Here is a 47,225-nt window from a genome sequence, read left to right on the forward strand (position 1 = left end):
AATCATTGGAATATAGTCAATGCTTAACACTGAGTAGTTGTTATTTATTACGTCCTCCAATGGTATTTTTTGCAATCCTCCATCTTTAAATATTGGAAACTTATGGTCTGGTGTTATCTTTATAGTATCTGTTGTTTTCTTGTTCTTTCTATATACTCCAACTTCATACCTAACAGCAGTTCTTACCTGTGCGTCAATAACCTCCTTCCATTCAGTTTTTAATGTTTTGGAATTTAATCCCAACACTTTTAATTTTTCTCCTTTTTTAACTAATTTATAGATATCTTTTATTTTCATAAAGCCTCTGTCTGTAAGTATTTTTGCGTCTCCTTCTATACAGGTTAATCCTCCTTCATCTGTCACTATTGCTGCAGCCTTTTTCATTGCTGGAACCATATCTGGCGTAGTCATTTTTGTCACTAATATGTCTCCTTCTTTAACTTTATCTATCTCTTTTACATCCATAATTATTTTAACTGGTCCAGTAGCAATTCCTGGGGAGGCACCAATACCTTTTAGCAATATTTTACTTTCAATATCCTCTTCTGAAACAGTCTTTTTCTCTTTTTTACCTTTCTTCAATGTAGTTATTGGTCTTGCCTGAACCATATAGAATTTACCTTTTTCATAAGCCCATTCAACATCCATTGGCTTTTTATAATGATTCTCAATATTTATACCAATTTTGGCAAGTTCTTTTATTTCATCATCTGTTAAAACCTGCTTTTCTTTCATATCCTCTGGAACATCAACTATTTTTGTTTCTCCTTTTTCATCTTTAACAAACATTATTTCCTTTCTTGCTATATGCTTGTCAATAATCTCCAAAGTTTTCTTATTGACTATGTATGTGTCTGGAGAAACAGAACCACTTACAACTCCTTCTCCTAAACCCCAAGCTGCCTCTATAACTAACTCATCGTAGTTTTCTGTTATTGGATTAACGGTAAACATAACTCCTGCTTTTTCAGAATTGACTAATTTTTGGACAACAACAGCTAACGCAACTTTAAAGTGATCAAATCCTTTCTGTTCTCTATAAAAAATAGCTCTTGGTGTAAATAATGATGAGAAACACTTTTGAACATATTTAACTACATTCTCTGCTCCTTTTATATTCAAATAAGTGTCTTGCTGTCCTGCAAAACTTGCATCTGGCAAATCTTCGGCAGTTGCTGAACTTCTCACTGCAACAGTTACATCTTCTTCATTACAAATTTCTGACAATTTATTGTATGCCTCAATTATAGCAAGTTTTAAATCATCTGGCATTTCTACCTCTTCAAACATCTTTCTAATTTTTTCTGAAGCCTCATTTAACTTATCTGTATCGTTGATATCTAAATTCTTTAAAATCTCTTTTATCTTGTCAATTAAACCAGTTTCTTTTATAAAGTATCTGTAAGCATCAGCAGTAACTACGAATGCTGGTGGTACTGGTAAACCAGCGTTCCACATTTCTCCTAATGAGGCCCCTTTTCCACCAGCAATATTAACATCTTTATTTGAAAGTTCATCTAACCATGCAATAAATTTCATTTTCTATCCCCTTTTTAATGTTATATAATTATTTTTATTAAAGAAGTATATAAACTTTTTTATCTTTGTAGATTTAAATATATTGATCTGAAATATAATAAAAAATAGTTAATTTAAAATTTGAGTAACTCTTTTCCTTGCTCAACAACGATTTTACAAGGCATTGGTAATTTCATTGCCGCTCTTCTTAATGCTTCCTTAGCATCTTGGAATTTATCAGGATTAACCCAAACAGTCATTACAGGTTGTCCTTCTCTAACTCTTGCAGCTGTTCCAATTGGCTTTCCAAATGCCAATCTCATACCGTCTGAAATTCTATCAGCCCCTGCTCCTGTAGCCATCTTGTGTTCTCTTAAAATTTGGTGTGGATAGACTCTAATCTGAAATTTATATCCTAATCTTCCACATTTCTTTGTTAAATATTTGTTTGCCGCAACTCTCGCAGCCTCTAAAGCATTGTGTCTTATTTGAATATGTTTTGTAGAAACTAAATTAACTTTAACTGGGAACTCTGCTGATAAATTACCCATTATGTAATGAACTACTTTTGGTTGTGGAACACCTTTAACATACTCTTTTCTTGTGTATGGTGGCTTATCCACATCTCTGTAACATCTATTAGGTCTCAAAGTAGCCATTATCATCACCTGTTTTTAACTGTTTAATAACTAATAAATTTTAAAACCGTCATGCTATGAATATATTTTCTGCTTATATTTTTTAACATAATATTTAAACCTTACTGTTATTTAGAAAATAAACTTTATAACCTTCTCAGCGACTTCTAAGATTTTCCTAATTGTTATATATGAAACTGCTTCATCATGATATTCAACATTTACATACTCTTCAACAATCTTAGCCCCTTTTTTTGCTAACTGTAAGGCGATAAAGTGTTCAACAGCATAACCTTCTCCAAAGTTAATATCCTTTAATAACTCTGCCTTTATAATTCTAAATCCACATTGGACATCTCTAAAAAAATAGAATCTCTTTGCATATATAAAAACTGCCAATGAAATTAAAATAGATGCAAAGAAGTTGGATATTCTCCTATGGAAAGGGATATATTTATATTTTCTAACTCCAAAAACAGCATCTGCATTATATTTCTTTAATTTATTTAATAGTTTTGGAATATCCATAGGTTTGTGTTGATAATCTCCATCAATGTATATAATATATTTATAATTTTTTAAAGATAATGCAAATTTTGTTCCAACTTCAATAGCTTTTGCTTTACCTAAATTTTTTTCATTTCTTATCAAATAAACTTTAATATTGCAATTCTTAGCAAAATCTTTAACAACTTTTGAAGTATTATCTATAGAACCATCATCAACTACTATAACATCAATTTTCAACTTTTCTAAATCTTTTAAAACTTTTAAAATATTTTTCTCTTCGTTATAAGCAGGAATTACTGCAATAATCATAATTTATCACGATATTTAAAACTTTAAAAAAGTTAATAATATTTATAATTTAATTAGATATATGACAACATATCCAAATATTATTCCCAATATTAATCCTAAAAGTCCATAAAAGAAGATAAATATAAAGTTAGTATTTTGCTGTTGAGTTTGTTGATATTTCATATTACTATTAATGATTACATTGTTTGATCCATTTGAATTATTAGTGTTATTTGTAACAGTAGCATCAATAGCAGTCGCATTAGTTTTTTTTGGAATATTACTGGTGTTTGTTATAATAGTTACATTTTTTGTATCCTTTGAGATATTATATATTTCGGAATTATTTAAAGCATAACTTAATTCTACAATTGAAAATATTAAAAGGAGGAGTAAAAGTATTTTTTTCATAATTATCCCTCAATTTTTAATTTTCTTAACCTCTCATTTAGTTTCTCAACCTCCTCTTTTGTTAATCTTGTAGCTTTTTTAACATTTTCTAATTCTTTTTGTAGTTGTATTACTTTTATACCCAATATTATATTTAACAGGATACTAATCGTTACAATAATATACAGTATCGTCAAATCCATTATTATCTCCCCCCAAACAATCCTTTAAGGAACCTGGAGATAAAGGTGTCTTTTTTCTTCTTAATTTTCGCCTCATATTTAACTCCAATTAATTTTGCGGCGATTTCCATAATTGCCTGAGCTGCTGGAGAGTCAGGATATAATATAACTAATGGAGTTCCAAATGCCGCGGCTTTTCTAACATGTGGATCTTCTGGAACAACACCAATAACTGGAACTTCTAAAATAGTTTCTATTGCTTTAGCACTCAATTCAGTACTTTCATTTGAAACTCTATTAACAATAGCTCCTAAGATTTCAGTTCCTAATCTTCTTGTAATTGCTATAACTTTTAAAGCATCTGATATTGAAGAAATTTCAGGATTTACTACTACTACAACACCATCTGCTGATGATATAGCAATTAATGTTTCTTTTCCAATACCTGCAGGACAGTCAATGATTAATATTTCAACTAAATCGTGTATAGCTTTTAAAACTTCTTCGAGTTTTTCTGGATTGGCCTTTTTGAACTTTTCTAAAGATATACCTGCTGGAATTACCAAAACTCCTTCAGGACCTTCATAAATAGCATCTTTTATATCAGCCCTACCTGCTAAAACATCATTTAATGTTATAGGTTTCCCTTCCAAACCCATAATTAACTCTAAGTTTGCCATAGCAATGTCTGCATCTAAAACTGCAACTTTTTTTCCAAATTTTGCCATAGCCACAGCAAGATTAGCAGCAATTGTTGTTTTTCCAGTTCCACCCTTTCCAGAAGCAATTGCAATCGCTATTGCCATTAATGTCACCTTTTACTAATTATATTAATTTAGAAAGTTACTAAAAATTTATACCTCTTTAATTTACTAATGTAATAATTAGTATATAACTTTAATCATTTGTCATCAGTTGGTTATTCAAAATTTATGGCAAATTATATAATTTGTCATTACTTTTTTATTGGTTCCTTTTATTTTCATATCGCCGTTTTCAATCACTACTATATCTCCATCTTTAAAATCTCCTTCAACTTCTATTACTTTAAATACATTTGGATTAGGATCTATTTTGTCTATGGCTATATAGTCATCATAAAGATGTAGTTTTCCATCTTTAATAATTCCGATTTCTCCATTTTTTACAATTTTATTAACAATAGTCATAACCTTTCCAAAGTCAATCAACTTCTGTCTTAATTTATCTCTATATTTAAATAATTCCTCTATATCTTTCTTAATAACTTCTTCAAAATTTTTTTCATATTTATTTACACTATATATATCATACTCCTTACTTAGTGTGGGATTCCACTTAAATTTTTCAAAAATATTTTTTATAGTTTCCTCAATATTTTTTAATGGCATCATTGGAAAAAGTTTAGCTGTCTTTTTTAATTCTTCCTCAGCTTTCTTTTTTAAAAATTTATTTCCAAAAACTACTATTCCAAAGCCTTCTTTTATTATTTGATTTGTAACTTCATCATTTAAAATTTCTAAAATTGCACATTTTCCTTTGGTAGCATAAACTCTTCTTCTTTTTGCATCTATTCCTAAACTTCTAACTTCTCCGACGACAACTGAATCAGATAATTTTCTAACTTTTTCTCTATTGTCTTCAATTATAATTTTTATATTAAGTTCTTCAGCTAATTTATATAATTCTTCTTCTGACTTTATTTCTCCATTGTATAATTTTTCTTCCAATAATTTTCTATTTTGTTCATTGCCTCTAAAAAATATTTGTCTTCGATCGCCTCCAATAACAGCCCCGTTATTTCCATAATAGCATATAACTAATGTCATTTTCTCACCATATTAAAATTAATTTTAACACTCTATATGTATTTTTTGAAATTGTTTATTAATAATTTTTTAGTATTATTATCATCATAGTTAATCTTATATATTGGATATTAAATAGTAATAAGTATTACTTAATTATTTAAAAATTTTATGAGGGGGACTATGACTGAGATGGATAGAATAAGCATATCTCTCCCAATAAAACTCCTAGAAGAATTTGATAAAATAATTGCTGAAAGAGGATATGCTAGTAGAAGTGAAGCTATTAGAGATGCTATTAGAGATTATATAATAAAACACAAATGGATACACAGTTTAGAAGGAGAAAGAGCAGGAAATATTAGCGTAATTTATAATCATCATGAATCTGATGTTATGGAAAAAATTACTGAGATTCAGCATGAATATACTGATATAATTGTTGCCACTTTGCATTTACACTTAGACCATGACCACTGTTTAGAATCTATATTAGTTAGAGGAGATGCTAAAAGGATTAGAGAATTAACTGATAAATTAACAGCCTTAAAAGGAGTTAAACTTGTTAAATTAAGTGTTATGGTTCCAGAAGTAGGTATTCCTGAATAAAAATATTATTTGAAAATTTTTCTCTCATCCCCTAAAGGAACTATATTTTTACTCTCAACATATAAATATGCTTCCCATAACTTTTTACATTCGCATTCTACATTTAAAACATCAATATCTTGCGTTAAAGTAAATTTTTCTAATCTTTTTTTAATTATTTTGTTACACTTACATCCATATAGATTATGTGCCCCCCTCTCACTACCAACTCCTGAAGTATCACACATAATCAAAGCATTTTTATTTTCTTTTTTTACATTTTTTAATATTTCAATAATACTCCATAAAAATGGTGGTCTATATTGATTTTTATTCCAGAAGTATTCTATTAAACTTCCTTTGTGGATTGTAGTAGGACAGAATGATATTCTTGAACAGCCCAACTTTATACATTCGTTTGCTGATTGTATAGCATCTTTTATTGCATCTTTTTCAGTTATAAAAGGAGGTTTTATTAATAAATAGGCTTTTATTCCTATATTGTAATTTTTTGCTAATTCTATAACTTTAATAATTTGTTCATTAGTTATTCCTTTGTTTATTGCATAATTTCTAATTTCTTCATTAAAACTTTCAATTCCTACACCAATTTCCACATTGATATTTAAATATTTTCTAATTTCATTTAATTTTTTTTCAGTTATAAATTCTGGTCTTGATTCTATAGCTACTTCTTTTAAATTTTCAAATTCACTAAGTTTTTTAAATATATACTCTCTCGCCTCCCTATGAACTTCTCTATCATCTAAAAAACTTCCAGAAGTGAATATTTTAACACTGAAATCTTTTAACTCTTTTAACTTTTCTTTATATTTCTCAATTGCATAGTTAAATTGATTTATTATATTTTCAGATGTTATTTTTTCAGGAGATGAGTCCATTAGGTAAGAGCACATTATACATCCTCCTTCTTTTGCATAGAAACATCCTTCTGTTCTTAAAATTATAGTTAATGATTTACCAATTTTAAAATCTCTATAAATGTCATCTTGTATCCACACTGCAATAGGTTTATTTTTATCTCTCACTTTCCTTTTTTTTAGATTTTTTTCTCTAAAATTTCTTAAAAATTCTTTGTAATCTCCCATTTTATCAACTTTTTATAATTTATCCTTTAAATAATTAATAAGTTCATTTATATCACTAAAACATATTGGATAGTTCAATTTAGGTCTTTCAACTACTATAACCTTAGCCCCTACTTCTAAGGCACCATAAACTTTTTCATAAAATCCTCCACTACTCCCACTATCTTTGGTTATGATAGCATCACATCCGTAATCTCTTATTAAATATTTATTTAATTCCTTAGAAAATGTTCCATACATTGCTACAATATTCTGCTGAGGTAGAATTTTTAAAGCCTCATTTACTGAAATTGGTAAAACTCTGGCAACAACTTTATCTTTTCCTACTATATCAACAACAGTTTTTAAGTTTTTAATTCCAGCCATATGGAAGATTTTTTTAAATTTTTTAGCTAATTTCGCCCCTTCTTCAAAATCTTTAACATAAATAACATTTGGATGCTCTATTTTTTTCCATTCTCTTTCAAATCTTACATACTCTATATTGTTAGATTTACAAACCTCCATAGCGTTTTTACTTGCATTTATAGCAAAGGGATGCGTAGCGTCAATTAAAACATCAATATTATATTTCTTTATTGTTTTATTTAAATCATTTTTATTTAGAGGTTTGTCAATTATTTTATCAGCAAATTCTAAACCTAACTTTCCTCCATAATCTGTTGTTGAAGTATATAAAATAAATAAATTATCCAAACTTCTTAATCTTTTACCAATCTCTACGCTATCCTTAGTACCTCCCATTAATAAAACTCTCATAATAATCCTCTATAACACTTAGTATAATCTTAAAATTTCTTCTTTTTTTGGTTTTATTATTCCTTTTTCAGTTATTATTGCAGTTATCAAATCTGGAGGTGTCTTATCAAAAGCATAATTGTAGCAACTAACGCCTTCTGGAATTATTCTTACACCTTCAATATATGCCACTTCTTTTTCATCTCTCTCTTCTATAATAACATCCTTTTCAGAACTTTTTAAATCAAAAGTAGATAATGGAGCGGCTACATAGAAAGGAATTTCATGATATTTAGCTAAAACTGCCAAACTATATGTTCCTATTTTGTTATATACAGTTCCATCTACCAAGATCCTATCTGCTCCAACTATAATTTTATCTATCTCTCCTTTCTGCATTAAAAATCCAGCAGTATTATCAGTAATAACTTTAACTGGAATTCCTTCATAATTTAACTCAAAGGCTGTTAATTTAGCCCCTTGCAATCTTGGTCTTGTTTCATCTGCAATAACTTTAATCTTTTTTCCATTATAATATGCAAATCTAATAACACTCAAGGCGGTTCCATAAGCAGAAGTTGCTAAAGCCCCAGCATTACAGTGAGTTAATATTGTGTCATCATCTTCTATAAGTTTTTCTCCTATCATTCCAATCTTTTTACAAGTTTCTATATCTTCTTCATGAATTTTTTTTGCCTCCTCCAATATAGACCTTCCTTCATTATATGCCTTTAAACATCTATTCAATGCCCAAAATAGATTAACTGCTGTAGGTCTTGTATTCTTTAAAGTGTTGTATGCCTTATAAATGTCATCTCCCCTAATTTCAGCCAATGCCATTCCATAACTTGCAGAGACACCAATAGCAGGAGCTCCTCTAACTATCATATCCTTTATTGCATAGGCAACATCCTTATAATTTTTACAAACAAAATACTCCAATTTATGAGGTAATTTTCTTTGATCAATTAATATCAGTTCTTTTTTATTATCATCCCATATTATTGGTCTTAAATCTTTCATTTTTTTCATTCTATCACACTAAGATTTTAAATTTTTTAACTTTTTTAAATAGTATTTGCTATATAAAGCCCCCGCTGGGTTATGAGATAAAACTCTATCTTTAACAATAAATGTTGTTGTTGGTGCATTTGAATATTTTTGAAATAAAATGTCGTGCCCTATACATAAACCTACAATAATATTTAAATCAGTCCTAATCTCATTTAAAATTTTAGCCTGTCCTATGGGATTGCACATAGCCTCTTTATTATTATTGTTAATTTTCTTTAATTTTAAAATATCCTTATCAATTCCACAAACTTTACAACAAACAGAATAAACATCAAAATGTTGTGATAAAATTTCATCCAATATTTTTGCTTCATTTTCTAAACCTATGCAAAATGCTATGCCAATCTTTTTATAATCCATAAGTTTGCAAAATTCAATAATTTCCTCCAATCTTGTCTTTTTCATATAGTATGAAGCCTCTATATAAGAAGAAACCTTAGTTATTTTCAAATTCTCTTTTTTATAGTATTCTTCTAAAAGTTCTTTAATTATATCCTTTCCGCAATTTTTTCCAATATAACAAAGTTTTTTAATACATTTTGAGCACTTCATACTAAGCACCAATTTAACAATTTCAATAATATAAAAAGGTTTTTATTAGATATAAATAAATAATTCACATTAAAAATTTAAAAATTGAGATGATGATTATGAACTTAATAGAAGAAGCCATAAAATTGGAAAGTGATTTAATAAAAATTAACTCAGTTAATCCATCATTTGGTGGAAAAGGAGAGAAAGAAAAAGCAGAGTATGTTAAAAAAAAGTTAATGGAATATGTTAAAAAATATGACATAAAAAACTACTCCTTAAAAGAATATAATACTACTGACAAATATGGCATTGAGAGGCCAAATATAGTATTTAAAGTAGATTTTGGAAAAGAAAAAACTTTACATATTATATCTCACTTAGATACTGTCCCAGAAGGTGATATAAGTTTATGGAATACAAATCCTTATGAACCTGTAATTAAAGACGGAAAAATTTATGGTAGAGGAGCAGAAGATAACCATAAAGGGATAGTTTCCTCTATACTATTATTAAAAATGATTTTTGAGAATAAAATTACTCCAAAATATAACTTATCTTTAATCTTTGTTTCTGATGAAGAAGATGGTAGTGAATACGGCTTAAAATATCTCTTAAATAACTTTGAAAATGAGATATTCAAAAAAGATGATTTAATAATTGTCCCTGATTTTGGAACTCCAACGGGAGAATTTATTGAGATTGGAGAAAAAGGAATATTGTGGATAAAATTCACAATTAAAGGGAAACAGTGTCATGGAAGCATGCCAGAAAGTGGATTGAACTCAAATATTATTTTATTTAATTTTGCAAATGAATTATATAAAAATCTATATGAAACTTTTTCTGAAAAAAATCCAATATTTCTTCCAAAATATTCAACATTTGAACCAACTATGTTAAAAAACAATGTAACTAATCCAAATACAATTCCTGGAAGTGTAGAGGTTGTATTTGATTGTAGAATTTTACCAAATTACAAAATAGAGGATGTTTTAAATTATATAAATAAGTTTATAGAAAAATTCAACTTTAAAAAATACATTAAACACTATGATAACTCAACAACTCCAAAAATAAATTATGAAATATTAAAATTAGAAAATCCAAATTACACAGACGAAAATTCAGAAATTATTAAAGAGTTGAAAAATGCTATTAAAAAAGTATTAAATAGAGAGGCAAAACTTTGTGGAATGGGCGGAGGTACTGTTGCAGCATTTTTAAGATATAAGGGTTATAAAGTAGGAGTTTGGGGTATTGGAGAAGAAACTGCCCATCAACCTAATGAATACATTAAAATAGAGGATTTAGTAAAAATGGCTAAGGTTTTCTATGAAATTTTAAAACAGTGAGAGTATGCACATTGTAAAAATTGGAGGTTCTTTAACCTATGATGCCAAACCTTTATTAAAAACACTAAAAAATTATGCTAAAAAAAATAATAAAAATATCGTTATAATACCAGGAGGAGGAGAATTCGCAAATGTTGTTAGAAAAATAGGCAAATCTTTAAATCTTTCAAATTCATTATCTCACAAATTAGCAATAAAATGTATGGACTTAATTGGAGAAATTTACTCTGAAATAGGAAATATTAAAGCATATGATACATTGTTTGATTTAAAAAGAGAAATAAAAAAAGAAAAAATAGCAATATTATTACCCTCAAAAATTTTAATATCCACTGACATATCTGAACATTCTTGGGATGTAACATCAGACTCATTAAGTTTATATATTGGAAATCTATTAGATGTTAAAGAAATAATAATAGCTACAGATGTTGATGGAATATATGATAAGTTCCCTGGAGGGAAACTATTAAATATTATTAATGCGAATGAAATACAAGGCTTAACCTCTGTAGATAAAACTTTTCCTATTCTCTTAAAAAAATTTAAAATGACTGCTTATGTTGTAAATGGCAAATATCCTCAGAGAGTTATTGATATTTTAGAAGAAAAACCTAACATATATACAAAAATTGTTATAGATTAAAGGTGAAAAATATGAAATACATTTGTATTAGTTGTAATGCTGAAATAGCTCCAAGAGAGAAATCAACAAAATTTTTATGTCCAAACTGTGGAGAGGTAGAGATAGTAAGATGTGAAAAATGTAGAAAATTAAACAACCCTTACAAGTGTCCAAAGTGTGGATTTGAGGGACCATAATAAAAATAATGTGGTGAAATAATGGCGTCAGTGTTAGCAAAAATAAAAATAATGCCAAAAAGCCCAGAAGTTGATAAAGAACAGTTAAAAGAAAAAGTAAAAAAAGTTTTAGAAACTCAGGATGTTGCTATAAGAGGATTATTTGATGAGCCATTAGCTTTTGGATTATACACAGTATATGTAGTTATTGAAATGGAAGAAAGAGAAGGAGGAACAGAACCTATAGAAAATGCTTTAGCTGAAATTGACGATGTTGAAAGTGTAGAAACCGTAGAAGTTTCATTAGCATAAATTTTGTAACTTTTTTAAATTATTTAAGCAATATTCACTTTTATTTTGTTATTTCGTTTATTCGTAAATTATATATAACACTTTAAAAATTCTATATTCTTACATTCTAAAATTCTATCTCTTTCAATTATTATGGATTTAATTCAATCTATTGATATATTATTACTTAAAGAAACAATTAAAATTTATTAGCCTTAAACATTATTAAAGGTGGTATATTATGGGTAAATTAAAATATAAAATACAGGTTAATCCTGAAAAAACTGCAAGAGCTATGGGAAGAAACATTCCAATATCAAGAAAGCATGCAAGAGAGATTTGTAAATCAATAAATGGAATGAAATTAGATGAAGCTATAAAGTTCTTAGAAGATGTTATTACTATGAAAAGACCAGTTCTATTTAGAAGACACTGCAAAAAAGTAGGACACAGAAAAGGTAAATTAGGATGGCCTGCAGGAAGATACCCAGTTAAAGCAGCTAAGGCAATCTTAAAGATATTAAACTATGCAAAGGCAAATGCTGAATACAAAGGTTTAAATGTAGAAAAATTGAGAATAAAACATATCTCAACAAATAAAGGAATTACAATAAAGAGATACATGCCAAGAGCATTTGGTAGAGCCACTCCTAAGTTCCAAGAAACCGTTCATATACAAGTTATCTTAGAAGAATACCACTAAAAATAATTTATAAAAGGTGGAATGATGATTGAAAGAGTATTTGTTAAAGAAAATGTTAAAAGATTATTGATTGATGAATATTTTAAAGAAGAGTTAAGTAGAGCAGGTTACAGTCACTGTGAGATAAGAAAAACACCAATAGGAACAAAGATTATAATATATGCTGAAAAACCTGGTTTTGTTATAGGTAGAAGAGGTAGTAGAATAAGAGAATTAACTGAAACATTAAGTAAAGAGTTTGGTGTTGAAAAACCACAAATCGATGTTAAGCCCGTAGAAAATCCTGACTTGGATGCTCAAGTTGTCGCTTTAAAAATAGCTCAGTCATTGGAGAGAGGATTACATTTCAGAAGAGTTGGACATACTGCTGTAAGAAGAGTTATGAATGCTGGTGCTAAGGGAGTTGTAGTAATTATTTCTGGAAAATTAACTGGAGAAAGAGCAAGAACTGAGAAATTTATGGCTGGATATATGAAACACTGTGGAGAACCTGCTGAGGATTTAGTAGATAAGGGAAGAGCAATTGCAAAAACAAAGCCTGGGATTATTGGAGTTACAGTAAAAATTATGAGACCAGATGTTTTATTACCAGATGAAATTATAATTAAAGAAGATGCAGAAGTTAAACATGTAGTAGAAGAGGAGGAACAATAAAATACTATATAAGGTGAAAGATTATGGCAATATTAAGAGCTAATGAGTTAAGAGAAATGTCTATTGATGAATTAAAAGAAAAACTTGTAGAACTTAAAAGAGAGTTGTTAAAGGAAAGAGTTAGTATAGCTACTTCTGGATCTCCAACAAATCCAGGTAGAATGAGAGAAATTAAAAGAACTATTGCAAGAATATTAACAATAATGAATGAAAAGAAAAGAATGGCTTCACAATAACGGTAATCAAAATAACTTTATATTGGAAAAATTTAAATACTTCCTATAAATATTATAAAAATATAATTTCTACCCATATAAAGAGTAAAACTTAGAGGTGCAGTAATGCCAGAGATCTGCCCAAGGTGTGGATTACCTAAAGAACTATGTGTTTGTGAAGAAATAGCCAAAGAAGAACAAAAAATAAAAATATATGTTACAAAGAGAAGATTTGGTAAGTTAATGACAATAATCGAAGGTTTTGATGCAAGTGTTATTGACTTAAAAGAACTTGCTAAAAAATTAAAGGATATCTGTGCCTGTGGAGGAACTGTTAAAGATAATACTATTGAACTTCAAGGGGATCATAGAAAAAAAGTCGCTGAAATTTTAGTTAAGATGGGATATTCAAAAGATTCTATTGAAGTAAGATAATCTTAATAATTCCTCTCTTTATTTTTGTTGTCTTATTTGTTAAATAAAATGGGGACGCGGATGCCCTTTTATAGGGCACACCCCGTCCCCGTAAAACGGTTGGGGCATTATGATAACTCCTCACAACATATTAAGACATGAACTTATAGGACTTAAAGTTACTATTATCGATTCAAAAAATAAGTCAATGATTGGCATTAAAGGGAAAGTAGTAGATGAAACAAGAAATACTTTAATAATAGAAAAAGAAAATGGTAAAGAAGTAATAATTCCAAAAGACATTGCAACCTTTATGTTTGAACTAAAAGGATGTAAAGTGAAAGTTGATGGTAGATTGTTAATAGGAAGGCCAGAAGAAAGACTGAAAAAAAAGATAAAAATCATATATCCTTATTAATTTTCCTTTTATTCTTTTTTGCCCCAACCGTTAAAGTAATATATAGGTTTTTAACATTTGTAAATGCTATGTATTTTATTATTTAATTTATAAACAATAAGCAAAATTGGAGGTAAAGACCATGGTAGCAAAAAATATAGGAATTTCAGTAAAAGCTCCAGAAGTAGAATGTGATGACAAACATTGTCCATTTCACGGCTCTCTACCAGTAAGAGGTCAAAGTTTCGTAGGAGTTGTTGTTAGTGATAAACCACACAAGACTGTTATAATCAAAAGAGAAATCATAAAATACATTAAAAAATATGAAAGATATGAAAGAAGAACTTCAAAATTAGTTGCTCATAATCCTCCATGTATAAATGCAAAAGTAGGAGATATAGTAAGGGTTATGGAATGTAGACCAATAAGCAAAACAAAATCATTTGTTGTCGTTGAAAAATTAGGAAGAGTAGATGAAACATCTAATGAATAAAAATCTAACAGGTGAAGGATATGAAAGCAATTGGTTCAAAACCTGTAAGGGCTCTACCAGTAGGTGCAAGATGCATTTGTGCTGATAACACAGGAGCTAAGGAAGTAGAAATTATTGCTGTGAGAAACTATAAAGGTGTAGCAAGAAGATTACCTACTGCAAGAGTAGGGGATATGGTTATCGTTACCGTTAAAAAAGGAACTCCTGAAATGAGAAAACAGGTTTTACCTGCTATTGTTATAAGACAAAGAAAAGAAATTAGAAGACCAGACGGAACAAGAGTTAAGTTTGCAGATAATGCAGTTGTTATAGTAACTCCAGACGGCAACCCAAAAGGTTCTGATATTAAAGGACCTGTCGCTAAAGAAGCAGCAGAAAGATGGCCAGGTATTGCGAGAATTGCTAAAATAATAGTATAAACAAATTAAACAAATTTTTATAGGTGAAATTATGGCTTTTACTAAGTCAAAACAGCCAAGAAAACAAAGAAAAGCGTTATTTAACGCACCACTTCATTTGAGAAGAAAGGTTATGTCTGCAATGTTATCAAAAGAATTAAAGGAAAAATTAGGTAAAAACGCCATTCCGGTTAGAAAGGGAGATATTGTAAGAATAATGAGAGGAAACTTTAAAGGGTTAGAAGGAGAAGTAACAAAAGTTGATTTAAAAAGATACAGAATCCATGTTGAAGGAGCTTACAACAAAAGACAAGATGGAAAAGAAGTTCCATATCCAATTCATCCATCAAATGTTATGATTATTAAACTCTATGACAAAGATGAAAGAAGATTCAAACATATTAAAAAGTAAAACATTAAAAATATATTAAGGTGAAAGAATGGGAAAAAAAGGTCCAAAAAGACATTTGAAAAGATTAGCCGCTCCAGTTAGATGGGAATTACCTAGAAAAGTAGCTAAATTTACTGTTAGACCTTTACCAGGAGCTCACCCAATGAGTGAGTCATTACCTCTCTTACTTATTATTAGAGATATTTTAAAATATGCTGACAATGCAAGAGAGGCTAAAAAAATTATTAAGATGGGTAAAGTTTTAGTTGATGGAAGAGTTAGAAAAGAGGAAAAGTTACCTGTTGGATTGATGGATGTAGTCTCATTACCTGATGCAAATGAAAATTACAGAGTTTTATTCGACAGGAAAGGAAGAATTAAATTAAGACCAACAGAAAATCCAGATTTAAAATTATGTAAAATTAAAAACAAAACTGTTGTTAAAGGAGGTCACATTCAACTAAACTTACACGATGGTAGAAACATATTAATTAGAGTTTCAGATCCTACAAACCCTAAAGAGGATGTATATAAAACTGGAGACACTTTATTAATTTCAATTCCAGATCAAGAAATTAAAGCACATATTCCATTTGAAGTTGGGAAATTAGCATACATTACCGGAGGAAAACACGTTGGAGACTTCGCAAGAATTGTTGAAATTGAGAAAAGAGGAATTTATCCAGACATAGTTACATTAGAAAACTTAGAAGGAGACAAATTCAAGACAGTTAAAGACTATGTCTTTGTCGTTGGAGATGAAGAACCTATTATTAAGTTGTAAGTTATTATAAAGTAATGAGGGAGAAACATGAGCTTTGAAGAATTGTGGCAAAAAAATCCTATGTTAAAACCAAGAATTGAAAAAGTTGTTGTTAACTTTGGAGTAGGAGAAAGTGGAGATAGATTAACAAAAGGAGAAAAGGTTATTGAAGAGTTGACTGGACAAAAACCTATAAGAACAAGAGCTAAGCAGACAAACCCAACATTTGGTATCAGAAAAAAATTACCTATTGGATTAAAAGTTACCCTAAGAGGTAAAAAAGCAGAAGAATTTTTAAAAAATGCTTTTGAGGCTTTCCAAAAAGAAGGTAAAAAATTATATGATTATTCATTTGATGATTATGGAAACTTCTCATTTGGTATCCACGAACATATAGATTTTCCTGGACAAAAATATGACCCAATGATTGGAATTTTTGGGATGGATGTTTGTGTAACATTAGAGAGACCTGGATTTAGAGTAAAAAGAAGAAAAAGATGTAGAGCAAAAGTTCCAAGAAGACATAGATTAACAAGAGAAGAGGCTATTGAATTTATAGAAAAAACCTTTGGAATTAAAGTTGAGAGAGTTTTAGAGGAAGAAGAAGCACAATAAGAAAAAGGGTGATATATATGGCTAAAAAACCTTGGAAAAAAAAGTATGGATATGGTATTAGACCATGTCAAAGATGTGGTCATGTAGGACCAGGATTAATTAGGAAGTATGGATTAAACCTTTGCAGACAATGTTTTAGAGAAATAGCTCATAAATTAGGTTTTAAAAAACTTGACTAATAAAAATATTAATCTTAAAAATCATTTAAAAATTCTTTTGGAGGGAAAACATGAGTTTAATGGACCCACTAGCGAATGCATTAAATCATATTTCCAACTGTGAGAGAGTGGGTAAAAAAGTAGTGTATATAAAACCTGCATCTAAGTTAATAGGGAGAGTTTTAAAAGTTATGCAAGATCATGGCTATATAGGAGAATTTGAATTTATAGAAGATGGAAGAGGAGGAATTTATAAAGTTGAATTAGTAGGTAAGATAAACAAATGTGGTGCTATAAAGCCAAGATTTCCTGTTAAAAAATTTGGATATGAAAAGTTTGAAAAAAGATACTTGCCAGCAAGAGATTTTGGGATTTTAATAGTTTCAACTACTCAGGGAGTTATGAGCCATGAAGAAGCAAAGAGAAAAGGGTTAGGTGGAAGATTATTAGCTTACGTCTATTAAACACGATTTTATTAAAAATTAAATCTATATTTTGAGGTGAGTTTATGCCAGTTGCTGCCTATCTTGAAAGAAGAATTAAAATTCTAGAAAATGTTCAAGTTGAAATAAATAACAATGAAGTCGTTGTTAAAAGTGGAGGAAAAGAATTAAGAAGAAAATTTGAACATCCAAAAATTGTAATTAAAAAAGAAGGAGATGAAATTGTTGTATCTTGCGAATACCCAAGAAGAAAAGATAAAGCAATGATTGGAACTATAACAGCACATATAAATAATATGATTAAAGGAGTTACAGAAGGATTTACATACAAACTAAAAATTAGATATGCACACTTCCCAATGAAAGTTACTGTAAAAGGAAATGAAGTCATCATTGAAAACTTCTTAGGAGAGAAGCATCCAAGAAGAGCGAAAATCTTAGAAGGAGTTACAGTCAAAGTTAGTGGAGAAGATGTTATAGTTACTGGAATCGATAAAGAAAAAGTAGGGCAAACTGCCGCCAATATAGAACAGGCTACAAGAATTAAAGATAAAGATCCAAGAGTTTTCCAAGATGGAATTTATATTGTAGAAAAGGCTGGAAAGGTCATCTAAAAATTTAAATAAGAGGGAGATAATATGGATAGGCTATTAAGATTAAGATTTAAATTAAAAATGAAAAAGCCTGACTTTATAAGACAAGAGGCACACAGACATAAAAGGTTAGGAGAAAAATGGAGAAGACCTAAAGGAAGACATAGTAAGATGAGATTAAAGTGGAAAGAAAAGCCTCCTGTCGTTGAAATTGGATACAGAATGCCCAAAGCCGTTAGGGGATTACATCCTAGTGGTTTAGAGGATATTTTAGTTTATAATGTTAAAGATTTAGAAAAATTAAACCCTGAAACACAGGGAGCAAGGATTGCTTCAACAGTTGGTAAGAGAAAGAAAATTGAGATCATCAAAAGAGCAAGAGAATTAGGAATAAGAATATTAAATATATCAGAAAAGAAACAGGAAGAATTATTAAAATTTGCTGAGAACTAATTTTGAAAATAAAAAATAATTTGTTTTTATTATAGGGTGATAATTATGGATGTATCCATTCAAAGAAAATTAGCTGCTGAAATATTAAAATGTGGTATTGATAGAGTTTGGATAGATCCAACACAGTTAGAAAGAGTTAAAATGGCAATGACAAAAGATGATATAAGATCTTTAATTAAAGATGGTGTTATTAAGAAAAAACAGAAAAAGGGAATAAGTAGTGCAAGAGTTAAAAAATTGAAAGAACAAAAAAAGAAAGGTAGAAGAAGAGGTCCAGGTTCAAGAAGAGGGGCTGCAGGAGCAAGAACTCCCCCAAAAGAAAAATGGATGGCTACAATTAGAGCTTTAAGAAAAACATTAAAATATTTAAGAGATACTGGAAAAATCGATACAAAAGTTTATAGAAAGCTTTATAGAATGGCAAAAGGTGGAGCATTCAGAAGTAAGAGCCACCTCTTCCTATATATGAAAGAACACGACCTTTTAAAACAATAAATAATTTTTAATTTAACAGGGTGAGAAGTTATGGCTACAGGTCCAACTTATAGAGTTAAATTTAGAAGAAGAAGAGAAGCAAAAACTGATTACAGAAAAAGATTAAGATTACTATTATCAAGAAAGCCAAGATTGGTCGTAAGAAAATCTTTAAATCACTGTATAGCTCAAATAGTATTGTATGATGAAAAAGGTGACAAAACAGTTGTATCTGCTCATTCAAGAGAATTAATTAAGTTAGGTTATAAAGGACATACTGGAAACTTGCCATCAGCATACTTAACAGGATACTTGTTAGGTAAAAAAGCCTTAGCTAAGGGTTATACCGAGGCAGTTTTAGATATTGGGTTGCATAGAGCTACAAAAGGAGCAGCAGTATTTGCAATGCTAAAAGGAGCCTTAGATGCTGGAATGAAAATTCCACATGGAGAGTGGATATTACCATCAGAAGATAGAATAAGAGGAGAACACATAAAAGCATATGCTGAGATGTTAAAAGAAGAAGATGAGGAAAAATACAAAAGACAGTTTTCAAAATACTTAGAGAAAGGTTTAGAACCAGAAAAATTACCAGAACACTTTGAAGAAATTAAGGCAAAGATTGACAGCATGTTTTAAGGTGAGATAATGAGATTTAATATAGATGAGTGGGAACCAAAAACAACCATTGGAAAGATGGTTAAAGAAGGACAAATAACAGACATTGATTACATATTAGACAATAACTTACCAATATTAGAGCCTGAAATTGTTGATGCACTCCTTCCAGATTTGGAAGAGAAAGTTTTAGATGTAAAGTTAGTTCAAAGAATGCACAAGTCTGGTAGAAGAGCAAGATTTAGAGCAACTGTTGTTGTAGGAAACAGAAATGGTTATGTTGGTGTAGGAAAAGGTAAGGCTAAAGAAGTAGGACCAGCAATAAGAAAAGCTATAGCTCAAGCAAAGAAAAATATTATTAGAGTTAAGAGAGGTTGTGGTTCCTGGGAGTGTGGTTGTGGAACTCCTCACTCAATTCCATACAAAGGATATGGAAAGTGTGGAAGTACTGCAATAGAGATATTACCTGCACCAAAAGGTGTTGGATTAGTTGCTGGAGATGTCGCTAAGGCAGTTTTAGGATTAGCAGGAATTAAAGATGTTTGGACAAAAACATTTGGAGAAACAAGAACTACTTACAACTTTGCAATGGCTACATTTGAAGCTTTAAAGAGTTTGAATTTTATAAGAGTTATGGAGAAAAGTAAAAAGAAATTAGGGATCATTGAAGGAAGAGTATTATAAATCATTTTATTTCGAAAACTGACTATTTTAATTAATATTTTAATAATTAAGGTGAGAAATATGGCTTATGCTGTTATTAGAATAAGAGGAAGAATTGGTGTAAGGAGAGATATAGCAGACACCTTAAAAATGTTAAGGTTACATAAGGTTAATCATTGTGTGATTGTTCCAGAAACAGATACATTTAAAGGAATGTTACAAAAAGTTAAGGATTATGTAACATGGGGAGAAATTGATAAAGATACTTTAACTAAATTAATCTTAAAAAGAGGTAGGCTTCCAGGAAATAAAAGAGTTACTCCAGAAATCATAAAGGAATTAACTGGAATGGAAGTTGAAGAGTTAGCAGAAAAACTTATAAAAGGAGAAATTAAATTAAAAGAAACTCCCTTGAAACCTGTATTTAGATTACATCCACCAAGAAAAGGATTCGAAAGAAAGGGTGTTAAAAAACCATTTAGTGCTGGGGGAGCCTTAGGATACAGAGGAGAAAAGATTAACGAACTTTTAGAAAAAATGATGTAAGGTGATATTTATGATTAGAAAAAAAAGAAAAGTTAAGAAAATTAGAGGTTCAAGAACGTGTGGTGGAGGTAGCCACAAAAAGAGAAGAGGAGCTGGAAACAGAGGGGGTAGAGGTTTAGCAGGAGGACACAAACACAAATGGACATGGATTATAAAATATGAGCCAGATCACTTTGGTAAATATGGATTTAAGAGACATCCAAGTTTAGTCAAAAAATTAAAGACAATTAATGTTGGAGAGCTTGAAGAAATTGTATTAAAAAATCCAGATAAATTCGAAAAAGAAGATGGAAAGTATGTTGTAGATGTTATAGAATTAGGATATGAGAAAGTTTTGGGTAAAGGAAAAATAACAATTCCAATGATTGTCAAAGCAATTGAAGTTTCAGAAAAAGCAAGAGAAAAAATTGAATCTGTTGGTGGAGAAGTTGTAGAACTATAAAATTTTCTTATTTTTTATTTATTTTTTATTTATTAATTCAAATTATTAAAGATTGCAATCTCTTAAAATTTTTTTGATAAAATATTTATATAAATTTTAAGACTATTTATTACAATTCTTTAATATTAATAAGGTAGTTTTTAATGTTTAAAAAGGTGAGATGTTGGAAGAATTTATGAAAAAACTAATTCCTATATTAGAAAAAATTCCTGAAGTGGAATTACCAATTAGAGAACTCTCCTTCAAAGAAAAACTTAAATGGACTGGAATAGCACTAGTTTTATATTTCATTATGGGAACTATTGATGTTTATACAGGGGGAGCCCAAATCCCTGCAATATTTCAATTTTGGCAAACAGTTACTGCATCCAGAATAGGAACATTGATTACATTAGGTATTGGTCCAATTGTTACTGCTGGTATTATTATGCAGTTATTAGTTGGTTCAGGAATAATCAAAATGGACTTGTCAATTCCTGAAAATAGGGCCTTATTTCAAGGTTGTCAAAAACTATTATCTATAATAATGTGTTTTGTTGAGGCAGTTATGTTTGTTGGTGCTGGAGCTTTTGGACATCTACCTATTTTATTGGCACTTTTAGTAATTATACAAATAGCAATAGGTTCGATAATTTTAATATATTTAGATGAAATAGTTTCAAAGTATGGAATTGGTTCTGGAATTGGATTATTTATTGCCGCAGGAGTTTCACAGGTAATATTTGTTGGAGCATTTGGTCCTGAAGGATATTTATGGAGATTTTTTGGAAGTCTAATTAATGGAATGCCTAATTTTGAATATCTTGCACCAATACTTGGAACTATAATTGTATTCTTAATGGTTGTTTATGCTGAATGTTTAAGAGTAGAAATTCCTTTAGCTCATGGTAGAATTAAAGGTGCTGTTGGTAAATACCCTATAAGATTTGTTTATACTTCAAACATTCCAGTAATCTTATCTGCGGCATTATTTGCTAATATTCAACTCTGGGGATTAGTGTTAAGTAGATTAGGTATCCCATTACTTGGACACTATGTAAATGGAAGACCTGTTGATGGAATAGCATATTATTTATCAACACCTTATGGACTAACAAGTGTATTTACAGATCCTCTCCATGCGTTAGTATATATGATAGCAATGATAGTTTGTTGTATATTCTTTGGTATATTTTGGGTAGAAACTACTGGATTAGATCCAAAGAGTATGGCTAAAAGAATTGGCTCATTGGGTATGGCTATTAAAGGATTTAGAAAAAGTGAAAAGGCTATCGAGCAGAGATTGAGAAGATACATACCTCCATTAACTGTAATGAGTTCAGCCTTCGTCGGATTTTTAGCCGCTATAGCTGATTTTATTGGAGCATTAGGTGGAGGAACTGGGGTTTTATTAACAGTATCTATCGTGTATAGAATGTATGAACAAATTTTAAAAGATAAGGTAAAAGAGTTACATCCATCCTTAGCAAAATTATTAAATAAGTAATAATATTTAATCTAAAAATTTAGGCATGGTTAAATTATGAGGTGATACTCTATGAAAAATAAGGTCGTAGTAATCGTAGGAGTGCCAGGTGTAGGTTCAACAACAGTTACAAACAAGGCAATAGAAGAACTAAAAAAAGAAGGAATAGAATATAAAATAGTTAATTTTGGAACAGTAATGTTCGAAATCGCTAAAGAAGAAGGTTTAGTAGAGCATAGAGACCAGTTAAGAAAGTTACCTCCAGATGTCCAGAAAAGAATACAAAAGTTAGCAGGTAAAAAAATAGCTGAAATGGCAAAAGAGGCTAATATTGTAGTCGATACTCACAGCACTATAAAAACTCCTAAGGGATATTTACCAGGACTTCCTGCATGGGTTTTAGAAGAGTTACAGCCTGATATTATTGTATTAATTGAGGCTGAAACTGATGAAATATTAATGAGAAGATTGTCAGATGAAACAAGACAGAGAGATTTAGAATCTACTGTCGATATTGGAGAGCATATATTTATGAATAGATGTGCTGCAATGACTTATGCGGTTTTAACAGGAGCCACAGTTAAGATAATTAAAAATAGAGATTTCTTATTAGATAAAGCAGTTAAAGAACTTGTTGAAGTTCTTAAATAACTTAAATACAATTTTTAAGGTGAATCTATGTTTGAATCAATAACAAATATCTTTTATAATAGTTTAGACGCAATTTTTATGCCAATAATAAAAGTTCTACCACCTGCCATAGCAATTTTAGTTATTGCTATAATTGTATCTTTAATTGTTAATATTGCTACAAAACTTTTAGTAGATCAAGAAAAAGTTGCTAAATTAAAAAAGGAAATTCAAGAATATCAAATTAAAATGAAAAAAATGGCAAAAAATCCAGAGATGTTAGAAAAACTTCAAGAGGAACAACAGAAATACATGCAAATGAGTGCTGAATTGATGAAAATGAGTTTTAAGCCAATGATATATACATGGGTCCCAATAATTTTAATATTTATTTATTTGAGACATGTCTATGGATTTGGAGGAGTTTATATGGAATTACATCCTAATTGGAATGGTGTTGTAGTATATTTACCAATAATATTATCTAAGATTCTCTTGATTAATTTCTGGCATTGGTTAGGATCATTAATTTACAAAGGAGGATTTAAAATAGTGTCTAATACAGCCTTAGGATGGTTAGGGTGGTATATACTTTGTTCATTTGCAACATCAACAGTTTTAAGAAAAATATTTGGAATAAAATAAACTTTATTTTACTCTTTAACATCTTCATAAGATTCTACGTAATTTTTATTATTTTCATTACTATCCTCTATACTTAATTGTTTTTCTTCAACTTTTTTACACTTTTTCTTTTTCTCTAACTTTTCTTTATCTAATTGAAACTCTTCTCCGATTTTTATAACATAATCAGCAATATTTTGCAAAGCCTTTGAAAATCCAGGTTCAGCCCCAATAACAATAACTTTTTTCCCTCTCTCTTTTGCCTTTCTAATTGCTGGAAGAAAATCTGCATCTCTTGTTACATAGGCAATAGTATCAATATTTGGATTAAACACTAATTCGGTGGCATCAACAGCCATTTCAACATCTACATCTCCAGCAGAAATTTTTGGTTCAAATCCTTGATTTATAACGGCCTCTATTAATTTATCTGACGCATATTGATTTAAATAAACTCTACCTATAACAATGTCTCCAAATTCACTTAAAACTTCTCTAATTTTATCTAAATCAATATTAAACTCTTTTCTAAGCATATTGGGTCCATCAATTAACAGTGCAATTCTATGCTCTCCTTTCCTTTTTAATGCCTTTTCGTAAATTTTACTTGTCAAATTTTCTAACTTTTTCCACATAATTTCACCAACATAAAAATAGTTTATTTTAACATTATTATATTATTTAATAAAATTATGCAAATCTAACAATATATAAGTAATATAAAAAGATTACAAAAAAATGATATATATAACTAAGAATAAATAGATTTCTTGAGGTGATAATTTATGTATATTTGCCCATACTGTGGAGGAGATTGTGTAAATGATGAAGCAGTTGCTCTTTATTTAGTAATAGTTAAAAAATTTTTCAAATATCAAAATACAGAGAGTGACATAACATTTGAAAGATTTCCAACAGTTGGCGAAGTTGGTGAATGCAAGAAAACTGGAGAAAAAATATATTTTTGTCCATACTGTAAGAGACCATTTAAGGCATACTATGAACTTGAAAAGGTTACTATAAATTGTCCAAACTGTAATAAAACTCTTTGCATTCCTCCAACAAATAGAACTTTCTGCTAATAAAAATCCTCTTTTTTTATTTCATCAAATTTATAATTTAATGAGTTATTTAAAAATAGTTTAAACTCCTCTGGTGTATATATAGGCTTTTTATATAAAATATAATCATCTAAGACTATCCTTGGACATGCTACAATTATATAGCAATCTAAATCATAGAATAATATTTCCGGAGACACATTATCAACAATAATTGGGAGATAATTTATATTATTTTTTTCTAATAGTTTTGTAATTTCATCAAAAACCTTTTTTCTAAACTGTCCCTTTTTTACTGATAAGACAACTCCCACTTTTTTTGGCTTATTTAACATTAACTTAGTTATTGCTGTAATTCTTTTCTTTATAAACTTATTAACCTCTTCCTTAGAAATTTTATCAAAATATTTAGAAATAGGATTGTATATATAAACTTCTTTTTGATATTTGTATGCTAACATTAAAGGATGAAATCTCCCAGTTCCAACGAATAAAATAATGTCTTCATCTTTAATTTCTCCTCTGCAACCTAAGATTATATAAGGATTAAATTTTTTTAAAAGTTTTTTATATTGAACAGTTGTAGTTACTGCCACTTTTTTTCCTTCTAAATTATACTTATTTATAAAGTTTTCTATGTCATTTAGTATTTTATTCTCATCTTCTTTATCAAATATATGATATGTAGGAATAAATAAAGTTTTAATTTCTGGTTTGGCATATTCAAGTTCTTCATGTCCATAATGAACAATTAAATCAACATCTAATTTTTTAACATAATCATCAATTAAATCACAGGCTCCAAAGCAAGAATTCCCCCATAAAAACAATTCAACATTTTTTCCTTTATTCTTAAAATATTTTTTAATTTTTTCAATCTCTTTTTCAACATATAATTTTAAGCCTTCAGGCGATTGAAATACAATTTTAGGACATTTTTTATTTAAATTCTCTATCTCTTTTATAACTTTATTAGTCTCTAAGTCAAACATAAGTATCACACAAATCAATTTTAATTTATTTATATAAAAATTAAAAATAAAGAAGTTATTAGATTAATAAGTTTGGTGAATCAAATGGCAAAGTTTATAATGGTAGTTGGAACATCATCTAACAGTGGAAAAACTACAATAGCCGCAGGATTGTGTAGGCTTTTAGCAAATAAAGGTTATAAAGTGGCCCCATTTAAATCTCAAAATATGAGTTTAAATTCAAGAGTAACAAAAGAAGATGGAGAAATTGCAATGGCTCAATATACACAAAGTTTAGCATCCAGAGTTGAGCCATCTGTTCATTTTAATCCAATACTATTAAAACCAAAAGGAAATTTTATATCACAGGTTATAGTTCATGGAAAGGTTTATAAAGATATGGACTACAATGAATATAGAAGAAATAAAAATTTCTTTTTGAAAAAAATTAAAGAAAGTTTAGAAATTTTAAATAAGGAGTATGATTATGTAGTTATGGAAGGTGCAGGAAGTTGTTGTGAAATAAATTTATTAAAGGATGATATAGCAAATCTAAGAATTGCAGAAATGGTTAATGCTAATGCAATTTTAGTTGCAGACATTGATAGAGGAGGAGTTTTCGCCTCAATCTATGGAACTATAAAACTACTCCCAAAAAAATGGAGAAATCTTATTAAAGGTATTATAATAAATAAATTTAGGGGAAATATTGATGTTTTAAAAGATGGAATTGAGAAGATTGAAGAATTAACAGGAATTCCAGTTTTAGGCGTTATGCCTTATGATGAAAATCTTGTATTACCAGAGGAAGATAGTCAGGCATTACAAAACATAAGAAGTTTTGGAAATGCTAAGAGTGGAGTTGAAGTTAATGTTGTTAGATTTTCAAAAATATCTAATTTTACTGATTTAGACCCTTTAAGATACGACGCATTAATAAAATTTATTGACTTCAAAGATGACATTACTGGGGATATTTTAATTTTCCCAGGATCAAGAAGTTCAACGAAAGAGGCATATTATTTAAAAGAAAATAATTTTGATGAAAAGATTTTAGAATTTTTAAAAGATGGTGGAATAGTTATTGGAATATGTGGAGGTTATCAAGTTTTAGGGAAAAAACTCATTGATAAAGATTTTAAAGAGTCAGATATTGGAAGTATCGAAGGTTTAAATATTTTTGACGCTAAAACATACTTTGGAAATGACAAGGTTGTTAAAAACTCTTATGGCTATTTAGATATAGATGATAAAACATTTAAAGTTTGTGGTTATGAGATTCACGAAGGAATTACATACAGTAAAGAAAAACCTCTTATAAAAATCGAAAGAGGTTTTGGAAACTGTGGTAATGGATTTGATGGCTCAATTAAAAAAATTGGTGATGGTTTAGTTATAGGAACTTACTTCCATGGAATTTTTGAAAATTATAAATTTAGGAACTATATTATTAACAAAATTAGAGAGAAAAAAGGTTTAGAGAAAATTGAAGGAGATTTATATAAAGATAGCATAGAAAAAAGTTTAAACTACTTTGCCAAAGTTTTAGAAAAAAATGTGGATTTATCTCAAATAATTTAGTTTTTTAGAGGGATTAATATGATTAATTTAAGAGAATTAAAAAAATATGCAAATCCATTTTTTTTAACAATAAGAAAGGATAAAATTTTAGTCAATAACAAAAGAATGGCTAGATTATCAAGAACTAAAATGAACAAAATTGAAGAAGATTTTGGAATTCCAGTAATTTATTCAAAAACTTATGAATATGTTTCTACAAAGGTTGGGAGATTTATCAATAGGCATAAGATTATAGCCCCAAGAGATGTGATTATTGTTGGGCTTAGCGGAGGCAAAGATAGTTTATTATTGTTACATCTTTTGGAGGTTTATAGAAGGAAGTATGGAATAAAGTTAATAGCGGTTACTGTTGATGTTAATATAGGTGGAGTGAGACCTTGGAAAGAAGATAGTGAGGGAGTTAAATTAATAAAACACCACTGTGAAATGCTAAATGTTCCTCATCTATTGTTAAAAAGTGATTTAGATGTAGTTGAACTCTCAGAAATTTTAACAAAAACTTCTAAAGGAATGGAATTTTCTCCTTGCTTTTCTTGCTCTGTAATTAAAAGGCATTTATTAGGAAAATTAGCAAAAGAAATATCTGAAAAAGAAAATATTCCTTACGAGAAAGTTAAAATAGCTTATGGACATAATTTAGATGATAATTCAGATACAATTTTAGCAAATATCTTTAAAGGAGAGAGATTAAAGTTTATGAGACCTTTAACAAAATTTAAGAGTAATGTAGTTAATTATAAAGATTTAAAGATTCAGTTAGAGGAATGTATAATAATTAGACCCATGCTTCCAGTACTGGAGGAGGATATAATAAAGGCTCTTGAGGAGTGTAATATAGAGTATTACAAAGATAAAGATATTTGCCCATATAGTAGAGATAGAGGAGATAGCATTAGGAGAAGATGTCACGAGATTTTAGAAAAATTGGAAGAAGAGATTCCAAATATTAGAGAGATGGTTGTAAGTTCTGCTATAAAAACAGTTGAATTTTATAGTAAAAATCCTTATAACATTGAGGAATAAACTTAATTATTTTTTATTTTTTATTATTTCAATCTCGAAATAACAGGCATCATAACCCTGAGCCATACACTTTATTTCATTAACCACAACAGTTTTTTTTAATATGCATTCCATAGCCCCAGCAAGTAGTCCAGCATCAAAGTGACACATTGGCTCAGTATCTTCCAAACCTCCACACATTGCACATTCTTTAACTTTAATAATTAATGGTTTTCTACTTTCAATTTCTAATATTCCTAAATTATTTTTTCTGAAAAATTTTTTTAACTCTCTAAAATTCTTTGGCTCTAAGAATTTACCAAATTCATATCCCATTTCATATAAAGTTATCTCTGAACCCCTCTCCTTAATCTTTTTCATTAATATATAAATCATAATTCTAAAAATCTCCAATGGAATGTATCCTTTAATCTTTCTATCTGTATATTTTTCCTCATCAAATGTCATTTTTTCTCTATTGAATCCTTTTTTTAAATGTTCAACAACCTCACAAACTAATTCATCGTCATTTGGAAATTTGTTGTCAATATTATCCTCTTTACATAAAATATCTTCAAAAAATTCTCCCAACTCTTTATTAAATTTTAGATGAATCTGCATAAATATCACCTCATAAACTATAAAAATTAAAGTAAATTATATTTTTATTTTAAAGATAATAATCTTTGTCATCCTATTTTCGTATAAAATAGTCAAAAAATTTACGAATTTTGAAAAAATTTAGAAAAATTTTAAAAGAGATAATCTATTTTTTAATTAGTTTATCTTTATATTTAAATAAATCAAAAATACTTAAAGTTCCTACGAGTTCCTCTTTATCATTAATAACAGGATAAGCAATTATTTCATTATTAACCATTTCATCTATCAATTCATTAGTTAATTCATCATTTTCATTTAAAATTTTTATTTCATCAATTAATAACATCAAATCTTCAATTTTTGAATGCTTACATCCTGCAAGTAGATCTAAAGCAGTAATCCATCCAACTAATTTACCATCTTCTACAACTGGTGCATAATATTTTCCTTCTTTATATAATAATTGAACAACCTCTCCACCAATATCATTTGGAGAAACAACTATTGGATTTTTGTTCATAACATCTTTAATTTTCATATTTTCAACCTCCATATAATAAACAATAATTCTAATTACAAATAACAAAATATAAATATTATATAAAGAATAAAATATAATTACAAATATATTGTGGTGAATTAAAATGGTCTTAAAAACTAATGAAATATTTGATAATAACTTTATAAATGAAATAATAAATACAGGTAAAGACATTTTAGATGAAAATCATGTTGCTTCTTTTAAAGCATGCTATCAATGTGGAACTTGTACTGGTAGTTGTCCTAGTGGTAGAATAACAGCATTTAGAACAAGAAAATTAATAAGATATGCTCAATGTGGTATGAGAAAATTTGCTGTGGAAAGTGAAGATTTATGGATGTGCACTACATGTTATGAATGCTACGAAAGATGTCCAAGAGAAGTAAAAATAACTGATATTATTAAAATCATTAGAAATATTGCTGCAAGAGAAGGCAGAATGGCTGAACCTCATAAAAAAACTGCTCTATATGTATTTAAAACTGGGCATGCAGTTCCAATAAATGATAAAATAAAAGAAGCAAGAAAATCTATTGGTTTACCTGAAATTCCTCCAACAACACATAAATATCCAGAAGTATTAGAGATTATAAGAGGTATTATGATTGATTTAAAATTTTGTGATATGGTAGGTATCTGCACAGAGACTATGGAATTAAAACCAATACAATGGAAAGATATGTCAGAATAAATATAATAGGTGACGTATTATGGAATTTGTTTTTTTCTTAGGATGTATTGCTCCTAATAGATACCCAGGAATTGAAAAAGCAACATACATTGCATTAGAAAAATTGGGAATAAAATTACATCCCTTTGAAAAAGCATCCTGTTGTCCTGCTCCAGGGGTATTTGGTTCTTTCGATTTAAAGACATGGCTTACACTTGCCGCGAGAAACTTGTGCGTTGCCGAAGAAATGGGATTAGATATATTAACAATATGTAATGGGTGCTATGGTTCTTTATTTGAAGCAAATCATATTCTTAAAGATAATGAAAAAGCTCGAAAGTTTGTTAATGAAATTTTATCAAAATATGGATTAGAATATAAAGGGACCGTTAAAGTTAGACATTTACCTGAAGTATTATATTTTGATTTAGGAGTAGATGCAATAAGAGAAAAGGTAAAAAAACCTTTAAATATAAATGTTGCAGTTCATTATGGTTGTCATTACTTAAAACCAACTGATATAAAAAAGTTAGAAAGCTCTGAAAGGCCTAAATCTTTTGATGAACTTGTTGAAGCACTCGGAGCTAAATCAATAAATTATAAAGATAAAAATATGTGTTGTGGAGCAGGAGGAGGTGTTAGAGCAAGAAATCTTGATGTTGCTTTAAAAATGACTGAAATGAAATTAAAAAATATAAAAGAAGCAGGTGCAGATTGTATTACTGATGTTTGTCCATTCTGTCACTTGCAGTTTGATAGAGGACAAGTAGAAATAAAAGAAAAGTTTGGTAAAGAATACAATATTCCAGTAATACACTATTCTCAACTATTAGGATTATCTATGGGTATGTCACCAAAAGATGTTGCTTTGGATTTACATTTTGTCTCAACTGACAAACTCATCGAAAAGCTTAAATAGATGTAAGAATATAAAATTATATGTATAAAAGTTAAAAATAACTGATTTTTTGGGTGTTATTATGAAAAATGAAGTTTTCTATGGGGAGGGTATGAAAATAGTCAAAGAAAAATATCCTGATTTGTATGAGGTAATAGTTAAATTAAACGATGTAGCATACACTGGAAAAGTTTTAGATTACAAAACTCAGAAGTTAATCGCTATAGCAATTGTTGCTGCAAAATGTGATAAAATTGCCACAAAAAAACAGATGATAAGTGGAATTAAAGAGTTAGGAATTACAAAAGAAGAAATTATAGATGCTTTAAAAGTTGTATTATTAACAAGTGGTATGCCAGCATTTACAAAGGCTATGAGAATTTTAAATGAAATTGAAAAAGAATTATAAAATATTTAATAATGTGGGGGAGGGGACATTATGAACTATTTTTGCAGAATAAATAGGATAAAAGAGGGTAACGATTTTGAAAAAAAGCACACTCCTTTTATTGAATGTCCAGACATTGTTAAAAGTGAAGAGTATTTTGAAGTTAAAATTTCTCCTGGAATTCCTCATCCTATGGAAGATAGTCATTTTATTCAATGGATTGAGTTATATATGGGTGATATTTATTTAGCAAGGGTGGATTTTACACAATTTATGAAGCCTGAGGTAAAGTTAATGGTAAAATCTCCTTTAAAAAGACATGAAAAATTTACCTTAAAGGCTTTGATGAGATGTAACTTACATGGAGTGTGGGAATATATAAAAGAGATTAAATTAGAATAATTTCTTTAATTTTTTAACGAATTTAGTCAGGTTAAGTATATGTATCAAAATTATAATAAAATTATAATAGCATAATATCAATCGACAATAAAAAGGTTAAAAAGGTGAAAAAATGGCAAAATATCAATGTATGTGCGGTTGGATTTATGATGAAGATGTGGGGGAACCTTCTCAAAATATACCTCCTGGAACAAAATTTGAAGATTTACCTGATACATTTAGATGTCCACAATGTGGATTAGGAAAAAACGCTTTTAGAAAGATAGAAGAATAGGTGATAAACTATGATAACAACAAATCATCCACTATATGAGGCTTTGAAAGATATTCAAGACTTTAAATTAAGATTAATAGAATACTTCAAAGATAAAGATGTTTTTCCTATAAAAAGTAAAGTAGAATTAGCTGAAGTATTACCTTGTGGTTTATCATTGCCTTGCGGAACTATTGAGGCAGGAGAGTTGGTTAAATTATTAACAGACAACGACTTTCCAATAAAAGATGCAGAAGATTTAGCAATGAAATTAGCAAATAAATGTCTAATTGAAAAGAAAGAATAAGTTGGTGAATATAGGATGATTAAAGAAAATATCTTAAATGCCTTAAATAAACAAATAAATAAAGAATTTTACTCAGCATATCTCTATTTATCCATGTCAGCCTATGCGGAATCTCTTGGTTTAAAAGGATTCGCCCAGTGGTTTAAAGTTCAAAGTCAGGAAGAATTAGACCATGCAATGAAGATATATAGTTATGTTATAGAAAGGGGTGGGAGAGTAAAATTATATGCCATAGAAAAACCAAAAAATGATTGGTCAATTATTGAAGTGTTCGAAGATGGATACAAACATGAACAACTCATGACCGAATCAATAAACAATTTAATGGATTTGGCAGTTTCTGAAAAGGACTACGCAACAGTAAATTTCCTACAATGGTTTGTAAATGAACAAGTTGAAGAAGAGGCATCTTTTTCAGAAATTTTAGATAAATTAAAATTAATTGGTGATGATAAAAGAGGATTATTTATGCTCGATAAAGATCTTGGACAGAGAGTATATACTTCTCCAATAACAGAGAAAATTTAATTCTTTAGGTGAAAATATGACTTGGTGGAAGTGTTCAAATTGTGGTTATGTTTTTGAAGCAGACAAACCCCCAGAAAAATGTCCAAATTGTGGAGCTAAATGTACATTTTATGATGTAACCTGCTACACTCCTGAGTGTGGATTTAAAGGTTACGATCCTAAATTAGTTGCAAGAAATCCAAATGAAGAAAGTAAATTATAAATATTAAAATATTTAGAGGTGAGAAAATATGTGTGAAGGAAAAATGCCAGTTATTGGAGAGAAATTTCCAGAAGTAGAAGTTAAAACTACTCATGGAACTATTAAATTACCAGATTATTATGTAGAAAAAGGTAAATGGTTTGTATTATTTAGCCATCCCGCTGACTTTACCCCAGTTTGTACAACTGAATTCGTTGGGTTCCAAAAGAGATATGATGAATTTAGAAAATTAAATACTGAATTAATTGGTTTAAGTATCGATCAAGTATTTAGCCACTTAAAATGGATTGAGTGGATCAAAGAAAAATTAAATGTAGAAATAGAATTCCCAATTATTGCAGATGACAGAGGAAAATTAGCAGAAAAATTAGGAATGATAAGCCCATACAAAGGAGATAACACAGTTAGAGCAGTTTTTGTCGTAGATAACAAAGGAATTATTAGAGCTATAATTTACTATCCACAAGAAGTTGGTAGAAACTTAGATGAAATCGTAAGGTTAGTCAAAGCATTACAAGTTTCTGACGAAAAAGGAGTAGCAATGCCTGCAAACTGGCCAGAAAATGACATAATTGGAGATAAAGTAATAATTCCACCGGCATCATCATTAGAAGAAATTAAGAAAAGAAAAGAGGCCTGTGAAAAAGGAGAAATTGAATGCTTAGATTGGTGGTTCTGCTATAAAAAGTTAGATTAATCCAAATTTTTTATTTTTAAATTTTATTGAGGCTGATAACCATGGTAGAACTTAAAATTGCCTGTAAATTAGATGGTACTTGTGAAAAACCAAAATATAGAAAATATAAATGTAGAGTTTGTGGTTGGGTATATGATCCATTAAAAGGAGATCCTTCTCAAAACATACCACCAAAGACCCCATTCGAAGAACTTCCAGACGATTGGGTTTGTCCAGTTTGTAGAGGAAAAGTAGGTAAAGAATACTTCGAACCATTAGATGAATGGGTAGAATTCGATTAAAATATTTATTATTTTTGGTGAATTCTTATGAAACAAACTTTAATAAATTTAATAAAGGCATATATTGGAGAGAGTTTAGCAAGGAATAGATATACCTGCTATGCAAAAATTGCAAAAAATGAAGGTTATGAAATTATATCCGATATATTTTTATTAACTGCTGAAAATTTAAAGGCTTCAATTGAAGGAGAACACTATGAATATACAGAAATGTATCCAAAGTTTGCAGAAATCGCAGAAAAAGAGGGATTAAAAGATATTGCTGAAAGATTGAGAGCAATTGCAATAGCAGAAAAGCATCACGAAGAGAGATTTAAAAAATTGTTAAAAGAACTTGAAAACGGAACATTATATAAGAAAAATGAAAATATAGAATGGGTTTGTAAAAAATGCGGCTATGTTCATGTAGGAAATGAACCACCAGAAGAATGTCCTTCATGTTCTCATCCAAGAAAATACTTTATGGTTAAATGCGAAAAATATTAAAGTGGGGGATGAAGATGAAAGTAGCTTTCTTAATTTTCTCATATTTACATAAAAACAGTCCAAACATTCCAGTAATGTTTCATACATTGTTATTTGCAAATGAGTTAAAAGAAAAAGGAGATGTAGTGAAGATTATATTAGAAGGAGAAGGGGTCTTATGGGCAAAGGATTTGTTAAGTGAGAACCATCCATTGAAAAATCACTTTGAAAAATTAAAAGATGACTTTGTAGTTTGTGAAGCATGTGCAAGTATGTTTAACATTAAAAATGAAATTGAAGGAAAATTAAAGTTAGAAAATGATCTATTTGGACATATAAGTTTAAAGAAATATTTAGATGAAGGTTATCAAATCATTGAACTTTAAAAAGTGATTATTATGGTATTAGAAATTAAAAAAGATATATTTTGGGTTGGAGTAATTGATTGGGAAGTTAGAGATTTTCATGGATATATAACGCAGGATGGTTCTACATATAATTCATATCTAATAAAAGATAATAAAAATGTTTTAATAGATACTGCAAAAAGTTATATGTTTGATGAACTAATTGAAGGAATTAACAAAGTCATTAATCCTAAGGAAATTGACTATGTCGTTGTAAATCATGTGGAACCTGACCATAGCGGTTGTGTAGATAAGATTGTTAAACTCAGTGGAGCAACAGTAATTACGAATGAGAAAGGAAAGGAGCATTTATCTTTATATTATGATACAGAAGGATGGGACTTTATTATTGTAGATACCGGAGATGAAATAAATATTGGAAACAGAACCTTAAAGTTTATAAAAACTCCAATGCTCCACTGGCCAGACAATATGCTAACATACTGTGTAGAAGATAAAATTTTATTCTCTAATGATGCATTTGGGCAACATATTGCAACATCTGAAAGATTTGATTATGAAGTTGGAGACATAATTTTTGAATATGCAAAAGAGTACTTTGCAAATATATTAATGCCTTATAAAATGTTAATTCCTAATGCAATAAACTCCTTAAAAGATTTGGATATAGAACTTATCTGTCCTTCTCATGGAGTTATATGGAAAGAGATGAAAGATAAGATTATAAAAAAATATATTGATTGGGCAAGTGATAAAGTAGAAAATAAGGCTGTTATTGTTTATGACACAATGTATAATTCCACAAAGATGATGGCACATGCAATAGCCAACGGTTTGATGGAAAGGGGTGTAATTGTAAAAGTATATAGAATCTCAGAAACTCCTATGAATACAATTATCAGAGAGATGGTTGACGCTAAATATATACTCATTGGCTCTCCAACTCTAAATCAAAATATCCTGCCAAACATTGCTAAATTTTTAGCATATATGGAGGGATTAAGAATCACAAATAAAATAGGAGTTGCATTTGGTTCTTATGGATGGATGGAGATGGCTACTGAAAAAATAAAAGATGTTTTCAAAAAATTAAATTACAAGATAGTTGAGGATGATTGTTTAAAAGTAAGATTTGCTCCAAAAAAAGAAGATTTAAAGAAATGCTATGAATTTGGTAAAAAATTGGCAGAAGAAGATTTATAATATTTAAAATTAATCTTTTTTTATTTTTTTTATTAAATTGTGGTGAGAGTATGAAGGTTTTTGGAATCAGTGGAAGTCCAAGATTACAAGGAACTCATTTTGCAGTAAATTATGCCCTACAATATTTAAAAGATAAGGGGATAGATGTTAGATACTTCTCTGTTCATAAAAAGAAAATAAATTTTTGCATTCATTGTGACTATTGTATAAAAAAGAAAGAGGGATGTATTCATAAGGATGATATGGAAGAGGTTTATAAAAATCTTATCTGGGCTGATGGAGTTATAATAGGAACTCCTGTTTATCAAGGAAATGTCACTGGACAGTTAAAGACACTAATGGATAGATGTAGAGCAATTTTAGCTAAAAACCCTAAGATACTGAGAGGGAAAATTGGAATGGGAATTGCTATTGGTGGAGATAGAAACGGAGGGCAAGAGATTGCTTTAAGAACAATACACGACTTTTTTATAATAAATGAGATGATTCCAGTTGGGGGAGGCTCTTTTGGTGCAAACTTAGGAGCTACATTTTGGTCTAAGGACAAAGGAAAAAAAGGAATTGAAGAAGATGAGGAAGGATTGAGAGTTTTAAGAAAAACACTTAATAGGTTTTATGATGTTTTAAAGGAAAAAGTAGAAGGATAAAAGGGGGTAATAATGTTAAGAATTGCTTGGGGAATTACTGGATGTGGAGATAAACTTCCAGAAGTTGTTGAAATAATGAGAAAATTAAAAAATAAATATAATTTGGATATAGATGTTTATTTATCAAAAAATGCAAAAATTGTTGTAAAATGGTATAAACTTTGGCAAGTTTTAGAGGATGAATTCTATGATTTAAGAGTTGAAGTCAATGCTAATGCTCCATTTTTAGTTGGAAAATTACAAACTGGAAAATACGATTTATTTTTAGTAGCTCCTGCAACAGCAAACACAACTGCAAAAATTGCCTATGGAATTGCAGACACTTTAATAACTAACTCAGTGGCACAAGCAATGAAGGCAAGAGTTCCTGTCTATATATATCCACCAGACAATAAAAAAGGGGAAATAGAGACAATACTCCCGGGAAATAAAAAATTAACATTATACATAAGAGATGTAGATGTTGAAAATGTTGAAAGAATTAAAAGAATGGAAGGAATTGAAGTTCTATATAAGCCAGAGGATATAGAGAAGGTTATTTTAAAGCACATAGAAATGAAAAAACAGAACAAAAAAGAAGGATAAATTTTAATATTTTTATTAATCTAAATTTACTGCTTTAATGTGAATATCGTTTTTATCAAAAATTTTAATGACTATTTTCGAACCGTTAACGATATTTATTCGTTATTATATTACAGGTTATCGTAAATTTAGTTAAAAATATCGTTGGTGATATTTATGAAAAATTGCATTACTGCTATACCAGAAATTAAGAAGATGGTTGAAAAGGCAAAGCTAAAAGGTATAGAAACTCCACACACAAGGTTCCCAAATCAATTCCCAAAATGTCCTTATGGATTAAAGGGAGTTTACTGTATATTATGTGCTAATGGTCCTTGTAGAATAACTGAAAAAACTCCTTATGGGGTTTGTGGAGCAACAGCAGATGTCATTGTAGCAAGAAACCTATGTAGAGCAGTCGCCGCTGGAACTTCTTGTTATGTCCACTGTGCTGAAAATGCCGCAAGAGCATTATTATCTGCTGGAAAAGGAGAAGGTTCTTATGAAATAAGAAATGAGAAAAAATTAAGATTTTTAGCAAAAAAACTTGGCTTTGATGCAAATAAAGATGCTAAGATGTTGGCAGTTGAAATTGCAGAGTTCATATTAGAGGATATGTATAAACCAAGATGGGAAAAGAGTGAATTAGTCCCTAAATTATGTCCAGAAAAGAGATTAGAAGTATTTAAAAAGTTAGATATCCTTCCAGGAGGAGCAAAAGGAGAGATTGTTGATGCATTAACAAAGACTTCAACAAACTTAAACAGCAATCCAATGGATTTATTGGTTCATTGCCTTAGATTAGGATTGCACGCAGGATTTACAGGGCTTTTAATGACATGTTGGTTAAATGACATATTATTTGAATCTCCAAAAATCACAGTTGTAGAAAATGGTTTCAGTTCAGTCAAACCAAACAATGTAAATATTATGATAACAGGGCATCAGCATGCATTAATTCAGCCATTATGTGAGGCGGCAATGGATGAGGAATTAATAAAAATGGCAAAAGAAGCTGGAGCTGATAGTATAAAAATTATTGGGGCAACATGTAACGGGCAAGATATGGAGACAAGAATAGCCCATTTACCAGAGAGTTTTGTTGGTTATATAGCAAATAACTTCACAACTGAGCCATTGGTTGCTACTGGATTAATTGATGCTGTTGTTTCAGAATTCAACTGTACATTCCACGGCTTAAAGTTTGTTGCTGAAAAAACCAAAACAAAATTAATCTGTATTGATGATATGGCATACATTGAAGGAGCTGAATACATCCCATGGGAGCCAGAAAATGCCTATGAAAAGGCAAAAGAAATCATTAAAAAGGCAATTGAAGCATTTAAAGAAAGAAAGAATATACAGAAGGATTACTACGATGAAAAAGTTAAATCAGTCGTTGGTGTTGGAGAAGAATCATTAATTGAATTTTTAGGAGGTAGTGTAAAGCCATTAATTGACTTAATTGCTAATGGAAAGATTAAAGGAGTTGTTGGAGTTGTTGGATGCTCTAACATAGCAAGTGGAGGACATGACAATATAATTGTAACATTAACAAAAGAACTCATCAAGAGAGATATCTTAGTCTTAGCAGGTGGTTGTGTAAATAGCCCATTGAAACACGCTGGCTTATTTGACCCAAAAAGTGCTGAATTGGCAGGAGAAAGTTTAAAAGAAGTTTGTAAATCATTAGGAATTCCTCCTGTCTTAAACTTTGGAGCATGTTTGAGTATTGCAAGAATTGAGCAAGTTGCTGTTGCAATTGCCGAAGAGTTAGGAGTTGATATTCCAGATTTACCAGTTGCTGCATCAGCACCTCAGTGGTTAGAAGAACAGGCATTAGCAGATGCAACCTATGCAGTTGATATGGGCTTTACTGTCCATGTTTCACCAGTTCCATTCGTAACTGGTAGTGAACTGGTAACAAAAGTATTAACCAGCGATGTTGAGAGCTTAACAGGTGGAAGATTAATTCCAGAGCCAAACCCATACAAAGCCGCTGAGATATTAGAAAGTGTGATTATGGAGAAAAGGAAAAAACTCGGAATTTAATCTTTAATATTTTCTTTCTATTTAATAAATCTATGGGTGGAATTATGAAAATAAGGGGATTTGAAACTTCAATGATGGGAAGAGATATAGATTTTATTGTCCCAAGTATGACAAGGTTATGTTATTTAAATGAAATATCTCATGCCTTGGCAGGAGTTACTGCTGTTGAGAAGGCATATAATATAACTGTTCCTAATGAAGGTTTATATTTGAGAGAAATAGCAAGATTGGGAGAAATTATTGAAGTTGATGCTATAAAATTGAGAGAATTTACAAATACTAAGGAATTGGAAGATATTGGAAATGAAATAAAGTCAATCTTAGGAAAAAAAGGTAAATATTTGACAGTTGGAGGAGTTTTACAAAACATAAGTGATAAAAGAAAAGAAAAATTGTTAAATTTGGTAAATAAAGGTTTAAATTTAGTAAATAAGGAATTTATAAATTTAGTAGAAGAAAGAAAGAAAAAAATCTCTCTCCCAGATGTTGAATTAATATATGCCTATAACTTTGACATAAATAAGGTAGAAACTAATGGATATCCAAAAACAGCCTTCTATGATGGTAAAGTTGTTTATAGTGGAGCATTATCAAGAATGTATAACAAAGGATTAATAAAATCAAAAAATCTTTGGGATGTTCTCTCTGCAAGAGTTATTGAAATAGAACACTCTTTAATGGAAATTAAAAACCTATTAAACAAATTAAAATTAACTTATCCATATATGGAGCCGATTATAAAGGATGGTAAGGCTGTTGGAGAGGCAGTTATAGAAGGAGGAGAGGGAATTGTTTATCATAGAGTTGAGTTAATTGGTAGGGAAATTTTAGATTACACAATATTAACGAGTGAGAATTTCAACAAAGCTGTATTAGACAGTGTAGATAACGATGAAGGTAAAAGGATAATCCAACTCTGTGAAAGATGCTATTACTTATAAAATTTATTTAAGGTGATTTTATGGTAGGTTGTGGGTATTGTGGAAAAATTATCAAAAGTATTGAAAAAAAATATTATAATAAATTAAAAGAAAAAAAGATTGCATTAGTTGGAGGGGCTGTTAATTTAGATGATGAGGAAGAGGTTAAAAAAATAAAAGAAATTAGAAAAAATTCGGATATATTAATAGTTGTTGGAAGTTGTGCTGTAAGTGGTGGCTTCCAAAGAATGCTAATTGGCTTAGAAAATGGATTTCCTCAGAGATTTGTAAGAATTGGGGATGTTGTTAAAGTAGATTACGCAATAATAGGATGTCCTCCAGATGAAGAAGAGGTTGAAAAGGTAGTTAAAGCAGTTTTAAACAAAGATAAAGAAATTGTTGATTCATATTTAATACTAAAACCTTATGAAATAATTGCTGGAAGGCCAATTATTGACGCATATATGAAAGTTAATGAGGTTTTACTAACCTCAAATAAAGAACTATGTTTAGGATGTGACGATGCTCCAATAAATTACGAATTCTGCACTGGCTGTGGAACATGCGTTGCTAAATGTCCTGCAAACGCTTTAACAATTGATGAAAAACCAAAAGTCAATATAAGTAAGTGCATTAAGTGTGGAACTTGTTTCTTCAACTGTATAAGAGTAAAAGAGGCTCTACCGAGCGAAGCGAGGTAGTGCATTATTCCAATAGGGCAAAGCCCCATGGGTGTTAGAATTTGCTTCTTCAACTGTATAAGAGTAAGAGGTGAGGTATAATGAAATATCTCTCAGCAAAATCAAAGCTAAATATTGATGCCCAAGATGGTGGATTTACTACAACATTTTTATGTTATTGCTTAGAAAGTGAAATATTAGATGCAGTTGTAGTAGTTAAAGATAAAAATTGGAAGCCCTTCCCTTATATAGCAACAAATACAGTTGAATTGTTAAAATCTCCAAAGAGTAAATACTCTATCTCACCAAACAACAAATTGTTAGAATATGCTACTGAAAATTATGATAAAGTAGGTTTAGTAGGATTACCTTGTCATATATTGGGAGGCTTGCAGTATAGCTTAGAATTAAAAGTAGGATTATTCTGCACTAAAAACTTTTCCTATGATGTGTTAAAAAATATTATAAAAGAAAAATTTAATATTAGTATAGATGAAGTCATTAAAATGAACATATCAAAAGGTAAGTTTATCATTGAAACTTTAAAAAGGAATAATTTAATATATTCAGAAAAAGTTATTTATGAGATTCCTATAAAAGAGATTGAAAAATTATGTAACTTAGGTTGTAGATTATGTACAGATTTTTCAGCAAAATATGCTGATGTATCTGTTGGAAGTGTAGGAAGTAAAGAGGGATGGAACACTGTAATTATAAGAAACAAAAAAGTTGAAAATATAATATATGAAATGATTGAGAGAGACTTAATTGAAGTTAATGAAACAGTTGATATAAATATGGTTAAAAAATTAGAAAACATCAAAATGAAAAATGAAGAGTTAAATAAATGCTCAGCATACTTTGCTGTATGCCCATCTTTCTTTTAAATAATTTTTATTTTGGATATATTTAATTATATGAATATACAATTATAGTATAAATTTTATAAAAACAGTAATTAATATAATTAATCTTAAAAAAATTAAGATTCGTGAAACAATGGCTAATGTTGAAAGAATTAGTATCTCATTTCCAAAGTATCTTTTAAAAGAGATTGACAAGATTGTTAAAGATAAGGGATATTCAAGTAGAAGTGAATTAATAAGAGACTCTATAAGAAAGTATATTTTAGAAAATGACTTAGATAAAGATGGGCAAATCAGTGGAATTATTATAGTTGTATATACTCCAACAAAAAAGTCAATGGAAAAAATGAGTAAGTTATATTTTGAATATAATGAAATAGTTAAAACAATAAATCAATCATATATAACAACATCCTGTGGAAAAAATATGAAAGTAGAAATTTTTGTTGTTGAAGGAAATGCAGAAAAAATTTATGAATTTTATGATCAAATATCAAAGATTGACAAAAAAATTTACGATAAAATTGTAATATTTTAGATTTATTTTTATTACTTTATGCGATTCTATTTTAAATTTCTTCATAATAATTATGCTAAAAATTATGTTAAGTTAAATACTAGTTATGTCTCTTATAAAATTTAAAATTATCAAAAATCTTTTTATATAAATTAAATTAAAATATAATCAGACGTGAAAATAAATAAAAAAGAAATGGTGAAATTTATGGAATTTACTCCAAGACCTACAAAGATGTTCTGTTTCCAATGCCAAGAGGCTGCAAGAAATGAGGGATGTACAGTTGTGGGAGTTTGTGGAAAGAAAGATAATGTAGCAAACCTTCAAGATTTGTTAATTTATACTATAAAAGGTTTATGCTATGTATGTAACAAATCTAACTACTTAGATGATGAAGTTATGGAATATATTCCAAAAGCGTTATTTGTAACAATAACAAATGTCAATTTTGACGATAGGGATGTTATTGATTATATAAAGAAAGGAGTAGAGTTGAGAGAAAAAATCATTGAAAAATCTAATTTAAATAAAGAAGAACTTCCTCACTGTGCTACTTGGACATATAATGATGATAATGACATAATAAAATTATCAAATACAAAGGAAGTTAGTGTTTTAGCAGAAGATAATGAGGATATAAGGTCTTTAAAAGAACTCATAACCTATGGAATTAAAGGAATTGGGGCTTATTTAAGCCATGCAATGCATCTCGGTTATAACAATGAAGAAATCCACAAATTTATAATTAAAGCATTGGCTAAACTCATTGAATGCAATGATGTAGATGAACTCTTCAATTTAGCAATGGAAACTGGAAAGTATGCAGTAGATACATTGGCATTATTAGATAAGGCACATACTGAAACCTATGGACATCCAGAAATAACAGAGGTTAATTTAGGAGTTAGAGACAGACCAGGAATATTAATTAGTGGGCATGATTTAAAAGATTTAGAGCAGTTATTAGAGCAAACTAAAAATACAGGGGTAGATGTCTATACACACTGTGAGATGTTACCAGCTCATTACTATCCATTCTTTAAGAAATACGACCACTTCGTTGGAAACTATGGAGGTTCATGGCCACACCAAACAGAAGAATTTGAGAAATTTAACGGCCCAATAGTCATGACAACAAACTGTTTAGTTCCTCCAAAAGATTCCTACAAAGACAGAGTTTATGTAACTAATGAAGTTGGCTATCCAGGATTGAAGAAAATCCCAATAAAAGAAGATGGCACTAAAGATTTCTCAGAAGTTATTGAACATGCTAAGAAATGTAAGCCACCAACACCACTCGAAAATGGTAAGATAGTTGGAGGATTTGCACACAATCAAGTGTTGGCATTGGCAGATAAAATAGTTGAGGCAGTTAAAAGCGGAAAGATTAGAAAGTTTGTTGTAATGGCTGGATGTGATGGAAGGCATAAAACAAGAGAATATTATACAGAATTTGCTAAGAAATTACCAAAAGATACAGTAATATTAACATGTGGATGTGCAAAATATAGATTTATTAAGTTAGACTTAGGAGACATTGATGGAATTCCAAGAGTATTAGATGCTGGGCAATGTAATGATAGTTACTCATTAGCAGTAATTGCTCTTAAATTAAAAGAAGTCCTTGGATTAAATGACATAAATGAACTCCCAATAGCCTATAATATCTCATGGTATGAGCAAAAGGCCGTTGCAGTATTATTGGCATTACTATACTTAGGAGTTAAAAATATTGTTTTAGGGCCTACATTACCTGCCTTTTTATCACCAAATGTAGCGAAAGTATTAGTTGAGAAGTTTGGAATTTCAACAATCTCAACTGTTGACGAAGATATTAAGAGATTAGTTGGATAAATTTTTAACATTTTTAAAATTTTGAGGAGGTATATTATGATAGAAAAGGTTTATGAATTTAAAAAGGATGCTACAACAAAGGTTGTTGAAAAAATTGTCAATGCCGAGCATGTTCAAATCAATCACATAGTTCTACCAAAAGGAGATCAAATGCCCAAACATTACTCAAACTCATACGTGCATTTAATAATTATTAAAGGAGAAATGACCTTAACCTTAGAGGACCAAGAACCGCACAACTATAAAGAAGGAACTATTGTTTATATCCCATACAATGTAAAGATGCTCATTCAAAATTTAAACTCTGATATATTAGAGTTCTTTGTTATAAAAGCACCACACCCAAAGAAATTAAATGCCCCAGAGGAACCTATAAAGTGTGAATAATTTTTCTCTCTCTTTTAAATAATTATTATTTCTATAAAAGGTGGGAATGTGGAATTAAAAGAATTAATGGAGAAAATAATTTCAAATAAAATAAAACTCTTCTTAATGTGTAAATTTAAATCAATAGAATAATATAAGAATGAATTATATGAAAATATTGCAGTTAGCCAAATGAAAGATGTTGAGACACTTTATGAAAAATACCTTATGTATATTGGAGAAAAACCAAATATAAAAGTTGAACTAAATAAAAATATTGATATAAAAGAGATTTTAAAAGAAATCATTGATTTGGAGAAAAAACTTATAAATGAATGTGGAATGACCTTTGGAATTAGACAGACTACAATACACTGCCTTACAAAGGATGAAAGATTTTATTTTTATTTAATTAAATAGGGTGAAATTATGATGATTGATGCTCACACCCATTTAGATGTTAGGAGTTTTGAGGATTTGGAGAAAATGGCATTATGTGGAATTGAAACAATTATAACCTGTGCCCATGACCCATACAAAATGAGATCTCCTGATGTCTATTTAGACCACTGGGATAGATTAATTAATTTAGAGGTAAAAAGAGGAAAAATGGCTGGTGTTAATGTTAAAGTAGCAGTAGGAGTCCATCCTATGGGTTATCCAAAGAATTGGAATATTTTGATAAAAAAACTTCCTGAATTTTTAGATAATGAAAATGTAGTGGCTATTGGAGAGACAGGTTTGCATTATTTAACAGAGGATGAAAAAAATCTTTTAAGAGAGCAGTTAATTTTAGCAAAAGATTATAAAATGCCTATAATTATTCATACGCCAGAGAAAAATAAGAAAGAGGCATTAATTGAGATTTTAAAGATATTAGATGAAGTTAAAATAAAGGATGATTTGGTTATGATTGATCACATAAACAAAGAGACTGTAGAATTAATAGATAAAGATGTTTTTGTTGGATTAACAGTCCAACCATCAATGAAAATAAGCCATGAAGAAGCGGCTGAGATTATAAAAGAGTATGATAAAAAATTTATTTTAAGCAGTGATTTGGGAAGTTTAAAGTCAGATATATATGCATTACCAAGAACTAAGTTGTATATGAAAAAAATAGGCGTTGATAAAGAAAAAATAATTAATTCAATATTTAAAAATGCAAAGGAATTTTATAGGTTATAATTAAAAACTAATCCTTTTTTATTTGTAGATTGTTTTTTTATAATTACAATTTATTTAGTTTTTAAATGAAGAGACCATTTTATAGGTTGATTATTATGAAAGCCACATTCATATATCACAAAGGTAACGAGAGGATGGAAAAATTCTATAAAAATTTATTAAATGAAGTAGATTTTTGTAGGATTTGTGAAGATTGTTATAATTGTAGAGGAGATTGGAGTTTTAAGAATGATGTAAAAAATGTTGTTGTTGAAAATGTTTATGAGGAGTTTGTTGAAGATCCTTATGAATATCTTCCAGATCTTCCAGAGGGAGATGTCTGCATAGCCCAACTACATGAAGATCTATTGTACGAACTACCTTTATTGTTAAAAGAAAAAAATTACAAAGCCTTAATAGTTCCTTCTGAAACCCCACATGATTTATCTCCTGCACTAAGAAGAGATTTAAAAAGAGTTTGTAACGAGCTTAATATTGAGTTCGAAAACCCGAAACCCTTTTGCTCATTAGAAAAAAAAGAAAAAAATAAGGTTATAAATGAATTCATTGACTATTTTAGGATAGGAAAGCCAGAATTAACTGTTTATATTGAAAATAACATTATTAAAGATGTTAAAGTTAAAATCTCCGCCCCCTGTGGAGAAACATACTACATAGCCAAAAGATTAAAAGGAATTCCTTTAAGCAATTTAAAAGAAGAGATTGCTAACGCTCATCATAACTATCCTTGTTTAGGTAGTATGGAAATAGACAAAGAATTAAATGACACTATTTTACATAAGGCAGGATACATTGCTATTAATAGTGTTGAAAAGGCTATAAGAGAGTTTTTAAGTAAAAATAATAAATAAAATTTTTAAGATATAAATAAGTTTCCTAATGCCAATATAAATAACATTCCCATTAATGCCAAATGAGCAGAATATATTCCAGTATTTTGATATTGAGTTTTTAAGATATTACAAATTGTATTACAAATTGTTAATGGCGTTAATATTTGAAAGGTTATTGCTAAATATCCAACTATATTATTATTTATTACTAATGAGATTGTCAAGATAAGGATAAGAGGTAGTTATAGATGGAGGCGAAAGAATTAAGCCAGGAGATAATGGTAATAAATTTGGAATTATTAGGGAATCTATTATAGAAGGACTTAGTTTTTCGTTTAAGGAGGGAGAAGAAGCTTTCTACA

The 47,225-nt window shown here is 29.3% G+C and carries 70 protein-coding genes and 2 pseudogenes (1 of these 72 only partly in view); 55 read left to right on the forward strand and 17 right to left on the reverse strand.

Annotated features, from left to right (window positions below):
• From ppsA to HZY31_RS01335, 7 genes are all read right to left on the reverse strand, one after another.
• On the reverse strand, nt 1–1,539 hold the start of the coding sequence (gene ppsA / locus HZY31_RS01305; RefSeq protein WP_297317682.1) for an intein-containing phosphoenolpyruvate synthase. Its footprint begins 2,028 nt before the window's first position; only the first 1,539 of its 3,567 coding nucleotides appear in the window; its start codon is at nt 1,537–1,539; its stop codon lies beyond the left edge, outside the window.
• Nucleotides 1,540–1,652: 113 nt separating this feature from the next.
• A complete protein-coding gene (gene rplJ, locus HZY31_RS01310) occupies nt 1,653–2,177 on the reverse strand; it encodes a 50S ribosomal protein L16 (protein WP_297317683.1) in 525 nt (174 codons plus the stop codon).
• A 111-nt stretch (nt 2,178–2,288) separates the two neighbouring features.
• Complete coding sequence (locus tag HZY31_RS01315) at nt 2,289–2,972, reverse strand: glycosyltransferase family 2 protein (RefSeq protein ID WP_297317743.1); 684 nt, start codon at nt 2,970–2,972, stop codon at nt 2,289–2,291.
• Nucleotides 2,973–3,017: 45 nt separating this feature from the next.
• A complete protein-coding gene (locus HZY31_RS01320) occupies nt 3,018–3,368 on the reverse strand; it encodes a hypothetical protein (RefSeq protein WP_297317684.1) in 351 nt (116 codons plus the stop codon).
• A 2-nt stretch (nt 3,369–3,370) separates the two neighbouring features.
• Complete coding sequence (locus HZY31_RS01325; RefSeq protein ID WP_297317685.1) at nt 3,371–3,550, reverse strand: hypothetical protein; 180 nt, start codon at nt 3,548–3,550, stop codon at nt 3,371–3,373.
• 2 nt (nt 3,551–3,552) lie between these two features.
• Nucleotides 3,553–4,335: a cell division ATPase MinD gene (minD, locus tag HZY31_RS01330; protein ID WP_297317686.1), complete on the reverse strand. Its 783-nt coding sequence runs from the start codon at nt 4,333–4,335 to the stop codon at nt 3,553–3,555.
• A 117-nt stretch (nt 4,336–4,452) separates the two neighbouring features.
• Nucleotides 4,453–5,337 carry a DUF2121 family protein gene (locus tag HZY31_RS01335; RefSeq protein WP_297317687.1) on the reverse strand — a complete coding sequence of 295 codons (885 nt, stop codon included), beginning with the start codon at nt 5,335–5,337 and terminating at the stop codon, nt 4,453–4,455.
• Nucleotides 5,338–5,499: 162 nt separating this feature from the next.
• On the opposite strand from HZY31_RS01335, the gene nikR reads away from it, so the two are divergent.
• Complete coding sequence (nikR, locus tag HZY31_RS01340; protein WP_297317688.1) at nt 5,500–5,925, forward strand: nickel-responsive transcriptional regulator NikR; 426 nt, start codon at nt 5,500–5,502, stop codon at nt 5,923–5,925.
• Nucleotides 5,926–5,930: 5 nt separating this feature from the next.
• Here nikR and HZY31_RS01345 read toward each other — a convergent pair whose 3' ends face one another.
• From HZY31_RS01345 to HZY31_RS01360, 4 genes are read right to left on the reverse strand one after another with little or no spacing between them, the layout of a single operon-like run.
• Nucleotides 5,931–7,013, reverse strand: coding sequence for an archaeosine biosynthesis radical SAM protein RaSEA (locus HZY31_RS01345; RefSeq protein ID WP_297317689.1), 1,083 nt, complete (start codon nt 7,011–7,013; stop codon nt 5,931–5,933).
• A gap of 12 nt (nt 7,014–7,025) precedes the next feature.
• Nucleotides 7,026–7,772 carry a precorrin-6A reductase gene (cobK, locus tag HZY31_RS01350; RefSeq protein ID WP_297317690.1) on the reverse strand — a complete coding sequence of 249 codons (747 nt, stop codon included), beginning with the start codon at nt 7,770–7,772 and terminating at the stop codon, nt 7,026–7,028.
• An 18-nt stretch (nt 7,773–7,790) separates the two neighbouring features.
• Entirely contained in the window at nt 7,791–8,783 is a 993-nt protein-coding gene (gene mtnA, locus HZY31_RS01355) for an S-methyl-5-thioribose-1-phosphate isomerase (RefSeq protein ID WP_297317691.1), read from the reverse strand.
• A gap of 9 nt (nt 8,784–8,792) precedes the next feature.
• Nucleotides 8,793–9,377 (reverse strand): DUF1847 domain-containing protein, encoded by a 585-nt coding sequence (locus HZY31_RS01360; RefSeq protein WP_297317692.1) that lies wholly within the window; start codon nt 9,375–9,377, stop codon nt 8,793–8,795.
• Between the two features lie 89 nt (nt 9,378–9,466).
• Between HZY31_RS01360 and HZY31_RS01365 the strand changes: the two genes are divergently transcribed.
• From HZY31_RS01365 to HZY31_RS01490, 26 genes are all read left to right on the forward strand, one after another.
• Nucleotides 9,467–10,711 (forward strand): M20 family metallo-hydrolase, encoded by a 1,245-nt coding sequence (locus HZY31_RS01365; RefSeq protein ID WP_297317693.1) that lies wholly within the window; start codon nt 9,467–9,469, stop codon nt 10,709–10,711.
• Nucleotides 10,712–10,715: 4 nt separating this feature from the next.
• Nucleotides 10,716–11,357 carry a [5-(aminomethyl)furan-3-yl]methyl phosphate kinase gene (gene mfnE / locus HZY31_RS01370; protein WP_297317694.1) on the forward strand — a complete coding sequence of 214 codons (642 nt, stop codon included), beginning with the start codon at nt 10,716–10,718 and terminating at the stop codon, nt 11,355–11,357.
• Nucleotides 11,358–11,368: 11 nt separating this feature from the next.
• Nucleotides 11,369–11,533 carry a zinc finger domain-containing protein gene (locus HZY31_RS01375; protein ID WP_297317695.1) on the forward strand — a complete coding sequence of 55 codons (165 nt, stop codon included), beginning with the start codon at nt 11,369–11,371 and terminating at the stop codon, nt 11,531–11,533.
• Nucleotides 11,534–11,554: 21 nt separating this feature from the next.
• On the forward strand, nt 11,555–11,824 hold the full coding sequence (locus HZY31_RS01380; protein ID WP_214400112.1) for an elongation factor 1-beta: 270 nt from the start codon (nt 11,555–11,557) through the stop codon (nt 11,822–11,824).
• A gap of 220 nt (nt 11,825–12,044) precedes the next feature.
• Complete coding sequence (rplV, locus tag HZY31_RS01385) at nt 12,045–12,506, forward strand: 50S ribosomal protein L22 (protein WP_297317696.1); 462 nt, start codon at nt 12,045–12,047, stop codon at nt 12,504–12,506.
• A 24-nt stretch (nt 12,507–12,530) separates the two neighbouring features.
• Nucleotides 12,531–13,160 carry a 30S ribosomal protein S3 gene (locus HZY31_RS01390; protein ID WP_297317697.1) on the forward strand — a complete coding sequence of 210 codons (630 nt, stop codon included), beginning with the start codon at nt 12,531–12,533 and terminating at the stop codon, nt 13,158–13,160.
• A gap of 23 nt (nt 13,161–13,183) precedes the next feature.
• A complete protein-coding gene (gene rpmC, locus HZY31_RS01395; protein WP_297317698.1) occupies nt 13,184–13,396 on the forward strand; it encodes a 50S ribosomal protein L29 in 213 nt (70 codons plus the stop codon).
• A gap of 105 nt (nt 13,397–13,501) precedes the next feature.
• On the forward strand, nt 13,502–13,810 hold the full coding sequence (yciH, locus tag HZY31_RS01400; RefSeq protein ID WP_297317699.1) for a stress response translation initiation inhibitor YciH: 309 nt from the start codon (nt 13,502–13,504) through the stop codon (nt 13,808–13,810).
• A 109-nt stretch (nt 13,811–13,919) separates the two neighbouring features.
• Nucleotides 13,920–14,207, forward strand: coding sequence for a ribonuclease P protein component 1 (gene rnp1 / locus HZY31_RS01405; protein WP_297317700.1), 288 nt, complete (start codon nt 13,920–13,922; stop codon nt 14,205–14,207).
• A 121-nt stretch (nt 14,208–14,328) separates the two neighbouring features.
• The gene (locus HZY31_RS01410) at nt 14,329–14,679 is read left to right on the forward strand and encodes a 30S ribosomal protein S17 (protein ID WP_297317701.1); all 351 of its coding nucleotides are present in this window, start codon (nt 14,329–14,331) and stop codon (nt 14,677–14,679) included.
• A gap of 20 nt (nt 14,680–14,699) precedes the next feature.
• Entirely contained in the window at nt 14,700–15,098 is a 399-nt protein-coding gene (locus tag HZY31_RS01415; RefSeq protein ID WP_297317702.1) for a 50S ribosomal protein L14, read from the forward strand.
• Nucleotides 15,099–15,129: 31 nt separating this feature from the next.
• Nucleotides 15,130–15,489 (forward strand): 50S ribosomal protein L24, encoded by a 360-nt coding sequence (gene rplX / locus HZY31_RS01420; RefSeq protein WP_297317703.1) that lies wholly within the window; start codon nt 15,130–15,132, stop codon nt 15,487–15,489.
• A gap of 28 nt (nt 15,490–15,517) precedes the next feature.
• The gene (locus HZY31_RS01425; RefSeq protein ID WP_297317704.1) at nt 15,518–16,252 is read left to right on the forward strand and encodes a 30S ribosomal protein S4e; all 735 of its coding nucleotides are present in this window, start codon (nt 15,518–15,520) and stop codon (nt 16,250–16,252) included.
• A gap of 27 nt (nt 16,253–16,279) precedes the next feature.
• Nucleotides 16,280–16,846, forward strand: coding sequence for a 50S ribosomal protein L5 (locus HZY31_RS01430; protein ID WP_297317705.1), 567 nt, complete (start codon nt 16,280–16,282; stop codon nt 16,844–16,846).
• Nucleotides 16,847–16,863: 17 nt separating this feature from the next.
• Nucleotides 16,864–17,025, forward strand: coding sequence for a 30S ribosomal protein S14 (locus HZY31_RS01435; protein ID WP_010869970.1), 162 nt, complete (start codon nt 16,864–16,866; stop codon nt 17,023–17,025).
• 50 nt (nt 17,026–17,075) lie between these two features.
• Nucleotides 17,076–17,468 carry a 30S ribosomal protein S8 gene (locus HZY31_RS01440; RefSeq protein WP_297317706.1) on the forward strand — a complete coding sequence of 131 codons (393 nt, stop codon included), beginning with the start codon at nt 17,076–17,078 and terminating at the stop codon, nt 17,466–17,468.
• A gap of 44 nt (nt 17,469–17,512) precedes the next feature.
• Complete coding sequence (locus HZY31_RS01445; RefSeq protein ID WP_297317707.1) at nt 17,513–18,061, forward strand: 50S ribosomal protein L6; 549 nt, start codon at nt 17,513–17,515, stop codon at nt 18,059–18,061.
• Nucleotides 18,062–18,085: 24 nt separating this feature from the next.
• The gene (locus HZY31_RS01450) at nt 18,086–18,493 is read left to right on the forward strand and encodes a 50S ribosomal protein L32e (RefSeq protein WP_297317708.1); all 408 of its coding nucleotides are present in this window, start codon (nt 18,086–18,088) and stop codon (nt 18,491–18,493) included.
• A gap of 45 nt (nt 18,494–18,538) precedes the next feature.
• The gene (locus HZY31_RS01455; protein WP_297317709.1) at nt 18,539–18,988 is read left to right on the forward strand and encodes a 50S ribosomal protein L19e; all 450 of its coding nucleotides are present in this window, start codon (nt 18,539–18,541) and stop codon (nt 18,986–18,988) included.
• Between the two features lie 30 nt (nt 18,989–19,018).
• Nucleotides 19,019–19,606, forward strand: coding sequence for a 50S ribosomal protein L18 (locus HZY31_RS01460; RefSeq protein ID WP_297317710.1), 588 nt, complete (start codon nt 19,019–19,021; stop codon nt 19,604–19,606).
• A gap of 9 nt (nt 19,607–19,615) precedes the next feature.
• Nucleotides 19,616–20,269: a 30S ribosomal protein S5 gene (gene rpsE / locus HZY31_RS01465; RefSeq protein WP_297317711.1), complete on the forward strand. Its 654-nt coding sequence runs from the start codon at nt 19,616–19,618 to the stop codon at nt 20,267–20,269.
• Between the two features lie 60 nt (nt 20,270–20,329).
• Nucleotides 20,330–20,794, forward strand: coding sequence for a 50S ribosomal protein L30 (rpmD, locus tag HZY31_RS01470; protein WP_297317712.1), 465 nt, complete (start codon nt 20,330–20,332; stop codon nt 20,792–20,794).
• Between the two features lie 10 nt (nt 20,795–20,804).
• Nucleotides 20,805–21,236: an uL15 family ribosomal protein gene (locus tag HZY31_RS01475; RefSeq protein ID WP_297317713.1), complete on the forward strand. Its 432-nt coding sequence runs from the start codon at nt 20,805–20,807 to the stop codon at nt 21,234–21,236.
• Between the two features lie 175 nt (nt 21,237–21,411).
• Nucleotides 21,412–22,722, forward strand: a complete 1,311-nt coding sequence (gene secY / locus HZY31_RS01480) for a preprotein translocase subunit SecY (RefSeq protein WP_297317744.1) — start codon at nt 21,412–21,414, stop codon at nt 22,720–22,722.
• A gap of 51 nt (nt 22,723–22,773) precedes the next feature.
• On the forward strand, nt 22,774–23,352 hold the full coding sequence (locus tag HZY31_RS01485) for an adenylate kinase (protein ID WP_297317714.1): 579 nt from the start codon (nt 22,774–22,776) through the stop codon (nt 23,350–23,352).
• Nucleotides 23,353–23,379: 27 nt separating this feature from the next.
• Nucleotides 23,380–23,976, forward strand: a complete 597-nt coding sequence (locus HZY31_RS01490; RefSeq protein WP_297317715.1) for an EMC3/TMCO1 family protein — start codon at nt 23,380–23,382, stop codon at nt 23,974–23,976.
• An 8-nt stretch (nt 23,977–23,984) separates the two neighbouring features.
• Here HZY31_RS01490 and HZY31_RS01495 read toward each other — a convergent pair whose 3' ends face one another.
• Nucleotides 23,985–24,590 (reverse strand): TIGR00288 family NYN domain-containing protein, encoded by a 606-nt coding sequence (locus HZY31_RS01495; RefSeq protein ID WP_297317716.1) that lies wholly within the window; start codon nt 24,588–24,590, stop codon nt 23,985–23,987.
• A gap of 150 nt (nt 24,591–24,740) precedes the next feature.
• Here HZY31_RS01495 and HZY31_RS01500 point away from each other — a divergent pair, with 150 nt between their 5' ends.
• Complete coding sequence (locus tag HZY31_RS01500) at nt 24,741–25,037, forward strand: hypothetical protein (protein ID WP_297317717.1); 297 nt, start codon at nt 24,741–24,743, stop codon at nt 25,035–25,037.
• Here the strand turns inward: HZY31_RS01500 and dph2 are convergent.
• Nucleotides 25,034–26,008 (reverse strand): diphthamide biosynthesis enzyme Dph2, encoded by a 975-nt coding sequence (dph2, locus tag HZY31_RS01505; protein WP_297317718.1) that lies wholly within the window; start codon nt 26,006–26,008, stop codon nt 25,034–25,036. The two genes, HZY31_RS01500 and dph2, sit on opposite strands and share 4 nt — an antisense overlap.
• Before the next feature lie 84 nt (nt 26,009–26,092).
• Between dph2 and cobQ the strand changes: the two genes are divergently transcribed.
• Complete coding sequence (gene cobQ / locus HZY31_RS01510; RefSeq protein WP_297317719.1) at nt 26,093–27,568, forward strand: cobyric acid synthase CobQ; 1,476 nt, start codon at nt 26,093–26,095, stop codon at nt 27,566–27,568.
• 18 nt (nt 27,569–27,586) lie between these two features.
• Nucleotides 27,587–28,591 carry a tRNA 2-thiocytidine biosynthesis TtcA family protein gene (locus HZY31_RS01515; RefSeq protein WP_297317720.1) on the forward strand — a complete coding sequence of 335 codons (1,005 nt, stop codon included), beginning with the start codon at nt 27,587–27,589 and terminating at the stop codon, nt 28,589–28,591.
• A 6-nt stretch (nt 28,592–28,597) separates the two neighbouring features.
• Here the strand turns inward: HZY31_RS01515 and HZY31_RS01520 are convergent, their stop codons facing one another.
• Together HZY31_RS01520 and HZY31_RS01525 are read right to left on the reverse strand one after the other, a co-directional pair.
• A complete protein-coding gene (locus HZY31_RS01520; protein ID WP_297317721.1) occupies nt 28,598–29,191 on the reverse strand; it encodes a V4R domain-containing protein in 594 nt (197 codons plus the stop codon).
• Nucleotides 29,192–29,336: 145 nt separating this feature from the next.
• Nucleotides 29,337–29,711: a CBS domain-containing protein gene (locus HZY31_RS01525; RefSeq protein ID WP_214400713.1), complete on the reverse strand. Its 375-nt coding sequence runs from the start codon at nt 29,709–29,711 to the stop codon at nt 29,337–29,339.
• A 106-nt stretch (nt 29,712–29,817) separates the two neighbouring features.
• Here HZY31_RS01525 and hdrC point away from each other — a divergent pair, with 106 nt between their 5' ends.
• The 25 genes from hdrC (at nt 29,818) to HZY31_RS01650 (ending at nt 46,881) form a co-directional block, all read left to right on the forward strand.
• Nucleotides 29,818–30,405, forward strand: coding sequence for a CoB--CoM heterodisulfide reductase subunit C (hdrC, locus tag HZY31_RS01530; protein WP_214400142.1), 588 nt, complete (start codon nt 29,818–29,820; stop codon nt 30,403–30,405).
• 19 nt (nt 30,406–30,424) lie between these two features.
• Nucleotides 30,425–31,303: a CoB--CoM heterodisulfide reductase subunit B gene (gene hdrB / locus HZY31_RS01535; protein WP_297317722.1), complete on the forward strand. Its 879-nt coding sequence runs from the start codon at nt 30,425–30,427 to the stop codon at nt 31,301–31,303.
• A 61-nt stretch (nt 31,304–31,364) separates the two neighbouring features.
• Nucleotides 31,365–31,691 carry a carboxymuconolactone decarboxylase family protein gene (locus HZY31_RS01540; RefSeq protein ID WP_297317723.1) on the forward strand — a complete coding sequence of 109 codons (327 nt, stop codon included), beginning with the start codon at nt 31,365–31,367 and terminating at the stop codon, nt 31,689–31,691.
• A gap of 30 nt (nt 31,692–31,721) precedes the next feature.
• A complete protein-coding gene (locus HZY31_RS01545) occupies nt 31,722–32,072 on the forward strand; it encodes a desulfoferrodoxin family protein (RefSeq protein ID WP_297317724.1) in 351 nt (116 codons plus the stop codon).
• A gap of 112 nt (nt 32,073–32,184) precedes the next feature.
• Nucleotides 32,185–32,346, forward strand: coding sequence for a rubredoxin (locus HZY31_RS01550; protein ID WP_214400146.1), 162 nt, complete (start codon nt 32,185–32,187; stop codon nt 32,344–32,346).
• Between the two features lie 10 nt (nt 32,347–32,356).
• Nucleotides 32,357–32,632 carry an MTH865 family protein gene (locus HZY31_RS01555; protein WP_297317725.1) on the forward strand — a complete coding sequence of 92 codons (276 nt, stop codon included), beginning with the start codon at nt 32,357–32,359 and terminating at the stop codon, nt 32,630–32,632.
• Between the two features lie 15 nt (nt 32,633–32,647).
• Nucleotides 32,648–33,160 (forward strand): ferritin, encoded by a 513-nt coding sequence (locus tag HZY31_RS01560; protein WP_297317726.1) that lies wholly within the window; start codon nt 32,648–32,650, stop codon nt 33,158–33,160.
• Between the two features lie 16 nt (nt 33,161–33,176).
• Nucleotides 33,177–33,362 carry a rubredoxin-like domain-containing protein gene (locus HZY31_RS01565; RefSeq protein ID WP_214400149.1) on the forward strand — a complete coding sequence of 62 codons (186 nt, stop codon included), beginning with the start codon at nt 33,177–33,179 and terminating at the stop codon, nt 33,360–33,362.
• Between the two features lie 28 nt (nt 33,363–33,390).
• On the forward strand, nt 33,391–34,059 hold the full coding sequence (locus HZY31_RS01570; protein ID WP_297317727.1) for a peroxiredoxin: 669 nt from the start codon (nt 33,391–33,393) through the stop codon (nt 34,057–34,059).
• A 41-nt stretch (nt 34,060–34,100) separates the two neighbouring features.
• The gene (locus HZY31_RS01575) at nt 34,101–34,340 is read left to right on the forward strand and encodes a rubredoxin (protein WP_297317728.1); all 240 of its coding nucleotides are present in this window, start codon (nt 34,101–34,103) and stop codon (nt 34,338–34,340) included.
• 27 nt (nt 34,341–34,367) lie between these two features.
• Nucleotides 34,368–34,826, forward strand: a complete 459-nt coding sequence (locus tag HZY31_RS01580) for a rubrerythrin family protein (RefSeq protein WP_297317729.1) — start codon at nt 34,368–34,370, stop codon at nt 34,824–34,826.
• Nucleotides 34,827–34,840: 14 nt separating this feature from the next.
• Nucleotides 34,841–35,191, forward strand: a complete 351-nt coding sequence (locus HZY31_RS01585; protein WP_214400153.1) for a DsrE family protein — start codon at nt 34,841–34,843, stop codon at nt 35,189–35,191.
• A gap of 12 nt (nt 35,192–35,203) precedes the next feature.
• Nucleotides 35,204–36,376 (forward strand): FprA family A-type flavoprotein, encoded by a 1,173-nt coding sequence (locus HZY31_RS01590; RefSeq protein WP_297317730.1) that lies wholly within the window; start codon nt 35,204–35,206, stop codon nt 36,374–36,376.
• Nucleotides 36,377–36,426: 50 nt separating this feature from the next.
• Complete coding sequence (locus HZY31_RS01595; protein WP_297317731.1) at nt 36,427–37,023, forward strand: flavodoxin family protein; 597 nt, start codon at nt 36,427–36,429, stop codon at nt 37,021–37,023.
• A gap of 12 nt (nt 37,024–37,035) precedes the next feature.
• Nucleotides 37,036–37,608 carry an archaeoflavoprotein AfpA gene (gene afpA / locus HZY31_RS01600; protein WP_297317732.1) on the forward strand — a complete coding sequence of 191 codons (573 nt, stop codon included), beginning with the start codon at nt 37,036–37,038 and terminating at the stop codon, nt 37,606–37,608.
• A gap of 156 nt (nt 37,609–37,764) precedes the next feature.
• Nucleotides 37,765–39,639, forward strand: coding sequence for an anaerobic carbon-monoxide dehydrogenase catalytic subunit (gene cooS / locus HZY31_RS01605; protein ID WP_297317733.1), 1,875 nt, complete (start codon nt 37,765–37,767; stop codon nt 39,637–39,639).
• A gap of 44 nt (nt 39,640–39,683) precedes the next feature.
• Nucleotides 39,684–40,580, forward strand: coding sequence for a nickel-dependent hydrogenase large subunit (locus HZY31_RS01610; protein ID WP_297317734.1), 897 nt, complete (start codon nt 39,684–39,686; stop codon nt 40,578–40,580).
• Between the two features lie 20 nt (nt 40,581–40,600).
• Nucleotides 40,601–41,260: an NADH-quinone oxidoreductase subunit B family protein gene (locus HZY31_RS01615; protein ID WP_297317735.1), complete on the forward strand. Its 660-nt coding sequence runs from the start codon at nt 40,601–40,603 to the stop codon at nt 41,258–41,260.
• Between the two features lie 80 nt (nt 41,261–41,340).
• Nucleotides 41,341–42,126 carry a Coenzyme F420 hydrogenase/dehydrogenase, beta subunit C-terminal domain gene (locus HZY31_RS01620; protein WP_297317736.1) on the forward strand — a complete coding sequence of 262 codons (786 nt, stop codon included), beginning with the start codon at nt 41,341–41,343 and terminating at the stop codon, nt 42,124–42,126.
• Nucleotides 42,127–42,238: 112 nt separating this feature from the next.
• On the forward strand, nt 42,239–42,643 hold the full coding sequence (locus tag HZY31_RS01625) for a CopG family ribbon-helix-helix protein (protein WP_297317737.1): 405 nt from the start codon (nt 42,239–42,241) through the stop codon (nt 42,641–42,643).
• Between the two features lie 186 nt (nt 42,644–42,829).
• Nucleotides 42,830–44,476, forward strand: coding sequence for a hydroxylamine reductase (gene hcp / locus HZY31_RS01630; RefSeq protein WP_297317738.1), 1,647 nt, complete (start codon nt 42,830–42,832; stop codon nt 44,474–44,476).
• Between the two features lie 36 nt (nt 44,477–44,512).
• The gene (locus HZY31_RS01635; RefSeq protein ID WP_297317739.1) at nt 44,513–44,863 is read left to right on the forward strand and encodes a cupin domain-containing protein; all 351 of its coding nucleotides are present in this window, start codon (nt 44,513–44,515) and stop codon (nt 44,861–44,863) included.
• Nucleotides 44,864–45,034: 171 nt separating this feature from the next.
• Nucleotides 45,035–45,262, forward strand: coding sequence for a hypothetical protein (locus HZY31_RS08085; protein ID WP_366863777.1), 228 nt, complete (start codon nt 45,035–45,037; stop codon nt 45,260–45,262).
• A gap of 12 nt (nt 45,263–45,274) precedes the next feature.
• A complete protein-coding gene (locus HZY31_RS01645) occupies nt 45,275–46,030 on the forward strand; it encodes a TatD family hydrolase (RefSeq protein WP_297317745.1) in 756 nt (251 codons plus the stop codon).
• Nucleotides 46,031–46,125: 95 nt separating this feature from the next.
• Nucleotides 46,126–46,881, forward strand: a complete 756-nt coding sequence (locus HZY31_RS01650) for a DUF166 domain-containing protein (protein WP_297317740.1) — start codon at nt 46,126–46,128, stop codon at nt 46,879–46,881.
• Nucleotides 46,882–46,886: 5 nt separating this feature from the next.
• On the opposite strand, the pseudogene HZY31_RS01655 reads toward HZY31_RS01650, so the two are convergent.
• A pseudogene (locus HZY31_RS01655) lies at nt 46,887–47,105 on the reverse strand (DUF5400 family protein); the annotation flags it as partial.
• Nucleotides 47,084–47,225: pseudogene (locus HZY31_RS01660) on the reverse strand (IS6 family transposase); the annotation flags it as partial. The pseudogenes HZY31_RS01660 and HZY31_RS01655, both read right to left, overlap by 22 nt.

It is taken from the genome of Methanocaldococcus sp. (assembly GCF_024490875.1).
Lineage (GTDB): Archaea > AGJL01 > Methanococci > Methanococcales > Methanocaldococcaceae > Methanocaldococcus.

Coding starts and splice junctions, on each gene's coding strand:
- rplJ (WP_297317683.1), bottom strand. CDS start 2,177: ATGGCTACTTTGAGACCTAATAGATGTTACAGAGATGTGGATAAGCCA.
- HZY31_RS01320 (WP_297317684.1), bottom strand. CDS start 3,368: ATGAAAAAAATACTTTTACTCCTCCTTTTAATATTTTCAATTGTAGAA.
- HZY31_RS01325 (WP_297317685.1), bottom strand. CDS start 3,550: ATGGATTTGACGATACTGTATATTATTGTAACGATTAGTATCCTGTTA.
- minD (WP_297317686.1), bottom strand. CDS start 4,335: ATGGCAATAGCGATTGCAATTGCTTCTGGAAAGGGTGGAACTGGAAAA.
- HZY31_RS01335 (WP_297317687.1), bottom strand. CDS start 5,337: ATGACATTAGTTATATGCTATTATGGAAATAACGGGGCTGTTATTGGA.
- nikR (WP_297317688.1), top strand. CDS start 5,500: ATGACTGAGATGGATAGAATAAGCATATCTCTCCCAATAAAACTCCTA.
- HZY31_RS01345 (WP_297317689.1), bottom strand. CDS start 7,013: ATGGGAGATTACAAAGAATTTTTAAGAAATTTTAGAGAAAAAAATCTA.
- cobK (WP_297317690.1), bottom strand. CDS start 7,772: ATGAGAGTTTTATTAATGGGAGGTACTAAGGATAGCGTAGAGATTGGT.
- mtnA (WP_297317691.1), bottom strand. CDS start 8,783: ATGAAAAAAATGAAAGATTTAAGACCAATAATATGGGATGATAATAAA.
- HZY31_RS01360 (WP_297317692.1), bottom strand. CDS start 9,377: ATGAAGTGCTCAAAATGTATTAAAAAACTTTGTTATATTGGAAAAAAT.
- HZY31_RS01365 (WP_297317693.1), top strand. CDS start 9,467: ATGATGATTATGAACTTAATAGAAGAAGCCATAAAATTGGAAAGTGAT.
- mfnE (WP_297317694.1), top strand. CDS start 10,716: ATGCACATTGTAAAAATTGGAGGTTCTTTAACCTATGATGCCAAACCT.
- HZY31_RS01375 (WP_297317695.1), top strand. CDS start 11,369: ATGAAATACATTTGTATTAGTTGTAATGCTGAAATAGCTCCAAGAGAG.
- HZY31_RS01380 (WP_214400112.1), top strand. CDS start 11,555: ATGGCGTCAGTGTTAGCAAAAATAAAAATAATGCCAAAAAGCCCAGAA.
- rplV (WP_297317696.1), top strand. CDS start 12,045: ATGGGTAAATTAAAATATAAAATACAGGTTAATCCTGAAAAAACTGCA.
- HZY31_RS01390 (WP_297317697.1), top strand. CDS start 12,531: ATGATTGAAAGAGTATTTGTTAAAGAAAATGTTAAAAGATTATTGATT.
- rpmC (WP_297317698.1), top strand. CDS start 13,184: ATGGCAATATTAAGAGCTAATGAGTTAAGAGAAATGTCTATTGATGAA.
- yciH (WP_297317699.1), top strand. CDS start 13,502: ATGCCAGAGATCTGCCCAAGGTGTGGATTACCTAAAGAACTATGTGTT.
- rnp1 (WP_297317700.1), top strand. CDS start 13,920: ATGATAACTCCTCACAACATATTAAGACATGAACTTATAGGACTTAAA.
- HZY31_RS01410 (WP_297317701.1), top strand. CDS start 14,329: ATGGTAGCAAAAAATATAGGAATTTCAGTAAAAGCTCCAGAAGTAGAA.
- HZY31_RS01415 (WP_297317702.1), top strand. CDS start 14,700: ATGAAAGCAATTGGTTCAAAACCTGTAAGGGCTCTACCAGTAGGTGCA.
- rplX (WP_297317703.1), top strand. CDS start 15,130: ATGGCTTTTACTAAGTCAAAACAGCCAAGAAAACAAAGAAAAGCGTTA.
- HZY31_RS01425 (WP_297317704.1), top strand. CDS start 15,518: ATGGGAAAAAAAGGTCCAAAAAGACATTTGAAAAGATTAGCCGCTCCA.
- HZY31_RS01430 (WP_297317705.1), top strand. CDS start 16,280: ATGAGCTTTGAAGAATTGTGGCAAAAAAATCCTATGTTAAAACCAAGA.
- HZY31_RS01435 (WP_010869970.1), top strand. CDS start 16,864: ATGGCTAAAAAACCTTGGAAAAAAAAGTATGGATATGGTATTAGACCA.
- HZY31_RS01440 (WP_297317706.1), top strand. CDS start 17,076: ATGAGTTTAATGGACCCACTAGCGAATGCATTAAATCATATTTCCAAC.
- HZY31_RS01445 (WP_297317707.1), top strand. CDS start 17,513: ATGCCAGTTGCTGCCTATCTTGAAAGAAGAATTAAAATTCTAGAAAAT.
- HZY31_RS01450 (WP_297317708.1), top strand. CDS start 18,086: ATGGATAGGCTATTAAGATTAAGATTTAAATTAAAAATGAAAAAGCCT.
- HZY31_RS01455 (WP_297317709.1), top strand. CDS start 18,539: ATGGATGTATCCATTCAAAGAAAATTAGCTGCTGAAATATTAAAATGT.
- HZY31_RS01460 (WP_297317710.1), top strand. CDS start 19,019: ATGGCTACAGGTCCAACTTATAGAGTTAAATTTAGAAGAAGAAGAGAA.
- rpsE (WP_297317711.1), top strand. CDS start 19,616: ATGAGATTTAATATAGATGAGTGGGAACCAAAAACAACCATTGGAAAG.
- rpmD (WP_297317712.1), top strand. CDS start 20,330: ATGGCTTATGCTGTTATTAGAATAAGAGGAAGAATTGGTGTAAGGAGA.
- HZY31_RS01475 (WP_297317713.1), top strand. CDS start 20,805: ATGATTAGAAAAAAAAGAAAAGTTAAGAAAATTAGAGGTTCAAGAACG.
- secY (WP_297317744.1), top strand. CDS start 21,412: ATGAAAAAACTAATTCCTATATTAGAAAAAATTCCTGAAGTGGAATTA.
- HZY31_RS01485 (WP_297317714.1), top strand. CDS start 22,774: ATGAAAAATAAGGTCGTAGTAATCGTAGGAGTGCCAGGTGTAGGTTCA.
- HZY31_RS01490 (WP_297317715.1), top strand. CDS start 23,380: ATGTTTGAATCAATAACAAATATCTTTTATAATAGTTTAGACGCAATT.
- HZY31_RS01495 (WP_297317716.1), bottom strand. CDS start 24,590: ATGTGGAAAAAGTTAGAAAATTTGACAAGTAAAATTTACGAAAAGGCA.
- HZY31_RS01500 (WP_297317717.1), top strand. CDS start 24,741: ATGTATATTTGCCCATACTGTGGAGGAGATTGTGTAAATGATGAAGCA.
- dph2 (WP_297317718.1), bottom strand. CDS start 26,008: ATGTTTGACTTAGAGACTAATAAAGTTATAAAAGAGATAGAGAATTTA.
- cobQ (WP_297317719.1), top strand. CDS start 26,093: ATGGCAAAGTTTATAATGGTAGTTGGAACATCATCTAACAGTGGAAAA.
- HZY31_RS01515 (WP_297317720.1), top strand. CDS start 27,587: ATGATTAATTTAAGAGAATTAAAAAAATATGCAAATCCATTTTTTTTA.
- HZY31_RS01520 (WP_297317721.1), bottom strand. CDS start 29,191: ATGCAGATTCATCTAAAATTTAATAAAGAGTTGGGAGAATTTTTTGAA.
- HZY31_RS01525 (WP_214400713.1), bottom strand. CDS start 29,711: ATGAAAATTAAAGATGTTATGAACAAAAATCCAATAGTTGTTTCTCCA.
- hdrC (WP_214400142.1), top strand. CDS start 29,818: ATGGTCTTAAAAACTAATGAAATATTTGATAATAACTTTATAAATGAA.
- hdrB (WP_297317722.1), top strand. CDS start 30,425: ATGGAATTTGTTTTTTTCTTAGGATGTATTGCTCCTAATAGATACCCA.
- HZY31_RS01540 (WP_297317723.1), top strand. CDS start 31,365: ATGAAAAATGAAGTTTTCTATGGGGAGGGTATGAAAATAGTCAAAGAA.
- HZY31_RS01545 (WP_297317724.1), top strand. CDS start 31,722: ATGAACTATTTTTGCAGAATAAATAGGATAAAAGAGGGTAACGATTTT.
- HZY31_RS01550 (WP_214400146.1), top strand. CDS start 32,185: ATGGCAAAATATCAATGTATGTGCGGTTGGATTTATGATGAAGATGTG.
- HZY31_RS01555 (WP_297317725.1), top strand. CDS start 32,357: ATGATAACAACAAATCATCCACTATATGAGGCTTTGAAAGATATTCAA.
- HZY31_RS01560 (WP_297317726.1), top strand. CDS start 32,648: ATGATTAAAGAAAATATCTTAAATGCCTTAAATAAACAAATAAATAAA.
- HZY31_RS01565 (WP_214400149.1), top strand. CDS start 33,177: ATGACTTGGTGGAAGTGTTCAAATTGTGGTTATGTTTTTGAAGCAGAC.
- HZY31_RS01570 (WP_297317727.1), top strand. CDS start 33,391: ATGTGTGAAGGAAAAATGCCAGTTATTGGAGAGAAATTTCCAGAAGTA.
- HZY31_RS01575 (WP_297317728.1), top strand. CDS start 34,101: ATGGTAGAACTTAAAATTGCCTGTAAATTAGATGGTACTTGTGAAAAA.
- HZY31_RS01580 (WP_297317729.1), top strand. CDS start 34,368: ATGAAACAAACTTTAATAAATTTAATAAAGGCATATATTGGAGAGAGT.
- HZY31_RS01585 (WP_214400153.1), top strand. CDS start 34,841: ATGAAAGTAGCTTTCTTAATTTTCTCATATTTACATAAAAACAGTCCA.
- HZY31_RS01590 (WP_297317730.1), top strand. CDS start 35,204: ATGGTATTAGAAATTAAAAAAGATATATTTTGGGTTGGAGTAATTGAT.
- HZY31_RS01595 (WP_297317731.1), top strand. CDS start 36,427: ATGAAGGTTTTTGGAATCAGTGGAAGTCCAAGATTACAAGGAACTCAT.
- afpA (WP_297317732.1), top strand. CDS start 37,036: ATGTTAAGAATTGCTTGGGGAATTACTGGATGTGGAGATAAACTTCCA.
- cooS (WP_297317733.1), top strand. CDS start 37,765: ATGAAAAATTGCATTACTGCTATACCAGAAATTAAGAAGATGGTTGAA.
- HZY31_RS01610 (WP_297317734.1), top strand. CDS start 39,684: ATGAAAATAAGGGGATTTGAAACTTCAATGATGGGAAGAGATATAGAT.
- HZY31_RS01615 (WP_297317735.1), top strand. CDS start 40,601: ATGGTAGGTTGTGGGTATTGTGGAAAAATTATCAAAAGTATTGAAAAA.
- HZY31_RS01620 (WP_297317736.1), top strand. CDS start 41,341: ATGAAATATCTCTCAGCAAAATCAAAGCTAAATATTGATGCCCAAGAT.
- HZY31_RS01625 (WP_297317737.1), top strand. CDS start 42,239: ATGGCTAATGTTGAAAGAATTAGTATCTCATTTCCAAAGTATCTTTTA.
- hcp (WP_297317738.1), top strand. CDS start 42,830: ATGGAATTTACTCCAAGACCTACAAAGATGTTCTGTTTCCAATGCCAA.
- HZY31_RS01635 (WP_297317739.1), top strand. CDS start 44,513: ATGATAGAAAAGGTTTATGAATTTAAAAAGGATGCTACAACAAAGGTT.
- HZY31_RS08085 (WP_366863777.1), top strand. CDS start 45,035: ATGAAAGATGTTGAGACACTTTATGAAAAATACCTTATGTATATTGGA.
- HZY31_RS01645 (WP_297317745.1), top strand. CDS start 45,275: ATGATTGATGCTCACACCCATTTAGATGTTAGGAGTTTTGAGGATTTG.
- HZY31_RS01650 (WP_297317740.1), top strand. CDS start 46,126: ATGAAAGCCACATTCATATATCACAAAGGTAACGAGAGGATGGAAAAA.